The following is a 57,671-nucleotide window of genomic DNA, read 5'->3' as shown; positions in this document are numbered from 1 at the left end:
ATTCCTGAACGGCGGGAGGACCAGGATAACAGGAGAAGTACGGACGACAGGCGTGCCAAACCGCGTCATTAGCATCGTCTTCCGGCAAGCGGTCACATCGAGGGGTTACGCTCATCAGCACGCGTGTACCGCTCGATCGGAGTCCTGATTGCGTCAAGATAGCCAATCCAGACAGACAATGATTCTGACCGGCGTGATCATGGCCACCGTTTCGGCCATGATGTCCACGCATTTGTACACCCCCAGCATGCCCCACCTGGTCGATTATTTCCAGACGACACCGGCCGTGGTTAAACTGTCGCTCAGCCTCAATGCCCTGGCGTTCGGCCTTATGCAACTGATCTACGGGCCCGTCTCCGACCGGTTCGGGCGGCGGCCGGTAATGCTGGCGGGCATGACCGGTTTCACTCTCGCCAGCCTGGCCTGTATCGCCTCCCAATCCATTTCCCAGCTTATTTTCCTCCGGATATTCCAGGGAATTTTTTCTGCGGCGGAGGCCGTACTCGTGTATGCCATCATCTACGATCTTTTTGAAGGTGCGCACAGGATCAGGGCGCTCGCCATCTACGGCATGGCCATCGCCCTGGCACCCGCCACCGCACCCATCGTCGGCGGGTACATCCACGTATGGCTCGGCTGGAGAGCCAACTTCGCCGTCATCGCCCTGTTCGGTGCGGTAACATCGCTGATCATCTGGCGCAACCTTCCGGAAACATCCCCACCCGGCCGATCGGATCTTCGCATCACCCGCATCGTCGGTGACTACGGCAACCTGCTGACCAACCCGCACTTCATGAACTATGCCGTGATGACCGGAGCCGGGTCGGGCATGATCCTGTCCATGGTGACATCCGCACCATTCATTCTGATTTCCCACCTCGGCGTACCCACCCAGACCTACGGATGGTTCATGATTGCACCGGTGCTGTCCTATGTGGTGTCCAACGGCATCACCCGCAAACTGGCCGGAGCCTTCGAGATGACCTTTATTCTGAAAATCGGTCTCGGGGTCACCGCCGCCGGCGCCCTGGGGCTGGCCGGATCGATATTCAGCGGGCATCTTGCGGCAACCGCTTTGACCCTGCTGTTTGCCGTGATGACCTTTGGGCTGGCCCCGGTTTTCGCCATCGCCCCCATGAAGGCCATGGACACCACCGACCGCCCCACCGGCGTGGCTTCGGCCATGGTAAACGCGGTTCCCATGTTCATGGCCAGCCTGGCCGCAGTCAGCCTGAGTGTTTTCCACGACGGTACCGCCAGACCGTTGGGCGGCACCATCGTCGGACTGCTGCTGATTGCCGCCGGGTCCCACGCCGGCGCTGCCAGGCGCAAAAAAACGGACCTATAACCAATAACAAGGTAAAAGCCGGCGCCATTCACCCCTGCCCTCACGGGCGGGATCCTCCGGCGCGGTTTTTATAGAATGGGGGACATCAGGCGTGCCAGGCGCGTCAGCACCTTGAAGCCGATGAAGCGGCTATCGATATCGGCCATGGTCACCCGGCGGCTCCGGGCAAAGTCGTTGGCCAGCATCGCTTCGACCCGGGAGGCCAACCGGCTGTCAAAAAATAGGGGGGTGACCTCGAAATTCAACCGGAACGACCGGTTGTCAAAATTGGCCGTGCCGACCGCGGATACGTCGTCATCCACCAGCAGAACCTTCTGGTGCATGAACCCGGCTGTGTAACGATAGAGCCGAACGCCCGCCGGCAGCGTCTCGCCGTAATAGGAAAAAGAGGCCAGGTACACCAGCAGATGGTCTGGCTTTTCCGGCAGCAGGATGCGCACATCCACCCCGCGCAGGGCGGCCAGTTGAATCGCGGTGAGCGTCTGACGGTCGGGAACGAAGTACGGGCTTGCGAGCCACACCCGGTTTTTGGCGGAATTGAACGCATGCACGAACATGAGACCGCAGGTGTCGAAATCGTCTGCGGGCCCTGAAGCCACCACGTGACACACCTCTCCCTCCGTGTTGCCGATCTCTGGATTCCAGTTGAGCTCCGGGATGGTGCCGTCGGCCCAGTACCAGTCTTCCAGAAAGCTGTATTGCAGGCATTGCACGGCAGGGCCGGTCATCTTTACATGCGTGTCCCGCCAGGCACCGAAGCGGGCGCTTTGGCCGAGGTATTCATCTCCCACATTATGGCCGCCCACGTAAGCCGACTTACCGTCGACCACCACAATCTTCCGGTGGTTGCGAAAATTGAGCTGAAATTTGTTGGCCCTGCCTTTGGTCGTTCTAAAAGGCACGGCAGCGGCACCCGCCTGGCGCAGCTCTTGTATATAGGCGTCCGGAAGCTTGTGACTGCCGATCTCATCGTATAAAAAGTAGACGCGGATACCTTCTTGCATCCGTTTGAGCAGCTTCCGCTTCAACCGTCTGCCCAGCGTGTCGTCATGCACGATGAAAAATTGTATCAAGATGTATTCGGTTGCCGAATCGATGCCGGCAAAGATGCCCGCGAACGTTTCGGTGCCGTCGATCAGCAGGTCCGCCGTGTTGAACCGGGTCGGCGGCAGGTCACTCATATTTGCCAGGGCCCTTGCCTGCCGATGGCGGGCTTCGTCGATCACCCCTTTTTCTTCAAAAACCGCCTTCATATTTTCGATGACGTGCCGCACCTGGACGTCGGTCGAATTCCTCAGTTTGACATGCCCTCTGAACTTGTTGCGGCCGAAAATCCAGTAAAGCGGGACCACGGCAACGGGCATCGCCACCAGGGAAACCACCCAGGCAATGGCCCCTTGGGACGTCCGCGAGGTCATGATGGCGTCGATGGCCGATACCACCCCCACGATTTCAAAAAAGGCCACGATGGCGCCGATGACGATGGTCAGTTCCATAATGGCAGCATGCCACAATCACCTGGAGCTCTCAACCACAAACAGGCCGGTTTACGTTTTAGGTTTTACGTCTTGAGTGGCGTTTCACTTTTTCGATTTTGAGTCACCTGTCTTCACTCTATTGGAAAATGAACATCGAGCATCCAACGTCGAATGCGGTTTATTCGCATACTGTATTCAGGTTTTCCGGAAAATCAGCTAAAAGCAAATGGCCGACCGTTCGATGTTGGACGTTCCCCGACCTCTGACTACGCCTTTCAGGCGGGGATGGATGCAGATGCACAGCCCCCCGGAAGAACCGTGAAATTTTGTACCATTGCAATGCCCGCCCAAAAACGTTATGGATGCTTTCCATGATAATCTTTTCCTCTCTCCACATCTGCCGCCGCTGCTGTGTACTCGCACTTGCGCTGCTCCTGGCGGCGCCCGTTTCCCGGGCAATGGAACTCCATCTCCCGCAAAGATCCTTCCAGGGCGACCTGGTGGTCGGCAGGGCGATTCCCGGGTCCCGCCTGCGCGTCAACGGCAGGGATCAAACCGTGAGCCCGCAGGGATATTTCGTGCTTGGGTTTTCCAGAGACCTGAAGCGGGACCTCATGGTAACCGCTCGCTATAAAAAGAAAACTACCGTCCACACCATTCAAACACTCAAGTACGCGTGGAACGTGCAGCACATCGACGGACTGGCAGGCAATTACGTCGATCCGGGGCAGGAAGAGCGTCGCCGCATCGCAGCGGATCGCCAAAAAATCAGCGCCGTGCGCCGCATGTCTCCCTACGCGCTGCCGCTGTTCCTGAAAAAAGGGTTTGTCCTGCCGGTCAAAGGCAGAATTTCAGGGGTTTTCGGAAGTCAGCGCGTGCTCAACGGCGAGCCGCGCTCGCCCCATGCCGGTCTGGACATCGCCGCCCCTCTGGGAACGCCGGCCCGCAGCCCCGCAGACGGGATCGTCCTGCTGGTCGCCGAAGACACGTTTCTCATGGGCAATGTGCTGATGATCGACCACGGCCTGGGGGTTAGCTCGATTTTCATCCACCTGGACAGCGTCGCCGTTGGGGAAGGCGACCTGGTTCGCCAGGGTGAGATCGTCGCCCGTGTCGGCCGGACAGGCCGCGCCACCGGACCGCATCTCCACTGGGGTGTCAGCGTGGGCCGCACGCCCGTCGACCCCATGCGCATTGTCGGCAAAAAGTTCATTCGACCCTGATCTCACCTGCTATAGATGCCACGGCCCATAGTGCCCGGCATCGGTCACATCCTGGGAGGGTGTTGTCTCTATACTGCTGAAGCATGTAAATCCTAAATCCAAATATCGAAATTCTAAACAAATCCAAATATCAAATGACACAAAATGAAACCAAACGGCTGGTGGCTTACATACACTTTTTGATCATTTGAATTTTGGCCATTCGATATGGTTTGGGATTTCGGGTTTTCGTGCTTGGAATTTTAGTATCGCTATTACCGGCACAGGCAAATTTCTCCGACCGGGCCCGGAGAACCCGTTTTATCATGCCGGTTTAAAAGGGTTGCAACACGTAAGTTATGTGTGTTGACCTGCCGGCGCAGCCATTTTATACTTACGCTGCTATGCATGGCACACCCGACAACTCCGGCTACCACTGGAAACGCTTCCGCAAGGTGCGCTGGTTTTTCTTCAAGGTACTGCTGCAGGCCCTCTGGCGGGACGTTATTTTGAACTATCCCCTTCTGCGGTGGCCGCGCTCCCTGACAAGCGGGGAGTCGTCGTCAAAGTCCTTTCCGCAGCGGTATTTCTGTGGGAAATTCGAAAAAGCTGATTGCCCCCCACCTTGGGGGTTTATTCCGGGAAGGAAGTAGTGTAAAATTCGGCCGGACAACCGGCGGGGAATGAAAAAAATGCCTGTTTACGAATATGAACATCTTGAAAAACCCTGCAGCCTGGGAAGCGTGTTCGAAGCCACCCAGTCTCTGGAGGAAAAGCCTTTGAAAGCGTGCCCGGTTTGCGGCGGACCGGTCAGAAAGCTGATATCCCTGGTGGGCATCAGCGCCCCCAAAACGAACGGTGAGCTACGGGACCTGGGGTTCACCAAACTGGTGAAGAGGGACGACGGGGTGTATGAAAACGTCACCGCACGTGACGGCGAGAGCCGCTACATGCACCGGGACAAGCCCGAAACCATGCCGGACCTCTCCAAAACGATCAAAGACTAATATCGCTTCGCGATATTGGATATGCGGCCTTGCCGCTAGAAAAGCACCTCGATTTCTTTGTGGGCTTTGTGCCTCTGTGGTCGACAGAATAGCTGCGAAAGGAGCCCTGCGCATGGATGAAATTAACGCACAGATAGAGGAAGCGGCGCAATTGATCCGCCGGTCGAACAAGGTGTTGGTTTTCACAGGGGCGGGCGTCAGCACGGAGTCGGGCATACCCGATTTCCGGGGGCCCGACGGCATTTGGACCAAGTTCGATCCCGAGGACTTTACGATCCAAAAATTCCTCGAGGACAAAAGGGCCCGCAGGCTGCACTGGTCCCTGCTGGCGGATGGCGAACTGTCCATGTTCAAAGCCGAACCGAATCGCGCCCACCTGGCCATAACGGACCTCGAAAGAAGCGGCAAGCTCTGCGGTGTCGTCACCCAGAACGTCGACGGCCTGCATCAGAAGGCCGGCACGTCGGATGAAATGGTTTTCCAGCTGCACGGCGACCTGAGTCACGCCAAGTGCCTGAAGTGTCACAGCCGTTATCCCATGCAGACCGTGGCAGGATGGATGGAAAGCGGCATCGAAGAACCGGTGTGCGAAAAATGCAACGGCATGCTCAAGCCGGATGCGGTCCTGTTCGGCGAGCAGCTGCCCATTGGCGTGCTGTCGGAAGCGGAGCGCCGTTCCAGAGAATGCGACCTCTGTGTCGTTCTGGGATCGACCCTGTCCGTTTACCCTGCCGCACTCATTCCCAGGTTTGCCCGCGAAAGCGGAGCCAAACTGGTGATCGTCAACCTGGGGCCCACTGAATTGGACCACCTGGCGGACATCCGCATCGAGGGCAGTGCCGGAGAAATCATGCCGAAAATCATCGCCGGTGTCAGGAAGAAACCCCGATAGAATGGAACAAGAACCCATTCATGCCAACTTGGACCGGAGGCTCTTTGCGGAATTCTTGCAGGGCATTCTGAAAAGGCCGCTTGCGGTCATTCTGATCTTCGCGGCGATCACGGTCGGCTTCGGATGGCGCATCCCCGGCATTGCATTTCGAACGTCCGTCTACGATATGGTGGTGGACCGTTCGCCCGAAACCGCCAGTTACAACACCTTCAAAGCGATATTCGGTTCCGATGAAATTATACGGGTCGTTGTACGCACGGATGGAATTTTCAAGCGGCAGAATTTCGGTCTCGTGGAAAAAATGTCCGCCGCTCTCCAGAAGCTCCCGGGAATAAAGCGGGTTATCAGCCTGCCCGAGATTAAAAAAGCCGTCGAAATGTCGCGGAAGTGGGAACTGAAGAGGTTCAGAGCGATCATTCAACCCGTCGACCTGTTTAAAAAGAATCTCCTCTCGGAAGATCTGAAAACGACGGTTCTAACCGTCGTCCTGAACATCGATGCGGACAAGGAGCAGGTCATACACGATATCCAGGCCCTCATCGACGACGTCCCCGAGCCCGTTACCAGCTACCAGATCGGCATGCCGCTGGTATCTCAGGCGATGGCCCGCTACACCGAGAAAGATTTCAAACGCCTGCCGCTCATCACCCTCTTGCTGGTCGCCGGCCTCCTGTGGATCCTCTTTCGCAATATCGCGGTGACCGTCGTGGTGCTGGGAACGGTGATGTCGGCTCTGGTATGGACGATCGGGCTGATGGGTTGGTTACGGGTCCCCCTGTCTATGATGACCATGGTTGTGCCTGTTTTCCTGATCGCCGTGGGAACGGCGTACTGCATGCACATCATCGCCACCTATTTTACCTGCTGCCGGCATACCGGCTCGCGCTACCATGCGGTAATAGAAGCCTATGGCGCCGTTTTGCTGCCGACCATCCTGACGGTCCTGACAACGGTTATCGGCCTGACCTCCCTGCTGGTCAACCGCATGCAGGCCATTCACGAATTCGCACTGCTTTCCTGTTTCGGCATGCTCAGCCTTCTGGTCATCCTGCTAACCGCTTTTCCGGCGGCCCTTCTCCTGGTTCCCCCGCCCAAGCGGCAGGGGGGGGGCCGGAAAAACGGCGGCGGCTTCGAAAAACTCCTCGAATTGATCGTGAAGGTCAATCTGGAAAAGCGCACACCCGTCCTGCTTTCCATCTGCGGGCTGGTGGTGCTGGGCATCGCCGGCATCTTTTTCATACATGTCGAAACCAACCCCATGGGTTTTTTCAAACCCCGCACGTCAATCAGCCGGCACTTTCACGATATTTACAAAGACCTTTCGGGAAGCTTTCCCGTCAATGTCGTCATGGACGGCGGGGAGGATGATTTTTTTGAAAACCCGCTCAACATCGCCCGCATCGAGAAGCTCCAGCATTATCTGGAAACCCTGCCGGGGATCGACAAGACCGTGTCTTTCGCGGATTATATGCAGCTGGTGAACTACGCCATGAATCAGTACAAGCCGGATTATTATACATTGCCCGCCGAAGGCTTCGAGGTCCGCATGCTGATCAACAGCTACAAGACCATGCTGGGCGACGACATGCTGACCCGGTTTATGAACCCCGCCTTTTCCAAGGCCAACGTCATGCTGCTGACCCACATTTCCAGTTCACGGGATTTCTTAGCCCTCAGAGACACCATTCTGGACCACGTCAAAATGGAATTTCCCGATATCCCCGATTGGGAAGTGACCGGGTTCGGCATGGTGGCCGCGGCCAGCAGCCATCTCCTGACGTGGGGCCAGGCCAAGAGTTTCGCCTTGACCATGGTTTTTATTTTCGTGATCATGCTGATTCTTTTCCTGTCCACCAAGGTCGGATTTATCGCCATTCTGCCGAACGCTTTTCCGATCGTCATGACTTTCGGCATTATGGGTTGGTTCGGGATCCACCTGTCCATGGTAACCAGCCTGATTGCAAGTATCGCCATCGGGCTCGCCGTTGACGACACCATTCACTATCTGTACCGGTACAACCGGGAATTCAAAAAGGATCTGGATAAGGACCGCGCCCTTAAAGACGCCGTGATGCATGTCGGACGGCCGGTTCTCTGCACGACCATGATCATCGGCCTGGGGTTTGCGGTTCTGCTTTTTTCCAGTTTCAAGCCCACGTCGGAATTCGGTCTTTTAATGCTCATCACCATGCTGGCGGCGCTGGCGGGAGACCTGGTGATCCTGCCAGCCTTGATGCTCAAGGTCGAGCTTGTTACCGCCTGGGATCTGCTGAAGCTGATGCCGACATTGAGCGGCATTTCGGGCTCGGCCGCGCATGAGTTGAACCAGCCCCTGAATGCGATCAAAATGGGCAGCGACTACCTGAAAATGGTCTCCCAGCAAGCAACCTCCGTCGAAGCGGGTCGGATCTCCCGCGTGTCGAACGAGATAGGAACGCAGGTGGACCGGGCATCCGAGTTGATTCGCCGGTTGACGGCTTTCGGCAGCCAGCCCGGCTTCAGCAGGGAGCCCACCGACGTCAACAAGGCCATTCTCGAGGCCATCGTGCTGGTCGAAAACCGGCTGAAGATCGAAGGCATCGATATTCAGCTTGATTTGGATGACACCATACCCTATATTTACGCTCATCCTAAAAAAATCAGTGAAGTCGTTTTCAATCTCCTGGTCAATGCCTGTGAGGCCATAGCCGTGAAGAAATCCGCCGCCGGGGAAATGCACAGCGAATCGCGAATAACGATCCGGACAGCGGCCCGTAGGAATTACGTCAACGTGCGGTTGGCCGACAACGGCATCGGCATCCCCGCCCATCTGGTCCATAGAATAACGGAGCCTTTCTTCACGACAAAGGCCACGGGAAGCGGCAAGGGGCTCGGCCTCACTGTCTGCAGAGAAATCGTGAAAAGCTACAACGGTCGTTTCGAAATAAAAAGTGAACCGGGCCGGCGAACTGAATTTATCCTGTTTTTTCCTGCCCATGCAGCACCGGTTCGGCAGTGACTCCCGGCGTGGGGTGAACACCTCCCTGAACTCATGAAAGGTGAAATGGCTCATGCGTAAGGCGCTCGTTATCGACGATGAACAACCGACCCTGTTTATGTTCAATCTTTTTCTCGAAGCCTTTGGTTACGAAGCCCTTACAGCGGAGAATGCGGCGGACGGAATCGCGCTGTTTAACAAGGAACGGCCGCCGATTGTCTTCACCGATATTAAAATGCCGGGCATGGACGGCCTATTGGCCCTCGAGAAGCTCAAGTCCATCGATCCCTCCGTGCAGGTGATCGTCATGACCGGCCATGGCGATCAGGATTTGATGAAACAGGCCATGGAGCTGAATGCCACAGCGTTTTTGCACAAGCCTATAGAGCGGGAGGAACTGGAGAAGGCCCTTGCAAAGGCGGAGGACAACCTTTCTCAGTGGGATTTGAACAAATAGGTATTAATGTATCGACAGGGGGTATAGAGGCATGCAAAAGACGCTTTTCTGGTTGCAGTGCGGCGGATGCGGCGGAGACACATGGTCGATGTTCAACATCGAATCACCGAACCTTTCCGAACTGTTGGCTTCCCTCGACATAGAAGTATTGTGGCATCCCGCCATATCCGTCAAAAGCCGTGCGGATCAGCGGCAATTGGTGTCGGACCTTTTGGCCGGGCGGCAGCGGCTCGATTTTCTCTGTATCGAAGGCGCCATCATCCGCGGCCCCCGGGGAACAGGGTCCTATGACCTGGTCAATGGAAAGCCGAAAAAAGACCTCGTCGCCGCTCTGGCACGTCAGGCCCGGTACGTCGTTGCCGTAGGAACATGCGCCAGCTTCGGCGGTTTCGGAACCGACAGTGAAATCGAAGCGACCGGAATGCAGTTTTTAAAATGGGAAAAGGGCGGCTTTATGGGTGAAGCGTTTCAATCCAAAAGCGGTCATCCCGTAATCAACCTGCCGGGATGCCCGTGCCACCACGACATCATCGGCGGCACCCTTGCCATGCTGGCTTCCGATGCGACCTTGAACCTGACGGAGCACCAGTCACCCGCGGAGTGGTACAACATCATGGTCCACCAGGGATGTACGCGCAACGAATATCATGAATACCGGGTGGAAGACAAACGCTTCGGCGAAAAGGGGTGCATGTTTTTTCACCTGGGGTGCCACGGTCCTCTGGCGCACGGACCGTGTAACAAGCTGCTCTGGCAACGGCTTTCTTCAAAGACGCGGATCGGCGTCCCCTGTTTCGGCTGCACACGCCCGGACTTTCCGCAGCCGTATCCTTTTTTCGAAACCCGCAATATCGAAGGAATTCCGATCGAGCTTCCGGAAGGCGTCAACCGCGCCCATTATATGGCCTACAAGGGCATGGCCGCAGCGGCCGCCCCTCAACGTTTGAAAACCAGAAAAACCGGCATATAGGATGGAGTATAGATGACGCGTAAAGTTGAAATTTACCCGGTAAACCGGGTCGAGGGCGATCTGGAAATCGCCGTCGACCTGGAGGACAACGTCGTGGCCGATGCGCGCAGCGTCGGAACCATGTACCGTGGATTTGAAAATATCATGACAGGCCGCGCCCCCCTTGACGGGTTGGTCATAACGCCCCGCATCTGCGGCATCTGCAGCACATCCCATCTTCACGCGGCAGCCAGGGCGCTTGACAAGATTTACGATGTAGCGGTTCCGCGTCAGGCCACATATATAAGAAACGTTGCCGCGATGACGGAAATGCTCCAAAACGATATCCGCCATGCCTTTCTGCTGTTTATGCCCGACTTCACCGATGCCGCCTATCGGCAGGAGCCGCTCCATGCCGAAGTGGTCAAACGGTACACACCGCTCAAAGGGACCTCCGTACGGCAGGCCATTAACGAAACCCGCGATGTGCTGGGAATCATCGCCATCCTCGGAGGCCAGTGGCCGCACTCCTCGTTTATGGTCCCCGGCGGTGTCGTGTCCGTACCGAACATCAACGAGTTGAACCGGTGCTCCTACCTCCTCAACAATTTCAAACGCTGGTACGAGCGTCAGATACTGGGGTGCAGCCTGGAAAGGTGGCGCGCCGTGCAGTCAAAAGCCGATTTGCTTGCCTGGCTCAAGGAAAGCGACGCTCACTTAAAAAGCGATCTGGGGCTTTTCATACGGTTTGCGACAAAGATCGGATTACACCGGACCGGCAAAGGCCACGGCAACTTCATCAGCTTCGGCATCCCGATTGCCGGCGGTCAAAAAGGGGGCGAAAAAAGGTTTTTAACCGGCGGTGGATTTTATGCGGACAAGCGCCTGTTCCCTATGGATCAGGAAAACATCACCGAAGACCTTTCCCACTCATGGTTTGTCGAAAACGGAAAAAGCAAGCATCCTTATAACGGGGAAACATTGCCGTATGCCACCGGCAGTGAAGACCTCAAATATTCATGGGCCAAGGCCCCGCGCTATAACGGGAAACCGGCGGAAACGGGACCTCTGGCGGAAATGGTCGTTGCCGCCGATCCTCTTTTCATCGATTTCCTGCACACGGACGGCCCGAGCACGTTCATCAGGCAGTTGGCCAGAATGGTCAGGCCGGCACTCGTCATTCCCGCCGTTCAGCATTGCATCGCCACCGCCCGGTCTAAGCCCGAACAATACTACCGCGACCATGGCGGCATCGAAAATCAGCAGGGGCACGGTCTGGTCGAAGCGCCCCGGGGAGCGCTGGGGCATTGGGTCAGGATCAAGGACAACAAAATCCTGTCCTACCAGATTATAACCCCGACCGCCTGGAATGCCTCACCCCGCGGGACTGACGACGTCAGGGGCCCCTGGGAGGAGGCGCTGATCGGAACAAGGCTCAAAAACCCCCAGAATCCGCTGGAGGTCAATCATGTCGTGCGATCGTTCGATCCGTGCCTCGTTTGCACCGTACACGCCATTGACTTAAGGTGACGCCATGGGAAACATCGCCGTTTTACCGACAAAACCCGCAGCCGTGCCGGAAGGGTCTTTCGAAGATCTGGCCAGGGAAAATGAGCTGTTGCGCAGGGAGATTCGTGAAGCCCGCAAAGCAGCCGAAATTACCGCCGACCTTGTCGTCAAGCAGTTTGAAGAGACGGAAAGCGTTCTGCAACGTTTTCAGGTTGCCAATGCCCAGCGCAAAACGGTGCTCGACTCGGCCACCCAAATATCCATCATCGCCACGAACCCAAAGGGGGTCATCACCGTTTTTAACAAGGGTGCCGAAAACATGCTGGGTTACCGGGCCGACGAAGTCATCGGGCATCACACCCTTTTGCTTCTTCATCTGAAGTCGGAAATGGATATCCGCAGCCGGTTGATTGGCAAGGGGCGGAAACGGCCGTTGGAAAACCTTGATCTGTTTTTCGCTTTTGCGGCCGAAGATCCGCTCGGATACTATGAATGGACCTATGTGCATAAAAGCGGCAAACACATCCCCGTCAGAATGTCCACCAATGCGTTGCGCGGCCCCTACGGATCGGTCGAAGGGTTGTTGTGCATCGCCCTCGATGTCAGTGAAAAAAAAAGGTCGGAAAAGGCGCTCATGGAGAGCGAGCGCAAATACCGCATCCTCGTCCGCAACCTGCCCAATGTCGTTTACAAGGGCTACCTGAATGGAGACATCGATTTTTTCGACGACAAAATTGAAACGCTCACCGGCTACAGCCGGGAGGACTTTTCTTCGCGCAGGGTGAACTGGTTCGACCTCGTCCACGAAAACGACCTGGAATACGCCAAGGATATTTTCAAACAGGCGCTTATAACGGACCAGATGTACATCAGGGAATACCGGTTTAAATCAAAAAACGGCGACGTTGTCTGGGTGGAAGAGGGCGGCCAGATCATATACGGCGAAGACGGCGAAGTCGAGTTTATCACCGGTGCTTTTCTGGACATCACGGAACGCAAGCTGGCTGAAAGGGCATTGCACGAATCGGAAAAAAATTACCGATCGCTGTTCGACAGCGGCCCCAATCCCATCTTCGTACTGGACAAGGATCATTTCATCATTCTCGACGCCAACCCCAGCGCCGAAGAGACTTACGGCTACAGCAAGGAAGAACTTGTCGGGCGACCGTTTTCAGAGCTCGGGATGGCCAGCGAGGAACATTTCAATGAAAAAATGAAGCTGGGCATCGCCCGGTTCGAAGAAAGCTTGAGCGCGTGCGTGGTCAGTTTGAAGGAGCAGCATTTCAGAAAAAACAAGCAACCGTTCTACGTGCGGGTGACGGCATGCCCGACCCGCTACCACCAGACACAGGCGGTTATCGTCGCCGTGACGGATATAAATGAGCTGCTCGAAAAGGATGCCCAACTGGCTCAGGCAAACAAGATGGCCACCCTCGGCCAGATGTCGGCGGGCGTTGCCCATGAGCTCAACCAGCCCTTGAACGTTATCAAAATGGGCAGCGAGTACATGCAAATGATGATTGAAAAGCAGCACGGCAACCTGCAGCCGCAGCTCATCGAAGTTGCCAGACAGGTGAGCGACCAGGTCGATCGCGCCTCCGAAATCATCAAACTGCTGCGTGAATTCGGCCGCAAACCCGGTTACAAAAAGGAGCACGTCAACGTCAATACGGTCATTGAAGCGGTCCTCGGCATTATCGGCCAGCAGCTTAAACTTCACGACATCGACATTGTCGTCGACCTCGACGAGTCGATTCCGACCATAATGGCGCAAAGCAACCGCATGGAACAGGTCTTCTTCAATTTGTTGGCCAATGCCAGCGATGCGATTCTCAAAAAACGTGAAGCCTCCGATAAGGCCGCCCCCCAAAGGATTGAAATTTCCACCCGCCATGATCGGGAGCATGTCGTCATAACCGTATCGGACACGGGCATCGGCATCCCGGAAGAAAACAGGGAGAATATTTTCGAACCCTTCTTTACGACCAAGGAGATAGGCAAAGGGATGGGGTTGGGGCTTTCCATTATTTACGGCATCGTAAAAGAGTACGGTGGCGAAATCGAGATCGAAAGCGTGCCGGGGAAAGGAACGTCGTTCAAACACATCTTTCCCGTCGCCGACTCAAAGACGCCCGTCGCAGCGCAATGACAGGCGTCCACGAATGGGTGCGTATCTTTCCTCAATCACCCGGTTGCTGTTTGAAGATGACGGTCCCCACATGCTCGCCGTTCAGCGCCCTGGTAATGTTGCCGGGAACCATCCCGTTGATGATCTGAACGTGTTCTACGACCTCGCTGTTCTGGATGATCTCCAGGCATGGCCGCTCGATGACCAGGTCGTCCTGGTCCCTTTCCATCAGGTCCCGGGCGCCTATCCTGGGTATGAATTCGGCATCCGGGTTCTTTTTGGGATCTTCCGTGTACAATCCGTTTTCATCCTTGACAAAGATGATCCGCCGCGATCCGATCAGATCCCCCAGAATCACCAGCCCCACATCGGTCCGGTGGGTGGGGATCCGCCCTTTTTCCGGCTTGATGGCAAAGTAGTCATAGGGCGGCATGCCGTGCATGACGGGAATGATGCCTTCGGCAAAATAGGTGGGCAGTTTGACGATATCGCTGTGGGATATTTTGATCCCGCCCCAGGGTGACAGCAGGGTAGCCACCATCAGGGCGTTCTGATCGGAAATCATGCTGCCGAAACGCGCGATGATGCCCGTGGGCATGCCCATTTCCAACCCTATGGTATAGATGTGCCTGCTTCTGGTGCCGCCGCCGGTGGTGATGAGGATCTTGTTGTTTTCCCGGTTGGCAACGATCTCTTTCAGGATGGCGGGAAGGGCCTTTACCCCCCGGTCGCAGATGGACTGCCCCCCGATTTTCATCACGGCGACATCCGGGTAGAGACGCTCCTGTGGAGCGATGTCCAGGTTGTCGATGAACGCCTTGCTCACCAGGCTTTCACCCATCAGACGGCTTTTCACGTGCAGTCTTTTGCCATCCTTGTCACGAACCAGTGCCATGCCTCACTCCTATCCAGGCCTTCGCCGGCAGATCAGCGGTTTTTCTCTTTATCGCCCCCCTTGCGCAAAAGCACCAGCTCGGCCTGAGAGGCTTCGGCAATGTGCGCAAGTTCGCTCATGCGCAAGTGGTCCGTGTAGACTGTTAGGTTGCAGTCATAGACACCCACGACCCGAAAACGGGGCTTTTTCTCACCATCCTTGACTTTTCTGCGTTCCCTGTAGAAAATTTTTCCAGCCATGGTCGGTCTCCCTGTAGCGATGGGGTAAGCGTTTCTTCGCGGCAATTCACATCTATCCGGTATGTTAATCATCATTCCAAAAAGGGCAACCTGCAGCGCCATCTTAACGCCGGCGACACGGTAGATACCCGAGCCCGCGGGACCCGCTACTGGTTTCACCCTGGAAGGGTGTTGTCTTGATATTGCTGAACCAGGTAAATTCTAAATCCCAGCATCAAAACTCTAAACAAATTGAACACTCCCTGCAGCAAGCTGCAGGGTAAGCGCTCGCTATCTCGGTTCAAATAGGGCCCCAGGACCAAGGATCCCAGGGGCAGAGGGTAAGACCTCAGCGGTCGGGGAACGTCCAACATCGAACGGTTGTCTATTTGCTTTTGGCTGATTGCCCGGAAACCTGAATACCGTAAGCGAATCAACCACATTCGACGTTGGACCCCTTGCCCCTTGGGCCTCGGATCTTTTTAGATTGCCGTTCAAAAACGGCTTTCAGGCGGTGATGGATGCTTTTCTTGACGGGTATCCCGTGTTATAATGATCGAAATGGGCATGCAGAAGCAAAAGAAGATTCTCGTTGCGGTACTGGTTGTCCTGGTCGTGATTGCGGCAGCCTCGACCTTCCTGTACCTTTTTGACTTCAACCGGTTCAAGCCGTTGATCGGCAAAACGGTCAGGCACTACACCGGCAGGGACCTGATCATCGGCGGCGACATCCGTCTCACGTCCGTCTTCCCTCCCGGACTGACGGCCGAACGGGTGACATTTCAAAACGCGTCCTGGGGATCTCGGCCGTACATGGTCAGGGTTGAAAAGGCCACGGCCTGCCTTGATTTGAAAGCGCTGCTCAAAGGCGAAATCCGCTTCTTCAGGATTCGTGCGGAGGGGGCCGAGGTCCGGTTTGAATTCGACGACCGGGGCGTGTCCAACTTTCTTCTCGATATTCCGGAAACCAGCGGTCCGGTTACCATACCGGCGCTGGCCTTCAGGGACATCCAGATACAGCGCAGTCGGTTGGTCTACATCGATCACCGGTGGCATGCCAACCTGTCGATGCAGGTCGACCGTGCGGTGGCGGACATCCCCGGACTGGACCAGCCGATCCGGGTCAGGGGAGACGGCCGTATGCAGGGCCTCCCCTGCACGGTGAAGGGCAGCGTCGGCCCCATCGCACACTGGATTCTACCCGGGCATGAACAGGTTTTCGAAGCCGCCGCCCGTCTTGGAGGGACAACAGCCCGCCTTGAAGGAAAAATCCGCGACCCCCTTCAATTGCGAGGCATCCACCTCCACCTAAGGGCCGAAGGCACCTCCACCCGCGAACTTACCGCCCTGGCAAAAATGACGGCCCTCCCCGATTTCGGAAGGTACCGTTTCGAAACGCAATTGAACGACGACCGGGGGCACCTCGCCGTGGAATCGTTCATGGCGGATGTCGGTTCGGACGACAGGGTCGCTGTCACCGTTAACGGAAGCGTCCGGAACCTCTCGGAAATGACGGGCATCGACTTGGGGCTGCGGCTGCACACCCTGAACACCGGAAACATCGGCGTGCTGGCCGGCATCCCGCAGCGCCTTCCAGACGGCCCGTTGCAGGCAGAAGCGACCGTCACCGGCACCGCCGCAAACCGATACCGGGTGGACGACTTCCACGTCACCTGGAGGAAGCATACCGTTCGGGGCAGCATGGAACTGGATCTCACCCCGCCGCATCCCGTGCTGGACATGCAGCTCGATGCCGCCCTCGACCCGTGGGGCCCCCTGTCCCTTTCGACCAGATTGAGCGGTTCAGGGGACAGGATCGGCATCGAACGCCTCGACCTGCAGATGGGCACCTCCAAACTGGCCAGGGTCTTTGTCAGCGGCGGTGTGGGGAATGTGTATCCACCAGACGACATCCGGCTCAAATTCCATATCCTCGGGGAAGACCTGACCCATATCCAAAACATTCTCCAACGGCCTGTCCTCGTCAGAGGCCCGTTCGCCATGTCCGGACAACTATTGATGGACGACCAGCGCATCATCAGGATCCCGGAACTCACGGCAGTTCTCGGCCGCAGCAGCGTCAGAGGCACCCTGCAGATGAATGTAAAGGACCGCCCGTCGGTGATAAAGGGGAATTTAACCGCCCACCGCCTGAACCTGGAACGCCTGCTTTCCCAGGAAATCCTTCCGCCCGATGTCGGAAAAAGCCTGTTGGCGGTGGGTCCCTCGCGGTTGACGTTCGAAGTGTCCGCCCCCCTTGCACAGCCCTCCCTGAGGCATGTCGCCCTGCAGGCACAAATCACGGACCTGGCAAGCGTGGCGATTGCGGGAACCGTCGGCGATCTTTCGAACATGCGTCAGGCCGATCTGCATGTCGCCATCACCGGGCCGGAGCTGTCGCGGGTGGGAAAAGCCGTCGGGCATCACCTGCCATTGGATGGCCCGTTTGCCGTCTCGGGCAGCGTCTACGATCATGACGGCGGTTCATACCGCATGGACGACCTCGAGGTATCGGCGTTCTGGAACACCCTGCGCGGTAGTGCCGCCGTCGGATTCGCAGGACCGCACACCGCCCTATCCCTGGATCTGGCCACCGACAGCTTGACCACGCGGGCCCTGCCCGCCGGAAGGTCGCCGCTGTTGGATCGATTAAGGGCCAGAAGCGACCTCGGCCCGCTGGCGGTCAAGGCGGACCTCGATTTTTCCGGCGGTGTTTATGCGCTGCGGCAACTGCACCTCACCGCCGGGAAAGACGATTTCATGAACATCGCGGTAAAGGGGTCCGTGGGCGATCTTGCGGGCCTTCGAAAGATCGATCTTCTTTTCAATGCCGCCGGCAGGGATCTTGCCGGCCTGGAGACCGTCACCGGCAGGCAGATACCCATGCGGGGACGCTTTGACGTGTCCGGGCGGCTGTCGGCCCCCGCACCCCACAAGCTTCTGTTAGGCGGGCTGAACCTTTCCCTCGGGCCCAACCGCTTCACCGGCCGGGTTGCCATCGACCGTACCGCCGGCCCCCCGGATATCGAATCGAAACTCACGGCCGGGCATTTCACCTTGGCCCCCCTGGCCATTGACAAGCTGGAACCGCTCAGGCACATTCCCGACCTGGGGCCGCTCGAGGTGGCCGCCAAGCTTTCCTTTGCCGACGGCTCCCCGTCGGTGAACTATCTCGATTTCAGCATGGGCGACAGCGACACCATCCGCGTCATCTTGCAGGGGACGGTCGGCAGCCTGGAACCTTTGGGCGCGATGACGTTCGATTTCGATGTGGCCAGCCGTGATCTCGGTGTTTTGGACGGCGCCTACGGCACCGGTCTCATCGACCAAACGCCAGTCCACGTCTCCGGCCGGTTAGAAGATTCGCGGCCGGACAGGCTTAACGTGACGGCCCTGAACATCCAATATGGTGACAGCGACCTTTCCGGATCGGGGGTTCTGGATCTGTCGGACAAGCGCCCGGCACTGCAGGGCCGTTTTTCCTCCGGCAAAATGAACCTGCGTCCATTTCAAAAAAAAATGAAGCGCGCCACCACTGCAACCGCGCCTTCAGCCGCGCCCCCGGAGTCCGAAGGACGTGTTTTCTCGAGCAAGCCTTTTGATCTGGCCTTTTTGCACCGCATGGACGCCGAGGTCGCTTATGAGGGGCGGGAGCTTCTTTTCAGCAACTTCGTTTTCAACAATTTAAATCTCGATCTCAAATTGGAAAACGGTGCTTTGGCGGTCGACCCCCTGAATTTCGACGCCGGCGGGGGAAACGCCATAGCCGCGGTCTTTCTGCAAGCGGACCAGCGCCCGCCCGGAATCGATATCCACCTGACGGTCAGCGGGTTCGACGCCGGTCCCATGCTCCGGCAGCTGGGCCGGGAAAGCACCCTCGAAGGCAAATTGGACGCCAGGCTGCACCTGAACGGCAGCGGCGACTCCCCGGCAGCCCTGATGGGCGGCCTCAACGGAGACGTCCGCCTGACCATTCATGACGGCCGCATCCAGAACAAGTATCTGGCGTTGCTGGAAAGGTACCTGGGAAGCAACGTGCTGGATCTCATCAATCCCTTTCAACGGCAGCCCGACTACGACAAAATAAACTGCCTCATCAGCACCAACGTCATCACCGACGGCCACGCGGACTGCAAACTGGTGCTCGATACGGAACAGACGGCCCTGGCGGCGGCCGGCACCATCGACCTGAAAAATGAAGCACTGAACATCGGCATCAAGCCCTCCCCCAAAAAGGGTTTTGGAGAAGAACACCTCGGCCACATCAGCTTTTCTCTCAGGGAGCTGTCACGGCCCTTCGGGTTGGGCGGCACCCTCGCCAGACCGCAGCTGATCCTCGATCCTTCCCGTACCATTGTCACGGCCGGTAAATTCGCCGGCGCCGTGTTTTTAGGGCCGGTTGGGCTGGCGCTTTTCTTTTCGGACATTTCCTTGGGCGAGAAAAATATTTGCGAAGAGGCAAGCGGGGCCCCGGAAGCGGAATGATCCCCGCAATGAAAACTGTAGAGTGGTTGCCAGAAAAACGTTCCGAACGGCGTGCATGGCCGGACCCGTAGGGCCCGGAATTGGTTTCACCCAGGAAGGGTGTTTGCTGCTTGGATACCGCCGCAAGAGCCCTGCAGGCAACTGCAGGGCTCTTGAAGTTGTTGCAACGGGGGGGGTTTTACCCCTTCTTGCTTTCGAACGTCTTCATGAAATCACAAAGCGCCTCGACGGCCGCCATGGGCGTCGGGTTGTAGATGGACGCCCGGCAGCCCCCCACGGAGCGGTGCCCTTTCAAGCCGCCCAGCCCGTTGTCCAGGGCGTCCTGAACAAATGCCTTCTCCAGATCTTCCGTGGGCAGGCGGAAGGTTACATTCATCATGGAACGGCTGTTCCGGGCGGCCGTCCCCCTGTAAAAATCACTGGCGTCGATTAAACCGTACAGCATCTCGGCTTTCCTTCGGTTCCGGGCCGCCATCTTTTCAAGACCGCCGATATCCTCCTCCAGCCATTTGAGCACCAGTTGAACCGTGTAGACGGCAAAGCAGGGCGGGGTGTTGAACATGGAATTCTTGGCGGCAAACGTCGAATATTTCAGCATGGTGGGAATCCCTTCCGGCACCATCGACAGGAAATCGTCGCGGATGACGGCCACACAAACACCCGCCGGCCCCATATTTTTCTGTGCGCCGGCATAGAACAGTCCGAATTTATCGGCATCGAACGGCCGGCTCAAAATGTCGGAAGACATGTCCGCAATCAAGGGGGTGCCCCCGGTATCCGGAAATGCCGCCCACTGGGTTCCCTTGATGGTGTTGTTCGAGGTGATATGCGTGTATACGGCCCCCTCGCTGAAGGTGATATTTTCGGGAATATACGAAAAGTTCTTGTCTTCCGAGGAAGCCACCACGTCGACCTTCTTTCCCTGGATCCGGGCTTCCTTGATCGCTTTGGTGGACCACGTCCCCGTATTGACATAATCCGCGTGCCCGCCGGCGGCCAAAAAGTTCATCGGTATCATGCAGAATTGCATACTGGCACCTCCCTGGAGGAACAGAACCGTAAACCGGTCGTCCAGGTTGAGGATGCGCTTGAGGCGCTCGACCGCATCGTTGATCACCTCGTCGAACCACTTGGATCTGTGGCTCACTTCGGTAATCGACATGCCGGACCCCTTGAAATCCAGAAAGGCGTCCCGAATTTCTTCCAGCACGCTCAGGGGCAGAGCCGCCGGCCCCGCATTGAAGTTGTAAATTCTGTTGTCCGTCATAACCCAATCTCCTTTGTTGCCGTGCGTCACTTGATGTTACCTAAGCTGAGCGTTTCAAATTTTAAAAATGATCGAGATAAACATATTTTCAGCGAAATATTTTTCCGACAACTACTATAGCCGTGTAACGTTAAACTTTTGAACGATCGCCGCTTCAATGTCAAACAAAATAAAAAACGCCTGCGGCGGTTTTTATGTGAGGCGGCTGCGCCGCTATTATTTTTTAAGATCGTTCAACAATAAGGATAGATTTTTTCCAAAAAAGCTATACAATATTATGATCATGAAAATATTTCGATACCCGTCACCCGAGGCGGAAAAAAAGTTAAGGGCCATCGAAAACCGCTCCATCGGTTTCAGGAAGAAAGACGTGACCGCGGTGGCCCGCATCATCGACGACGTCAAGAAAAACGGCGACGACGCGCTCTTGGACTATACCCGCCGTTTCGATGCCCCGAAGCTGCAACGGGAACAACTCGTGGTCAGCCGGGAGGAAATGGCGGCCGCACCCAAGAAGGTGGACCGGGCCTTTGTGAAGGCGCTGAACCGCGCCTGCAGGCAAATCAAGCACTTTCACCGGCAGCAGCGGACCTCCTCATGGATCAATGTCGAACGGGAAGGAACCCTTCTCGGTCAGGTCGTCCGGCCTGTCGATGCCGCCGGTGTATACGTTCCCGGCGGTAAGGGCGGTAAAACGCCACTGGTCTCCACCGTGCTGATGGGAGCCATTCCCGCCAACATCGCCGGTGTCGGAAAAATCTGCATGGTGACCCCCCCCATGCGCGACGGCGGTGTGGACCCCCATCTGCTGGTGGCCGCCCGAAAGGCGGGTGTCGATGAAGTGTACAAAGTAGGCAGCGCCTGGGCTGTTGCAGCCCTGGCCTACGGTACGCAAACCGTTCCCCGGGCGAATGTCATCGTAGGACCGGGCAATATCTATGTAACCCTCGCTAAAAAGCTGGTGGCCGGAGAGGTGGGCATCGATATGATCGCCGGCCCCAGTGAGATTCTCGTGATCGCCGATGACTCCGCCAACCCCGCCTACATCGCCGCGGATCTGCTTTCACAGGCCGAACACGATCCGCTCTCCTCCGCTGTTTTAGTGACGACTTCTCGAGAAACGGCCGGAGCCGTGTCCGCCGAACTGAAAACCCAGCTGACGGCGCTTGCCCGCCATGAAACGGCCGCCGCATCACTGCAACGCTACGGGGCCCTCATGGTCGTCCCGGACATAGGCACCGCCGTCGATTTCGCCAACCGAATTGCCCCCGAGCACCTGGAGCTCCAGATAAAAGACCCCCTGAGCCGCATCGCCCTCATCCGCAACGCAGGGGCCATATTTTTAGGCGACTACACCCCGGAGCCGGTGGGTGACTACATGGCCGGCCCGAACCACGTGCTGCCGACGGCCGGAACCGCCCGGTATGCCTCTGCCCTGTCCGTGGATCATTTCATGAAAAAGTCCAGCATCATCCAATACTCGAAAGATGCATTCAGGAAGGAAGCCGCAGACGTCATGCGGCTGGCCGAAGTGGAAGGTCTGGGGGCGCATGCGAATGCCGTCCGCATCCGTTTAAAATAACCTTTCCCGCGTGCTGACGCGGGAAAGGTTATTTTTTTATACGGCCACCATGGAAATCCGGTAGCAACGCAGGCAGCGCCGGGCCTCTTCCCTTGCATCGGGCGTCGTGTACCCTTTTTCCACTTCGTCGAAAACATACTTGCGCGTGTCCGGCGGCATCATCTCCAGGTGCTTGCGGCTGCGTTTTCCAATATCTCCCAGGTTTTCGTCCGGATCGTAGACCTTGATGCCGGCAAACAGTTCGTGAAAGCGGTCGTTGTCCGTGTACTCGAGTGGCAGTCCGTTGATCTGGCGGTCGATGCTCTGGGCGGCCTTGCGCCCCCCTGCACAGGCCGTGATCAGTGCCCCGGGGCCGGTTTCACAGTCGCCGGCCGAAAAAAGCTTGGGACGGCTGGTCTGCTTGGTGACGCCGTCCACAATGATGGTGTTCCAGGCGGTCGTCTCCACCCCGTCGACACCCTCCAAAAGGGAAAGATCCACGCGCTGGCCGATGGCCGGCACAACCGTGTCGCAGTCAAAAACAAACTCGGAGCCCTCGATCGGCACGGGACGACGGCGGCCGCTTTTGTCGGGCGCCCCCAGCTTCATGCGGATACACTCCAGGCCCGTCACCACGCCGTTCTCTTCCAGGATTCTGACGGGTGTCGTCAGAAAGTGAAACTGCACCTTCTCTTCCTCGGCGTCCACAATTTCGACTTCATCGGCCGGCATTTCCGCCCGTGTCCGCCGATAAACCAGGTTGACATCCTCCTTGTTGATCCTGAAGGAGCACCTGACGCAGTCGATGGCCACGTTGCCGCCGCCGATCACCACAACCCGTTTGCCCTCCGGGTAAGGATCGCGGCCTTCGTTGATTTCTTTGAGGTACTGCACTCCGGGGATGAACCCCTTGTATCCCTTGTCCTCGCCCTCGACCCGCATGGGGGAGCTTCCCTGGGCGCCGATGCCGATGAACACGGCGTCGTAATCCTCCTCCAGTTGTGAGAGCTTCACGTCCCTGCCCACAGCCGTGTTGTACCGGATGTCGACGCCCATCTCCTGTATCCTCTCCACCTCCCCACGCAGGATATGGCGTGGCAGACGATAATCCGGGATACCCATCGCCGACATGCCGCCCGGCTCTCCGAGGCCTTCGAAAACGGTCACGGCATGCCCCTTTTTAGCCAGTTGATATGCGCAGGTAACCCCTGCCGGACCGGCCCCCACGACGGCCACCTTGCCGGTCTTGGCAGACGGTTCGATCACATAGTTCGGTGCCCTGTGCATGGCCAGTTCGTGGTCGGCAACGAACCGCTTCAGGTACTTGATGGAAACGGCTTCGTCAAGGTTGGCTCGGCGGCAGTTCTCTTCGCAGGGGCGTACACAGACGCGGCCGACAATGCCCGGGACCGGAAGCCGGCATCGGATCACGTCCAGGGCCTTTTCGAATTTTCCCTCCTTGATAAGTTCTACGTATTGCGGAATATCGAGATGGATCGGGCACGCGTCCATACAGGGGGCGGTAACGTTGGTGTAGTAAGTCCCGGCTTTCACGGGGGCCTTGCCGCTGACGGCCTCGGCAAAGGCATCCGGAAAATACGTCAGGGCGTGCATCAGTGCAATGGGGCCCGTTTTGCCCACGCCGCATTTGGCCGAACTGCTCACCACCCCCGCCACCTCGCCCAGGCGCTCCACATCGGCGGGAGTTCCTTCGCCGCGGCAGATTTTGTCGAGAATGGCGGCCATGACATTCGTACCGGTCTGGCAGGGAATGCATTTTCCGCACGACTGGTCGCGCACCGCAGCCATATATGCCCGGCAAAGGTCCACAATGTCGACATCGTCGGAACGGATTACGATGCCGTCCCATCCGATAAAGGCCTTGATCGCTTCATCCTGCCTGAATGTCTCGGGCAGAGAAGGCCGTACGCCCGCATTCTGTTTCGAAACATCGCGCTTGTCGGTTATCCGGTTTCCCCAGGAACTGAACACAATCTCATTCATCTTCTCACCGCCTGCATGAATATTCTTTTGTAAACACCGCCGTTGCGGTACCGATCATTTCCCTTTTACGATTGGATTCGAACCGGTCTCTTTTATCATCAAACGGGCAAACCTTCAACGTGAAATTGCCGCTCCGTAGCGACGCGGCCATTTCACGTTAGTGCTTGAAGCTGCGCTGCCCGGTGTACACCATGGCCACCCCCGCCTCATTGCAGGCTTCGATGGACTGATAGTCGTTTGCCGATCCTCCGGGCTGGATGACACAGGAAACCCCCTCGCGGATGCCCACGTCGATACCGTCCCTGAACGGGAAGAAGGCGTCGCTGACCATGGCCGCACCGACGAGGCCGCCCCTGGCTGCCGCCACCGCTTGATCCAGTTCGGCCCTCGCCTCCGGGTCTTGCATGTCGTTGTAGGAAATGCCGTGCTTCTCAAAGCACAACCGATCCGCCAGTTTCCGGTAGGCTTTGTCCCGGGCGATTTCGGCCACCCCGACCCTGTCCTGCTCTCCGGTGCCGATGCCGATCGTTACCAGGTCTTTGACATAAATGACCGAATTGGAGGTGATGCCGGATTCCACCAGCCACCCGAACAGCATGTCGGCATACTCTTTTTCGTTCGGCTCCCTCCCTATGGTGTAGGTCTTGCCTTTGTACTCGCAACTGGCCGGCGTGAGGTCTTCCTTGGTCCTGGCGGCCGGGACAAAGGACCACTGGGCGATGATGCCGCCGTCGATCAGGCTTTTGAACTCGACGCAGCGCTGTCCGACAAACGTCTGCAGTCGGTCGATATTGCCGATTCTTATCACCCTGAGATTTTTCTTCTTTTCGAAAACAGCCATGACACCGTCCTCGAAGTCCGGCGCCACCACCACCTCGGCATACTGGCCGGCAATGGCTTCGGCGGCCGCCCGGTCCACCGCCCTGTTGGCCGCGATGCAGCCGCCGAACGCCGCTACGCGGTCCGCCATGTTGGCCTTGACGTAAGCCTCCTCCAGCGAATCCGCCTGGGCGACACCGCAGGGGTTGTTGTGCTTGACGATCACCACGGTGGGCCGATCGACAAAATACCTGAGAATGTTGAGGGAATTGTCGGCATCCGTCAGGTTGGTCTTCCCGGGATGCTTGCCGGACTGCAGCAGCTCGATGTCCGAGGCCAGATATTGCCCGGGTTGAATGGTTTGGGTCTCACCCAATACCAGGTTGCCGTTTGCAAGCCGGTACAGGGCCGCTTCCTGCCCCGGATTTTCGCCGTACCTCAATCCTTTGTCGACGCCGCCGACGCGCCAGATCACCTTTTCGTAAAAAAGCGTCTGCCGCTGGTTGTCGTCCACGAAGCTGATTTCCATCTTCGGCGGGAAGTGGTCGTCCACGATGGTGCGGTACATCTTTTTCAGGTCATCGGCCATGACAAGCCTCCTCTGGTTTGAACTCCTTGTCTTTTCGAAAAATCGGAACCATCACGAAAACAGGAAATGTTCTCAATCTTTCTCGTAGCAGCCATCCACCTCCCCAACGGTTTTGGCCCTTAAAAAATCCCGGATGGTGCCATCGTATTCCGCCGTGTGCCCGAAGGCCTTCTGCGCCAGGCGGAACCGGAGATCCAGCGACGTCGCACCGCCGTTTTCCGCCAACTCGTCCAGTATGGCGGGGTAATCGTCCGGATCCACCACCGATGCGACCCGGATAAAATTCTTGGCCGAAGCACGGATCATGCACGGACCTCCGATGTCGATGTTGCCGCGGGCCTGCTCCACGGTCACCCCTTCCTTGGCAATGGTTTCCCGGAAGGGATACAGGTTGACAACGACCATGTCGATGGGAACGCTCTGCGTCCTGGCCAAATCCTGCTGATGGGCCTCGTTGTAGGTTTCCGTCAGCAGGCCCAAATAGATCTTGAAGTCCAGTGTTTTTACCAGTCCGCCCTGGGTTTCCGGCTGCCCGGTGTAATCCGCCACCTGACTGAGGCGGGTGTCCGCCGTTGCGCCCATGATCTCCTTCAGGCGGCTGTACGTACCCCCGGTGCTCAAAAATTTTGTTTCCGGACTGAGCTCCACCAGGCGTGGAATGAACGCCTCGAGGCCCCTTTTGTCCGAAACACTGATAAGCACGTGCCTCACTTTTACCAATCCGTCGATCTTGTCTACGACATTGATGCTCATAAACCGCTCCTTATCGTTTTAAGGATGTTCCGAGAGACGCGTACGTGTACATCCATCCCGGAATTAAAACCGTTTTTGAACCGAGACAGCGAGCGCATTCCCTGCAGCTTGCTGCAGGGTAAGCGAGCGAATCATAAGTGATAGAATTCCTTACGGTGGAGATTCCCCTTACGCTTGCTGCGGGGAGTGTTCAATATTTGGTCAAAATAGGTTTTCGACCCGGCCACGCCTACAGATCGCCCCTGTGTTCGGCTTCCAACCGTTCAAAAAACGCCGCCATGAACGCATGCCGGCCAGCCGCTATCCGCATGCCCTCACCGGTTAACATGCGGTCCCTGATTTTGGACAACTTGACCGTAAACTCCCGAAACCCGGTATCTTCAGACGAGTAGGCGCTGGTTTCCGCCACATTCGCATCGGAATTGTGCAGCCGGGCGCCCACTTCACCGGCAAACAAATACGCCCTGGCAACCCCTACGGCGCCGATGGCATCCAGTTTGTCGGCGTCAAACAGAACCCTGGCCTCCGGGGTTGCCGGCGCCGGCGGTTTGCGAAAACGATGCGCCGCGATGCAATGCAGAATGTTGGCCCTGCGGTCCTCCGAAATCGGCAATGGTTCGACGATCGGACGCGCCAGTTCCATGCCCTTCAAGGCATGGCACACCTTCCCGCCTGACCTGTCCTGATAACGGCGCCCGATGTCGTGCAGGCAGGCGGCGGCAAGAACCACCTCCATGTCCACTCCCTCGACCGACCCGATGTGGCGGCACAACCGGAAAACCCGCTGGGTGTGCTCCCAGTCGTGGCTCCTCGAGTGCCCCGCAAGCATCCCGGCCGCCTGCCGTTTGATGTTTGTAACCAGGGTGCTCAAGCCCTCCTCGGATCCGACGGTCACCGGCGCGCATGCTTTTTCTTTTTTCAGGGGGCTCGTTGCGTACATTTTCATTTTTATTCCAGGTGCATGACCCCTTCGAACCGTTCGTATTCCGAAGCGACGGCATAACCGCGCTCCTTCAGGATCTCAATCATCTCCGGGTGGTTGTACCGCAGAAATGGATTGACTTTCAATTCATCCCCCAGTTCTGAAACAACATGCGCCGGCCGATAGGCCTCGAGATAGCCGTCGATTTCCCGGTTGCCGGGTTCTACGAGCCTGGCAAACGCCATGGCATATTCCAGGTAATCATGACCGGCATAGATCAGCGTATCTTCAGGCAGTTTGACCAACCGCCGGATAGAGCGGTGAAAGGCCTTGAGATCGCCTGAAAAACAGGTCCCCACCGTGCCGTTAAACAGGGTGTCGCCGGTTATCAGCATCTTGTTCCAGTGAAACACGACCGAATCGAGCGTATGGCCGGGGGTCGGGTAAACCTGGATAATCTCCTTTTCCAGCGACAATTCCCCTGCATGCGCCAGCGCACGGTGATCCTGATAGCGGGCCCGGGTCTTTTCCAGAAGCGCCTGATTTCCCGAGGTGTGGTCCGCATGGGAGTGGGTGTTGGTAACGGCTGAAAGCTCCAGGCCGGCATCCCCGATAAACCCCAGAATCTCGTCGACAGCGCCACCGTCAATGGCTAAAGCCTGATTTTCTCCATAAATCAAATAACTTAAGTTGTCTGAAGCGTATCTGAACTGTCGAATATGCATGCGCTAATCAGTATCAACCCTGCCGATTTATTGTCAACTTTTAACCGTTAAATAATCGCAATTTTGACGCTGTCCCCTCCTTAGACCATAAAATTCCTATTCAATAAAATTTCCCCCACAAAGATCCACATCTTTAAATTTTTCCTTATTTTTGATTAACACTCAATAATTATTATAAAAAATATCGGAATTATTTAAATTTTTTCTTGACTTTTTTTCAATAATAGGTTTTTATCGCCAGAAAGTGGATTTAAGTGGATATTATTGGTGAATTATGTTTCGGGGAAGCTCTTTCCATACCATCGACACCAAGGGAAGAATCATCATTCCCAAACGGTTTCGTACGCCCATTCAGAAAAGCGAAAACGCCTGTCTGATGATTTCGCGGATGGATAACGGCCTCGTGGCATACACCCTGCCGGATTGGGAAAAAATCGAAGCAAAAATTCTCTCCCTGGCGGAGAAAAGCGACGCCATGCGCCGCTTTCGGCGGGTGTTCATCGGCGGCGCCTTCGAGTGCGGCTGTGACCGTCAGGACCGCATCCTGATCCCCCCGACACTGAGGGAATATGCCGGCCTTGACCGGGAAATCGTCATGGTGGGGGTTCTGGACCACTTTGAAATCTGGTCCCGCCAGAACTGGGACAAGGAAAACGGCTTCATGGAGAAAGACATGCAAAAGGAGGAAGTCCGCAACGAAATCGCAAAACTGGGAATTTGACCCGATGGGCTATGCGCATATCCCGGTTATGCTTACGGAAGTTTTGCAGCTGCTGGACCCCAAGCCCGGAAACATCTTTTTCGATGGAACGGTTGGCGGGTCCGGACATGCCGCCGCTCTCTGCAGTGCCATCGAGCCCGGCGGCATATTCGTCGGCATGGACCAGGATCGCGATGCTATCGACAATGCCCTTTGCACCCTCAACCATTTCAATGCGACGGTCCACCTCTTTCACGGCAATTTCGTACAAATGTCGGATCTGCTATCCCGGCTGAACATCCCTGCCGTGGACGGCATGCTTCTCGACCTTGGTATATCGTTCCACCATATAGCTTCATCCGGACGCGGGTTCAGCTTCAGCAGGGAAGAACCGCTGGATATGCGCATGGACATCCGTTCCGACATCACGGCGGAGCATCTGGTAAACGACCTGGATGAATCCGAACTCAGGCGGTTATTCAAACGCTACGGCGAGGAGCCCCGGGCCGGGCAGATAGCCCGACGCATCACCATGGAAAGAAAAAAAGAGGCGATACGCTTCAGCAGCCAGCTGGCGGACATCGTGAGCCGGTGTGTGCCGCAAGCGTTGCGCAAACCGGGGTTGCACCCGGCAACGCGCGTTTTCATGGCACTGCGCATAGCCGTCAACAGGGAACTGGAACGCCTGGAGCAGTTTTTGGACACCGCCGTCGATTTTCTAAAGCCGGGTGGCCGTATCTGTATTCTTGCGTTTCATTCACTGGAGGATCGGATCGTCAAGCACCGCTTGCGCATGCTGGAAAACCCATGCACCTGCCCGCCGGACCTTCCCGTGTGTGCCTGCGGGAGGAAGGCCCAGCTACAGGTGCTCACGAAAAAGGCGCGGCGGCCGTCTGCCGAAGAAATCGCCGTCAACCCGATGGCACGCAGTACCAGATTGAGAGCGGCGGTGAAGGTATGCCCGTAAGGAAAAACCCGAAAACAAGATTGACCGGGGTGTGGCTCGCCATCCTGCTGTTGTTCCTGGCTGAACTTTTTTTTTATACGTGGTGCCGCGTAAACAATGTCCGTATCGGCTACGAAGTGGCCGCCGAAATTGAAACAAGGGGTAATCTGGTGGCGTATCAGAACAACCTCAAAATCGAATTGGCCCGTTTGAAATCACCGGAGCGCATCGCGCGCATTGCCGGCGAAAAACTCGGCCTTATCATGCCCAAGGCCGATCAGACCATCATCATGCCATGAAGAAAAAGGCCGACAAAAACAAATACGTCAACATGCGAATAGGCATTGTCGGCCTGTTCTTTTTTTTGCTGATGACGGTCATCGGCATCAAGGTCGTTTACCTGCAGCTGTTCTGCAGCGGATGGCTTTCCGAAAAAGCGGCCAACCAGTACGAAAAAGACCTGGTTACCACCAGCAAGCGCGGCCAGATCTTCGACCGCAACCACCATGCGATGGCCGTCAGCATCGAAACCACATCGATAGCCGCCTATCCTCACCGGTTAAAGGACAAAAAGGGTGCCGCCGCCAGGCTGGCCAAGATCCTGAACCTCGACAGGCGCAAACTCGAAAAAAAGATCGGATCCCAGCGCAGCTTCATATGGGTCAAACGCCAAACGTCCCCCAAGGAATTGCGCGAAGTGAAAGCCCTCGGCCTTGAGGGCATCGATTTCATACCCGCCTACAGCCGTTTTTATCCCAACAAGATGCTTGCCGCCCAGGTGCTCGGTTTTACCGGCACCGACGGTCACGGCCTGGAAGGCGTGGAATACTACTATGACAGTATGCTTCGGGGGCAGGAAAACAGCCTGGTGGTCCTCAAGGATGCCCTGGGCCGCCGATTCGCCAAGGAACACCCGGACGAGGCGGCGGCCACACCGGTGGTCGACAATGCCAAAAACATCGTGCTCACCATCGACCGCACGATCCAGTTCATTGCCGAAAAAGCGCTGGAAGAAGCTATCGAAGAGCACTCGGCCAAGTCGGGAATGGCCATTGTCATGGACCCGGAAACAGGAGCCATTCTGGCCATGGCCAACATTCCCCTGTTCAACCCCAACGATTTCGGGAACTTTCCGCGAAATACCTGGCGCAACCGCGCAATCACCGACCCCTTCGAACCCGGGTCGACCATGAAAATTTTCACGGCCGCCGCCGCCCTCGAATCCGGCCGTTGCACCCCTAGCACCATCTTCTACTGCGAAAACGGAGTCTATCACATCGGCAGGAACGTGATCCACGACACCCACCCCCGCGGTTGGCTGTCGCTGCAGCAAATTGTAAAGTATTCCAGCAATATCGGTGTTGTCAAAGTGGTCGAAACCGTCGGTCCCGACTGCCTGCACCGCACCCTCACCGGGTTCGGCTTCGGGGAAAAAACCAAACTGGACTGCCCCGGGGAGACATCCGGTGTGCTCACCCCCGCCAAGCGGTGGACACGGGTGGACACCGGCGCCATATCCTTCGGCCAGGGAATGTCGGTTTCGGCCCTTCAACTGGTGACCGCCGCCTCGGCCATCGCCAACGGCGGGGACCTCATGCGACCCTATATCGTTGCCGCCGTAACGGACCACAACGGAGCCATCATCCAGAAAACCGAGCCCCACATCGTCGGGAAAGCGGTGTCGGCCAAAACGGCCGGTATCGTGAAACGCATCATGGAAACCGTCGTCACCGAAGGGGGGACCGGCGTCAATGCCGCCCTGGAAGGGTATACGGTTTCCGGCAAAACCGGGACGGCCCAGAAAATCGACACCGACGGCACCTATGCCGCGGGGAAATATATATCCTCATTTCTGGGCTTCGCCCCTGCAAAATCGCCTGAAGTCGTTATCCTGGTGGTCGTCGACGAACCCGAGGGATCGCACTACGGCGGAACGGTTGCCGCACCCGCTTTCGGGAAAATTGCCCATGAAACCTTGAACTACCTGAATATTCCACCGGAAATCGAAAAGAACAAACTGAGAGTGTCCACAGGGGTTAACCAGGGATGATGTTGAACCGCCTCATACAGGGAATCGACCAGAAGATTCTCGCAGCGCCTGCAAAAGCGGATGACTGCCGCATCGGCTCCATCCATTACGACTCCAGGCAGGTTGCGCCGGGCGGCCTTTTCGTGGCCATCCGCGGCATGGTGTCCGACGGTCACGATTTCATCGGCGATGCCCTCGAAAAGGGAGCCGCCGCCATCGTCGTCCAGAAGCCGGTCAAAGTGGATATCCCCTGCTATCGGGTTGCCGACACCCGTAAGGCGCTGGCCGCCCTCGCCGACCGCTTTTACGACCATCCGTCAAGGAAACTGGTCGTCGCCGGCATCACGGGCACCAACGGCAAAACGACGACCACATTCATTGTCGAACGCATGCTGCAATCGTCCGGTTTCAACGTGGGCGTCATCGGAACCGTCAACTACCGCTACAACCAAAAGGTTTTCGACAACCCCGTTACCACGCCGGAATCGCTGGACCTGCAGCGCATCCTGGCCGAAATGCTGGCGGAAAGAGTGTCCCATGTGATCATGGAAGTCTCCTCCCATGCCATCGACCTCGACAGAATATTCAAATGCGCCATCGATGTGGGCGCCTTCACCAACCTCACCCAGGACCATCTGGACTATCATCTGGAGATGCAGTCCTACTGGAAATGTAAAAAACGGCTTTTTACCGAACACCTGAACCCGGATGACGGTGTGGCGGTTGTCAACGTAGACGATGAAAGGGGGCGCGAACTTGTACGGGAGCTTTCCTGTCCGTGCATCACCGTGGGAAACGGGCCGGCAGCCATGGTGCGCCCGCTGTCGACAGATCTCGGAATTCAGGGAATCGAAGGCGTCATCCGGACACCGGCAGGCGAATTCGGATATCGCTCCAAACTGACCGGCCACTTCAACCTGGCGAACATTCTCTGCGCCGTCGGAATCGGCGTGGCACTGAATGTGGCGCCGGAAGCACTCAAAGCGGGCATAGAAAATCTTCCGGCGGTTCCGGGCCGCCTCCAAAGGGTCCCGGGTCCGGTCGACCGGCACGTCTACGTGGATTACGCGCACACGCCCGACGCGCTTGAAAATGTACTGCAGGCCCTGAAGGCCCTCGGGCACGGCCGGCTGATCTGCGTCTTCGGTTGCGGCGGCAACCGCGACAGGGCCAAACGCTCCATGATGGGCGAGATTTCGGGCCGGCTGTCGGATCTGACCATCGTCACCTCGGACAACCCGCGCCTGGAAGAACCGGCCGCCATTATCGACGACATCCTGCCGGGGCTGAAAACGGTGTGCCGGCGCGAGTACAACCCGGGACAGATTCGAAACGGATGGCAGACGGGCGGGTATCTTGTGGAACCGGACCGGAGAAGCGCCATTCGCCTCGGCATCGAGGCCTCCGCCCCCGGCGACATCGTCCTCATCGCCGGAAAAGGACACGAGACCTATCAGATCGTGGGCAAGCGCACCCTGCCCTTCGATGATATGCAGGAAGCGCAAGAAGCGCTTGGGAATTAGTTTTTGGTGTTTGGTTTTTCCTATTTGGTGTTCGGAAAATTGTAATGGAGAGAAAAGCTTCGGCTTCGCAAAATACAAAACACCCAACACAACACACTATCTTTTAAGGTGTAAGACCGGGCGATGAACGACACGAAACCCATACCATGGAACACGAGCGATATCCTCGCCGCAACGGGCGGGGAACTGTTGTCGGGGACGGGCGACCGTGTTTTCGGCAGCATCAGTATCGACTCCAGGGCCATCGGCAGAGATGCCATTTTTGTCGCTATCGCCGGAGAAACGCATGACGGCCACACGTTTGTGGAAAATGTTTTGAAAGACGGAATAAAAGGGGTTCTGGTGGAAAAAGCCAAGGTCGGCGCCACGCTGTTCAGGACCTCCGATTTCGGAGACAGCACCATCATCGGCGTGGCCGACACGATCCGCGCCCTGGGTGACCTGGCGGCCTACAATCGCAACCGGGTACAGGTCCCGATCATCGCCCTGACCGGTTCCAACGGAAAAACGTCGACCAGGACCATGCTGACCCACATCACCGGACTGAAATACATGACGCTGTCGACCGCCGGCAACTTCAACAACGAGATCGGCCTGCCCCTTACCCTGCTCAGGTTGCAGCGCAACCACAACCTGGCCGTGCTCGAACTCGGCATGAACCGGCCGGGCGAGATCGCCAGGTTGGCGGAGATCTGTCGCCCGGACATCGGCATGATCACCAACGTGGCCCCGGCCCACCTGGAGGGCCTGAGATCGGTGGAAGGGGTACTGCGCGCCAAAGGTGAACTTCTGGAAAAGCTGAACCGTGGCGGCACGACCGTTCTGAACGCCGATGACCGCAACGTGCTCGCCCTGGCTGAGGATGCTCCCGGCGACGTGCTGTTGTTCGGCACATCCCAAAGCGCCGCCGTGCGCGCCAGCCGCATCAGAAACATGGGGGACAGCGTCTCCTTTCTGCTGGAAGTGCCCGCCGACGCGATCGAAGTGGTTCTGGAAACACCGGGTCTCTTCATGGTCTCCAATGCGCTGGCCGCGGCTGCGGCCGCCTATTTGATGCGTATCCCCCTGCACGACATCAAGAAGGGGCTGGAACGCTTTAAACCGGTCAACGGCCGTCTGCATATTCGGAAGCTCGCCAACGGCGCCCGCATCATCGACGATACATACAACGCGAATCCGGGCTCGGTGAAAGCCGCGCTCGACACGTTGAAGCAGACGGGACAGGATGACCGGCGGGTGGCCGTGCTGGGCGACATGCTGGAACTGGGGAGCGCATCCGCCGGCCTGCACCGGGAGGTGGGCTACCACGCCGCCACGGCGGGCCTCCAAAGGCTGTACCTGACCGGCGAATTTGCGCGTGACACGGCCCAGGGGGCTATCGACGGCGGCATGGCCGCCGGAAAAATCGTCGCCGGATCGTTGTCGATAATCACCGAACAGCTGATCGCCAGGACCGGTCCCCGGCACTGTGTTTTGATAAAAGGCTCCCGCGGTATGCGGATGGAACAGATCGTCAAGAAACTGATCGACACCTTCGGGTAAAGGTAAAACATGCTTTATCACCTGCTATATCCGTTGCACACCACGTTTTCGGCGTTCAACGTATTCCGCTACATTACCTTCAGGACCATATACGCCAGCCTGACGGCGTTCCTGATCTGTTTCATTCTCGGTCCGTGGGTAATCCGCCGGCTCAAAAAAATGCAGGTCGGCCAATACATTCAGGAAGACGGCCCCGAAAGCCACCTTTCGAAAGCGGGAACCCCCACCATGGGCGGCATCCTCATCCTTTTCTCCATCGTGACGGCATCGCTTCTGTGGGGGGACCTGACCAACGGATACGTTTGGATCGCGCTTTGTGTCGTCGGCGGCTACGGGCTGATCGGTTTTGCCGATGATTACCTGATGCTGGTCAAAAAAAGAAACAAGGGGCTGACCGCCGGAGCCAAATTTTCGAGCCAGGTGGTTCTGGCGGCCTTCGCCGGTCTTCTGCTGTATCTCAACCCCGATTTCGACACCCGGGTCACCATCCCGTTTTTCAAGCAATTTAGCCCGGATCTCGGCCTGGGCTACATTCCGTTTGCCGTGCTGGTCATCGTGGGGGCATCCAATGCCGTCAACCTGACCGACGGGTTGGATGGACTCGCCATCGGCCCTGTAACCATCGCCGCGGTCACCTACATGATCTTTGCATACGTGGCCGGGCATATAAAAATGGCCGATTACCTGCAGATCAACTACGTGGCGGGATGTGGGGAGCTGACCATTTTCTGCGGCGCCATCGCCGGAGCCGGACTGGGATTTTTGTGGTTCAACACGTACCCGGCCCAGGTCTTCATGGGAGATGTAGGGTCGCTCTCTCTGGGAGGCGCCCTCGGCGTCGTGGCGGTGGTAACCAAGCAGGAGATTTTACTGATAATCGTCGGCGGGCTGTTCGTCATCGAAGCCCTGTCGGTCATTTTTCAGGTGGGCTTCTTCAAAATGACCAATGGTGGACGGATTTTCAGGATGGCCCCCCTCCATCACCACTTTGAACTCAAGGGCTGGCCCGAACCCAAAATTATCGTCCGCTTCTGGATCATCGCCATCGCCCTGGCCCTGGTCTCGATGAGCACACTGAAGTTGCGGTGAAATGTACTGGAATTGCGCGGCAAAACAAACGGAACAAGGAAAAGAAGGTTGCAACAACCGCATTCGGAAGCTGGTGAGCCTGTAGCATGAAGCAAAGTCAAACATCGACATACGACGTCACCCTGCTCTTTGCCGTGCTGTTTCTGGTGGGGATCGGCATCGTCATGGTTTACAGCGCCAGCTCGGCCCTGGCATTGAAACGGTTCGGTTCGGACTATTATTTTCTGAAAAAGCAGGCGCTCTTTTCTCTGGCGGGGATTATCGCCCTGGTTGTCTGCAGCCATGTGCCTTTCAGGATCTACCGGCTCCTGACCTATCCCCTTCTGCTCACGGCCCTGGTCCTGTTGGTTGCGGTGCAAATCCCCTCTCTGGGGATTTCCGCCGGGGGCTCGTTCCGGTGGCTGCAGATCGGTTCGCTCTCCTTTCAGCCGTCGGAATTCGCCCGGCTGGCGTTGATCATCTACCTGGCATACTCCCTGAGCAAAAAACAGGAGATGATCAAGAACTTCTCGGTCGGATTTATGCCGCACGTGATTGTCTTGGGCATGTTCACGATTCTGATCCTCATGCAGCCGGATTTCGGTTCAGTCGCCATACTGGCCTCCATCGCCTGGATGATGATGTTCGTGGGGGGGGTCCGCATCCTTCACCTCCTCTCGGCGCTGCTGCTGATCCTGCCGTTGGCATATTATTTCATGCTCAGTGCCGAATACCGGGTGCGGCGCATCCTGAGCTTTCTCGACCCCTGGCAATATCCAACGGATGAAGGCTATCAGATCGTGCACTCACTCATGGCTTTCGGCACCGGGGGGATCTGGGGAACCGGCATTGGCAAGGGCTATCAGAAACTTTTCTATCTTCCGGAACCCCACACGGATTTCATCTTTTCGGTTATCGGAGAAGAGCTCGGGCTCTGGGGCGCCCTGTTTATAATCGGGATCTATGCCCTCATTCTGTGGCGCGGCATCCACATTGCGCGCCATGCCGACGATACGTTCGGAACCTATCTGGCCACGGGGATCATCGCCGCCATCGCGATGCAGGTCTGTGTGAATATGGGCGTGACCCTGGGACTGCTGCCGACCAAGGGGTTGACCCTTCCCTTTTTAAGCTACGGCGGTACGTCCCTGCTGATCAACATGGCGTCTATCGGCATCCTTATGAACATCGGCGCGCGGCATTCGGGGAGGACGCATGCCAAGTAGTGCCTGTGCACATACCGGAGGACCTTTTCCGGAGGCGGGGGCTGTCTCACGCCCGTCCGAAAAGCGTCCGTCCCGTGACGCACAGCCGGCTGCCGCCGAAAAGAGCCGCCCCGTGCGGTTGGTTATCGCCGGCGGCGGTACCGGCGGCCACCTTTTTCCGGGTATCGCGGTTGCCGAGGAGGTTCTTGCCAGAAACACCGACAGCAGCGTCCTTTTCATCGGGACGGGCAAACCGTTCGAGACCGCGATTCTTGGCGAAAAGGGCTTTTGCCATGCAGCCATCAGCGTGCAGGGCATCAAGAACCTGGGGCTGCTGAAACAGGCCCGGGCCTTCACGCTGCTGCCCATGAGCCTATACGCCTCCGCGAAAATACTGAAAAGCTTCAGGCCGGACCTGGTCCTGGGTGTGGGCGGCTACTCGGCCGGCCCCGTGGTCGCCGCAGCCTGGATGATGGGCGTGAAAACCGCACTCCAGGAGCAGAATGTGCTGCCGGGCATCACCAACCGGTGGCTGTCACACATCGCCGACCGCCTCTATCTTTCCTTCCCGGAGACGAAGGGAATCCGGACGGGAAAAAAGGCATTGGTGACGGGCAACCCGGTGCGCCGGGAATTTTTTGCGGCAACACCGCCGCTCGAGCAGGCTGGTGAGACCGGGGCCAATGCGGCGAAGGCGCTTACCGTCCTGGTGGTCGGCGGCAGTCAGGGGGCGCATGGCATCAATCTGGCCATGCGTTCGGCCCTGACGTTCATGGAAGGCCGCCATCGCCTTCACGTCATCCACCAGACCGGAAGCGACGATGTGGAGACGATGCAAAAGGCCTATGCAGAAAGCGGTGTCAGCAGCACCGTCAAGGCGTTTTTCACCGACATGGCGCAGCAGTACCGCAGGGCGGACCTGATTATCTGCCGGGCCGGTGCAACCACGGTCGCCGAGGTCACGGTGCTGGGCAAGGCCGTCATATTCATCCCCTACCCGCACGCGGCCGACGACCACCAGCGGCTGAACGCCGAAAGTATGGTAGCGGCCGGAGCGGCTGAATTGATCCTGGAAAAAAATCTTACGGGAGAACGGCTGGCAGGGCGCATCCAACACTATGCCGGTTCCCCGGACCTGCTCGCTCGAATGGGGCATCGGGCCTCCATGCTGGGGCGTCCGAATGCCGCGCGGGTGATCGTGGATGACATGTATGAACTCGTTCATTCAGGGTAAGAAATTTTTTTTCTTAACATTATCGGTAGTCGACGATCGAATATAAATCGTTTCGCGTTTAAAGTGTCAGGTTTTAGGTAGCTGAAAGCATTGAAACCGAACGCCGCCTAAAACGAAAAACTTAAAAATTAACACGGGAGCAACAGCGACCCATGTACCACAAAAAATATCACATCCATTTCGTCGGTATCGGCGGCATCGGCATGAGCGGCATCGCCGAACTGTTGCTCAACCTCGGATACACGGTGTCCGGTTCCGATCTGAAGGACACCGACATCACCAGGCGGCTGGGGAAACTGGGGGGCACGATCTACAAGGGGCATCACGCCGGGCAGGTCGGCGGCGCGGATGTGGTGGTAACCTCTTCCGCCGTAAGCGCTTCCAACCCGGAGGTAATGGCCGCCGAACAGGCTTCGATACCCGTCATACCCAGGGCGGAAATGCTGGCCGAACTGATGCGCCTGAAATACAGCATCGCCGTGGCAGGCGCCCACGGCAAAACATCGACGACGTCCATCGTCGCCGCCGTGCTGGCCAATGGTGGCCTCGATCCCACCGTGGTCATCGGCGGCAAGTTGAAAAGCATCGGCTCCAACGCCCTGTTGGGACAGGGTGAATTCATCGTGGCCGAAGCGGATGAAAGCGACGGGTCATTTTTAAGAATGTCGCCCGCCATCGCCGTGGTAACCAACATCGACCGGGAGCACCTGGATCACTATACGGACCTGGAAGCCATCAAAGCGGCTTTTTTGAGCTTCATCGACAGGGTCCCCTTTTACGGCCTCGCGGTTCTTTGCCTGGACAACGACCATGTCCAGAGCATCATTCCCATGGTCAGAAAACGATACGTAACCTACGGCATGACGCCCCAGGCCGACATACAGGCTAAAAAGGTGGTGTTCCACGAGTTGAAAAGTCAATTCACCGTCTCCTTCCAGGGAAAGGAGCTCGGCCGGGTCGAACTCAATCTCCCGGGACTGCACAATGTATACAATGCCATGGCCAGCATCGCCGTGGGTCTTGAGCTCGGCATGCCCTTCGACAAAATAAGAGCGGCGCTCGAGCAGGCGGAAGGGGTGCAGCGCCGGCTGGAAATAAAGGGCCAGCTGCGGGGGGCCACGGTCATCGACGACTACGGGCACCACCCCACCGAAATCAAAGCGACGCTTCAGGCGCTCGAAGAAGCGTGGCCCGACAGGCGCAAAGTCGTCGTTTTTCAGCCGCATCGCTATACGCGGACGAGGGATCTTTTCGACGAGTTCACCCGGGCCTTCTATCGCTCGGACCTGCTTCTGGTGTTACCCATCTATCCTGCCGGCGAGGAAAAGATTGACGGCGTGGACGGTCACGACCTGTGTACGGACATCATGGCGCACGGTCACAAACAGGTCCTCTGTGTGGAAGACATGGACGAGGCCGTTGCCTGTCTTCAGGAGCACCTTGCCGACAGGGATATCGTGCTGACCCTCGGTGCCGGCGATGTGTGGAAGGTCGGTGAAAAGCTGCTGGAGTCCGCATGACAGCCCTCGAACCGGAAGACAGGGACTGGCTGGCGCAAGCGCTCCCGCAGGACGTCGTTTTCGACGAGCCCATGGCGCGCCACACCACCTTGAGGGTGGGAGGACCTGCAGAGGCGCTGGTAAGACCCGCAAGCAGGGAGGATCTGGTCAGGCTGATCCGGTGGGCCGACGCCCGGGGCATCGCCTGCCTGCCCCTGGGCGCGGGCAGCAACATCCTGGTCAGGGACCGGGGCATCTCCGGCATCGTCGTCCTGCTCGACAGATGTCTGCGGGAAATCGTCACCGGAAACGCGGGCGCGGAGCGACCGCTGGTGAAAGCCGGGGCGGGCCTGAAGCTTTCCGCACTGTGCGCCTACGGTTTGAAGCACGGTTTGCAGGGTTTCAATTTCGCCCTGGGCATCCCGGGGACAGTCGGCGGCAGCCTGTGGGTCAACGCGGGGACGGGTGACGCCTGTATGGGCGATCTGCTTGAATCGGTGACGGTTCTGTTGCCGGCCGGAAGGGTGCGGACGATGGGAAAGGCGATGCTGCATTTCTCTTACAGAAAAATGGCGTGGCCGGCCGAACTGAAAATAGAACGCGGCCGGCAGCCCATCATCCTGGAAGCCGCCTTCCGGTTGCGGAAGGGAAAAAGAGACAGCCTGCGTAAAGAGGCCGGCCGGCTGTTGAAACACAGAAACCGGCGGCAGCCCTGGACCCTGCCCAGCGCAGGGTGCATTTTCAAAAATCCCCCCGGGGAACGCTCGGCCGGCGAACTGATCGACCTGGCCGGATTGAAAGGCAAGCGGATCGGCGATGCGGAAATATCGACCAAGCATGCCAACTTTATCGTCAACAGGGGCAGGGCCGCGGCGGCGGACATCCTGGCGCTGGTAGATCTGGCTACGGATGCGGTTTATGAACATCATCGCGTAAAACTGGAGACAGAGGTTAAAATTGTTGGATAGAAAAAAACGAAAAAGAACCAGAAGAAACTACTATAAAAACAGCCGGGCCAAAAGGAACGCCAGGATGATGGCGACCCTGGGCAATGTGCTCAAGGGTACCACCCTCCTGGCTATCGTTGTCCTGATGAGTTTCGCTTTTGTATTCGGATACGACCTTTTGACCCAGTCTTCGTTTTTCAGCGCCTCCGAGATCACCGTGTCCGGCGGCGAACGCCTTTCGTCTCAAGAAATCGTGGAACAGGCCCGGGTCTATCCCGGCAGGAATATTTTTTCCGTCAACCTGACCACCACGCGCAAAAGGCTGTTGGCCCACCCCTGGATCAAAGAAGCCGAAATCAGCCGGGAAATACCCTCGGGAATAACCATCCGCATCAAGGAACATGTGCCCCTGGCGATTATCGACATGAACCGCCGCTTTCTCATCGACCGGTCGGGAATCATTTTCAAGGAGTGGGAGGAAAGCGACCCCACGGACCTTCCGACGATCGCAGGCCTTTCCATCGCCGATCTGAAAGTCGGCCACGGCCCCTGCAGCAGGCCTTTTGCCGCCATCATGTCCGTGTTGAGGCTCGGCCAGAAAGACGGCAGCGTCATCCCTGTTTCCAGGATCGACCGTATCCAGGTGGACCGGGACATCGGCCTCACGCTGCATGTCAGGAATGAAACCGGGACGATCCACCTGGGATACAACGATTATCCCGGGAAATACGAGGTGCTCAGAAAAGTCCTGATTTATTTCAAAGGTAAAAAGGAAACGTTGATCTTGCGCTCGATCGATCTGAACAACCCCAACCGTATCGTTGTGAACCTGGATACAAAAGCGTCGCCCGCCATGGGTCAAAAGGAGGTGTAAAGGTGCATGGGCAGGAAAACATAGTCGTCGGACTCGATATAGGGACGACCAAAATATGTGCGGTGGTGGGCGAGGTTTCCCACGGAGAGATCAATATCATCGGCACCGGAACGAGCCCCTCCATAGGGCTCCGCAAAGGCGTCGTGGTCAATATCGAGTCCACCGTGGAATCCATAAAAAAAGCGGTTGAGGAAGCGGAACTGATGGCGGGATGCGAAATATCGTCCGTGTACGCCGGCATTGCGGGCGGGCACATCACCGGGTTCAACAGCCGCGGGATCGTCGCCATCAAGGGGCCCGAAATCACCAAAAACGATGTGGAGCGGGTCATCGACGCGGCCCGGGCCGTGGCCATCCCCATGGACCGCGAGGTCATCCACGTGCTGCCCCAGGAGTACATCGTCGACGAGCAGACGGGCATACAGAACCCCGTGGGCATGGCCGGCGTACGGCTGGAGGCCAAGATCCACATCGTCACCGGTGCCGTGACCTCGGCCCACAACATCGTCAAATGCGCCAACAGATCGGGGTTGGATGTTTGCGACATCGTGCTGGAGTCGCTGGCTTCCGGCGAAGCCGTGCTGACCAACGAGGAAAAGGAGCTGGGAACCGCGCTTCTCGACCTGGGGGGGGGAACGTCCGACCTGGCCATCTTCTCCGGAAAAAACATCAAGCATACCTTTGTCCTGTCCCTGGGGGGCAACAACCTGACCAATGACATTGCCATCGGTCTGAGGGCGCCCCTGGTGGAGGCGGAAAAGATCAAAACGAAATTCGGAACCTGCCTGTCCGCCAACATCCACAGCGACGAGGCCATCGAAGTTCCGGGCATGGGCGGGCGCGATCCCAGGAAGCTGCCCCGCCAGATTCTGGGCGAAATCCTCGAGCCGCGCATGGAGGAAATTTTCACCCTCATTCAGCGGGAAATATACCGCGCCGGCATGGAAAACGCCATCAACTCGGGGATTGTCGTCACCGGTGGAACCGCCCTGCTGGACGGCATCACCGATGTCGCCGAATCTATCTTCAACCTGCCGACCCGGCTGGGAAAGCCCAGCGGCATCAGCGGGCTGGTGGACGTCGTCAACAACCCCATGTACGCTACAGGCGTCGGGCTGGTACTGTACGGCGCCCGGATGCATCCGTCGAAAAAATTCAGAATCAGGGACAAAAACATATTCAACGGCATCATGGGCCGCATGAAAAAGTGGTTCAAAGACGTCATCTGACAACAACGGTGCCCGCAGGCGGTCCCGTCATGAAATATCAAGCTTGAATAATAGCAACCGAAATGCAGTTAACCATTCAAAGGGGGGGAACATGTTTACTTACATTGAAAATGAGAAATCGGCAAAAATCAAGGTCATCGGCGTCGGCGGCGCAGGGGGGAACGCCATAAACAACATGATCGCCAGCAACCTCAAGGGCGTCAAGTTCATCTCGGCCAACACAGACGCCCAGGCCCTGGATGTCTCCCGGGCCGAGGTCCGCATCCAGATCGGCGAACAGCTGACCGAAGGACTGGGGGCCGGTGCCAATCCCGACATCGGCAAAGAGGCCGCCCGGGAAAACAGCGATAAGATTCGGCAGGCCCTGGAAAACAGCCACATGGTCTTCATCACCGCCGGGTTCGGCGGCGGAACGGGCACCGGTGCCGCGCCGGTCATCGCCGAAATCGCCAAGGATATCGGGGCGCTCACGGTCGCCGTGGTTACCAAGCCCTTTTCGTTCGAAGGCAAGAAAAGAACCCGGCAGGCCGTCGAAGGCATCGATGCGCTCAAGGAAGTGGCCGACACCGTCATCACCATTCCCAACGACCGACTCAGGGGGCTGGCTTCCAAAAATGCCAAGATGATCGACATGTTCAAAAAAGCGGACGAGATCCTGCTGCATTCGGTCAAGGGCATCACGGACCTGATCATGATGCCGGGCCTGGTGAACCTCGATTTTGCCGACGTCCGCACCACCATGTCAAGGGCCGGCCTGGCCATCATGGGCATCGGCGTCTCCAGGGGCGAAAACCGGGCCGTGGAAGCCGCCGAACGGGCGATATCCCATCCGCTTCTCGAAGATATCGCCATCTCCGGCGCCAAGGGCGTGTTGATGAACATCACCAGCAGCAGCGATCTCACCATGGAGGAAATGACGGAGGCCTCCGAACGAATCTACAATGAAGTCGGCGAAGATGCGGACATCATCTGGGGCACGGTGGTCGACGACACCCTCGAAGACGAGATGCATGTAACCGTCATCGCCACGGGCATCGGATCGGGACCGGACACCTCATCCGCCTGCAAGATCACGGACCACCCGCTTCGCGGCAGGGTGCGCGATATCACCCCGGCGGACATCGAAAGGGGCATCGACTTCGACGAACCGACGTTCATCCGGCAGAAGGAAGCCACCAACGACGCGGGCTACGGCGGCTACGGCAGCACCGAAGGGATCATCATCGACAACAGCGACCTGGAGGTGCCTACATTCTTAAGACGTAAAGCGGACTGATGGTCGGAAAAGGCGACAGGGAACGTCTCCGCCTGTTGGCGGCGGAGGCGGGGACCATCCGCAAAGCGCACGGCGGAATGATCAGCGTGGCCCTGGTGTACCCCAACACGTACCATGTCGCCATGTCCAACCTGGGCTTTCAGTCGGTGTACCACATTCTCAACACGTTGGAGGGTGTGGTCTGTGAAAGGGCCTTTTTACCGCCCCCCCGTTCTACCGGTTCAAAGGCCCTTTCCTCCCTGGAGTCCGGCAAGCCCGTTTCCGGCTTCGACGTCGTGGCTTTTTCCATATCGTTTGAAAACGATTTTCCCAATGTGATCACGATCCTCGATGCGGCCAACCTCCCCTCCCTGGCCGAGGATCGCGACCCCCGCCACCCGCTGGTAACAGCGGGTGGCGCAGCCTGCCTCTTGAATCCCGAACCCGTTGCAAGGTTTATGGACTGCTTTCTGATAGGCGAGGCCGAAAAGCTGCTTCCCCGCTTCATGGACCTTTTTTCACGGTATCCCGACCGTGAGGACCTGCTCCTGAAGGCCTCCGGGGAGATGGACAGCTTTTATGCGCCGTCTCTTTTCGAAGACCGGTACCACCCGGACGGCACCTTGAAATCCCTGAAGACGGTAACAACGAAAATTCCCGGCGTTATCCACCGGGCCCGTCTGGACGACCTGTCGGGTACGGCAACCTGCAGCACCGTCGTGACCCCGCACACGACTTTCGAGCGCACGTTTCTGGTGGAAGTGTCCCGCGGATGCCCGCACGGGTGTAGATTCTGCGCGGCCGGATATGTCTATCGCCCCCCGCGCTTCAGGCCCCACGGGGAACTGGCCGCCACCATCCGGCAAGGCAGGGCGCTGGCACGCGAAGTCGGCCTGGTCGGTGCGGCGGTCTCCGACCTGCCCGGGCTGGACGCATTGTGCCGTGAAAGCGCCGCAAACGGCATCGAAATCTCATTCAGTTCCCTCAGGGCGGATGCCCTCACCGATGAACTGCTGCACCAACTGCGGAAAAACAGGGTGAAAACCGCTACCATCGCCCCCGACGCGGGTTCGGAGCGCATGCGCGCAGTAATCAACAAGGGGCTTTCGGAAACGGACATCATTCATGCAGCCGGAAAACTGGTTTCCGCCGGTGTGCCCAATTTGAAACTGTATTTCATGGTCGGCCTGCCCTTCGAGACCATGACGGACGTGGATGCCGTTGCCGAGCTGTGTAAACAAATCAAAAGCGCCTTTCTCGAATCGAGCAAACGCAAAGGAAAAATGGGCCGCATCACCGTCAGCCTGAACGCCTTCATCCCCAAACCCCATACCCCCTTCCAGTGGGCGCCCATGGAAAAAGTGTCTCTTCTGAAGGAAAAAATAAAACGGATTAAATCCGCCCTGAAGGCCGTGCCCAATATAACGGTGAATGCCGAAGCACCCAGACAGGCTTACATGCAGGCCCTCTTCTCACGCGGCGACCGGCGCCTGGCCGATCTTCTCCTGCTCGGCAGGGACCACCGGTGGAACTGGGCCCAAACCTTCAAGGCGTCCGGCTTCGATCCGGATTTCTATGTATACCGCCAACGGGCCGCCGATGAGGTGTTCCCCTGGGACGTCATCGACCACGGCGTCCACAAATCCTTTCTCTGGTCGGAATATCAGCGCGCCGCAAAGGGTCAAAAGACCAGGGCCTGCGACCCGCTCTCCTGCCGTCTCTGCGGCGTGTGCCCGCCCCGGTCCTGATGCATGAATAAAAACTTGAAAGGGAGGTCGCATTATGGTAGTCGGTTCTCTGCTGCACCAAAACAAATCATTAATTAAGATGAAAGGGTTATATTGAATATGCTCTCGGAGAAAAGGCTGAAAATTGTCTACGGGTTGATCATATATCTCTTGCTTGTCGGTGTCCTGTGTTATGCAGCATTCCCTGAAAAATCGCCTGTAGAACCGGTGCGCAAAACCTACAACGTCGTTGCGGGCAAGGTTTTATTCGACCACCAGGCGCACGCTTCAGAGCTGCACTACGGGCTGTCCTGCTACGATTGCCACCACCACCCCATCGATGACGATTCCTCCCTGATCGCTTGCGGCGACTGCCATTATGCCACGGAAGAGGCGAACGGGCTCCCTGATAAATGCTTGGAATGCCACGATGCCGATGAGGTCGAGGGCACGGAGATATTGAAAAGATCCGATGCGTTTCATGAGCAGTGCATCAACTGCCATCAGAACTTTGATGCCGGACCGGTTGCCTGCACCGCGTGTCATACCACGTATTAGACTGGTCGTGCGCATGGGGGACATTTAAAAAAATGCAGCAAAATAAAAAGGTTGAATTATGACAAAACGCTCATTTTTCGGTTTAACCAGACCTCGAATCCAATATCTGCCCATAGCCGGCAAAATGGCCGCACCGGCCGCCCTGGCTAAGCCGGCCGGCGTCACCCTGCTGATACCCTGTCCGGTCGGGGATATCGACAAAAACCTGGTCAAGCCGGGTGACAAGGTGAAGACCGGTCAGAAAATCGCTTTGGCCGCGGCGCCCGATGCCTACGGCATCGCCAGCATTTCGGGCACCGTGGCGGCTGTCGAAAGATTTCCCGGGGAAGCGGGACGCGAATACACTGCCGTAACCATTACCGCCGCGGGTGACGAAGCCGCGGATGACACCTTCGCAGCCCGATGCGAACCGACCCTCGAAAACGCCGCCGCGTTCCTCGCCTGCGTTCCCGGTGCACCGGACTTCAAGCCCCTGATGGATGCGGAACGGCCGATCGACACCATCATTGTGAGCGCCATGGACGAGGACCTTTTGGTCCTGACCGCCCAGTACACGCTGAACACCCGCATGGAAGAAATCAAGGCCGGCATATCCTTTCTAAAAGCGATCAGCGGCATCGGCAACATCGTTATCGCCACGCCCAGGGACGCCCTGCAGGGTTACGGTGAAATCGGGGCTTCGGTCATGTACATGGATACCGCCTATCCCTCGGGCTTTCCGATACTCGTCGCCCAAAAAGTCATTGGCAAAGAAATCCCCCTCGGGAAAAGCTTTCAGGATCTGGGGGTGTGCTTTTTCAGCGCCGAAGCGGTCGCATCCATCGGCCGCGCGTTTACCCAGAAAAGAATCCCCCTGAAAAAAACGATCACGTTTATCGACAAGCAGGGCAACCGCTCGCTGGTGTCCGCCAGAATCGGCACCCCCATCGCCGATCTCCTGAAAGCGCACAACGTAAGCCTCGCGGACAAGGATCGCATCATCCTCGGAGGTCCCATGACCGGCCACAGCGTATTTTCTGCGCAATATCCGGTCCAGCCGTCCACCGATGCCGTTCTGCTTCAGGACAAAGCCGATATTTCCCTGACATCCGACTATCCCTGCATCAACTGCGGCGACTGCGTCAGGGTCTGCCCGGCCAGAATCCAGGTCAGCATGCTTGTCCGTTTTCTGGAGGCGGGACAATACGAGGAAGCGCGCGACGGCTATGACCTCGATGCATGCCTCGAGTGCGGCCTCTGCAGTTATGTATGTGTCTCTAAAATTCCGATTTTCCAGTACATCAGGTTGGCAAAGCACGAACTCGGCCGGATGACTACCGAGGAGGCGACAGATGAATAGCCAGACCAAGTTAATCGTTTCGCATGCTCCATTTCTGCACAATGGCAGCGGAATTGCCGGGCGCCAACTCAACATCATATGTGCCGCCCTGCCCGCGGCCCTGCTGGGGGGCGTTTTCAGGTTCGGCATCCCGGCCATCGGCGTTGTGTGCCTTGCCGTCTCGACGGCCATGCTCTGGGAGCTTGCCATGAACAAGGCCATGAAGCGGTCCGTCTCCATCGGCGACGGCAATGCAGCCCTTATCGGCCTGCTCTTTGCCATGATGCTGCCGGCGACCGCCCCCTGGTGGCTGGTCATCACGGGAACATTCGTCGCCATTGTGGTCGGCAAACAGATATTCGGCGGGATCGGCGGCAACGCGTTCAACCCCGTGGCACTCGCGATCGCCATCCTGATGGTTTCCTGGAAGGACTATTTCGACTTCAACGCCATGCTGGCCAACTACTCCACCGACTTCCCCATGGCCTATCCCCTGGCTGCATTGAAAAATTTCGGCGCCGGCGGCATCGACCAATACAGCATCGGCGATTTCCTGATAGGCCGTCAAGCCGGAGGCATCGGCGCCACTTTCGGCATCGGTCTCATTCTGGGTGGACTTTACCTGATCGCGAGAGGATTCATTCGCTGGGAAATTCCCGTATCCTATCTGGCCGGCGTCTTCATCACCGCCTTTTTGTTCAACCAGATCGATCCCGCCCGCTATGCCGATCCTTTCTTTCACATATGTACCGGCTACACCCTGATCGGAGCTTTCTTCCTGGCCACCGAGGATTCGTCGTCGCCGGTCAACGCCGTCCCCATGCTGATTTACGGCGCCGCCGGGGGGCTCATGACCGTTCTGATCAGAAATATCGGTGCTTACATCGACGGCACCGTGCTGGCCGTTTTGTTGATTAACCTCATCAACCCCCTGCTGGACAAAATCCGGCCCAAAGCCATGGGAAAGGCTGTTTGACATGCGTGAACTCATTAAAATGGTAGTCGTCCTCACGGTCCTGAGCTCCTTCTCCGGGGGGCTATTGGCCGCCGTAAAAAACGGGACCAAAGAACGGATCGAGTATCAGCAATTGAAATTCGTCAAGGGCCCCGCCATTAAAAGCATTCTGGAAGGCGCCTCCAACGACCCGATCGTCGATCGCTTCAAGATCAAGTACGACGGCGGCGAGGCCAGCTTCTTCGTGGGCATCTTCGACGGCAAGGCGCACGAAGTCGCCTTCGAAAGCAGCGGCAAGGGGTTCGGCGGCGACATCGGACTCATGGTGGGTGTCGACGTCACAGATGACAAGATCGTCGGTGTAGGCGTGACCACCCACAGTGAAACGCCCGGTGTCGGGTCGAAGGCCAAAAGCGACCCCACCTTCACCAACCAGTTCAAGGGGATGAATCTGATAGAGACCTTCAAGGTCAAAGCGGACGGCGGACAGGTCGATGCGATGTCCGGCGCCACCATCACCTCGCGCGGGGTGTCTTCCGGGGTTACCCAGGCCGGGGCCCTCTACAAACGCCTGAAACCACAAATACAAGCCAAGCTCAAGGAATTCAAATAGGGAGAAAAAGATGGCGAAGTCGCTCGTGCAAGAATTCACCAAAGGCCTCTGGGAGGAGATCCCCCCGTTTCGCCTGGTACTCGGATTGTGCCCCACCCTCGCCGTGACCAAGACCGTTGAAAACGGCATCGGCATGGGGCTGGCAACCACTTTTGTTCTGGTGTGTTCCAACATTCTGGTATCGTCACTGCGCAAGGTTATCCCTTCCAAAGTCAGAATCGCATGCTTTATCATCATCATCGCCACTTTCGTGACGGTGGTGGAACTCGCGATGCAGGCCTATACCTACCCGCTGTTTCTCAAGCTGGGGATATTCATTCCCCTGATCGTCGTCAACTGTATCGTCCTGGGACGCTCCGAGGCGTTTGCCTGTAAAAACGGCGTGGTAAGGTCCTTTCTCGACGGCCTGGGCATCGGCGTCGGTTTTACCCTGGCCCTGGCCTCCTTGGGTGCCGTACGCGAGCTGTTCGGCAACGGCACGCTGACTTTATGGGAAACGCCGATTCAGATTTTCGGCCCGTCATTTCACCCCTTCACCTTTATGATCGAAGCACCGGGCGCTTTTATCTGCCTCGGTCTCATGCTCTGCCTGATGAACCTCGTGGGCAGTAAATAGGAGATTACCAATGGGCGATTACGTACTGCTTGCCATCAGCTGCATTCTCATCAACAACATCCTCCTGGCCCAGTACCTGGGGAACTGCCCCTTTCTGGGCACCTCCAAGAAAATGGAAACCGCCGTCGGCATGGCCATGGCCGTGGTGTTCGTCCTGGTGATGGCCGGCGTCATCACATGGATGGTAGATGCATTCGTTCTGAGGAGCCTGGGGCTGGAGTACCTGCGGACCATCGCCTTTATCCTGGTGATCGCCTCGCTGGTGCAGTTCGTGGAGATGTTTCTGAAAAAAAGCATCCCCGCGCTTTACGCCGGGCTGGGGATCTTCCTGCCGCTCATCACCACCAACTGCGCGGTTATGGGCGTGTGCCTGATCAACATCAAGGAAGAGTACAATTTCATGCAGGCCCTGGTGGCCTCCTTTGCCTATGCCGTCGGCTTCGGGCTGGCCCTGGTCCTGTTCGCCGGCGTCCGTGAAAAAATTCTGCTGGCGCGCGTGCCCAAACCCCTGCAGGACACCTCCATCGCCCTGGTGACGGCGGGCATCCTCTCCCTGACCTTCTACGCCTTCAAGGGGATGGTATAGAAAACAAAGAACCATTATTGATGATATGGTGCCTTGAAAAATCAACCCGCCAGTCCAACGTTGAAGCGGAACATTTATAGGGCAAATGCGCTAACATGCACAAACATGCACAAACAACTTTACGGCCGGTTCGGCGTTACCTGCCGGCCAACGTCCGCGCCTTAATACGGTAGACAGATCCATTTTTTCTGATGATCGCAATGACGACCGGAGCGTCAAATGCATGCATGGACGAAAACGATCTGCGTCATACTGATATCCATTGTCGCCGGCTGTTCGGCAACGCTTCCCAAAAACAGTCCCCCCGCATCGAAAACCTATAAAAACAAGGTCGATGTGCGCGTCATGGGAAGCCGCCGCTCCTACCTGGTGCACGTTCCGCCGGCCTATGAAGACCGGACCCCCCTGCCGCTCGTGGTCGTCATCCACGGCGCCTTCGAAACCGCATGGGATATCGAGAAAAGATCCGGCTTCAGCGATTTGGCCGACAGGGAGGGCTTTGTCGCGCTGTACCCCAACGGCATGGGACTGTTTGGTTTTTTGCAGCACTGGAATGCCGGGCACTGCTGCGGCAAAGCCGCCGAGGACGGTATCGACGACGTTGGCTTCATCGCCACAGCCATCGACGATGTTCGCACGCGCCTGTCGATCGACCCCGACCGCACGTATGCGGTTGGATTCTCAAACGGGGGCATGCTCGCCTACCGGTTTGCGGCGGAAAAAACCGGCACCCTGGCCGCGCTGGCGGTTGTCGCGGCAACCATAGGGGGCAGGCCCTCCGACAATGTACCCGTTTGGCGCCCACGGAAACCGTCCGGCCCCCTGCCGGTAATCGTGTTTCACGGCCTGGATGACGATGCCGTCCCGCCACAAGGCGGTGTCAGCTCGAAACGGGGGGGGAAGCGCACCTTTCTTTCCATAGAGGACTCGATCCGTTTCTGGGTGACCAACAATGGCTGCAATCGGGAACCGTTGTCCGGTGAACGTCGTCAAAACAGTGTCCGCATTCAAACCTGGAAAGGGTGCCGCCAGGGTGCCGATGTCGTGCTCTATCTGCTGGAAAAGTGGGGGCACGTCTGGCCGGGGCTATACTATACGGCTGAACTGAACGATGAGAACCCCCTGAAGGGATTCGATGCCGCCGGCATCATCTGGGACTTTTTCAAGGCCCACCATCGAAACATCTAGCGTGTCCGCAACGCACACCGCCTGCAGATCACATTGCCCGGGTTTGATTTTCCAAAATAGTGCTTATTGTATATGTGAACCATCTGACCCTGAATGCAAGTCTCGAGGAGGTTTATATATGAAAAAAATAGACTGTTTATCCGAAAAATTATCCGCCCGCACCCTGGGCTTTTTCTTGCTTCCGTTTACCTTTGTACTCGCGTTCATCGGCGGCATCGTCCTGCCGGTGATCGGCTTTTTCTTCGCGCTGCCGCTCCTTGTCATGAGTGGCGCGCTCATCTTTGCTCCGGAAAGCAAGGCCTGCCGCCTGCTTACCGAAACGGCCAAGAAGACGGTTGCGAGACGCTGATGGATTAAAGACGACGCAGGTGGAATGGGAGCGACTTTGTCACCGCCGACGTGTATAGGCCTGTCATGCTTTAATGGTGACAGGCTTTTCGTTTTCCTGTTAGAAAATCGATGTGTTTATGATAGGCTATGCGTCAATTAACAGATGTTAAGCAGAAATTTGAATCGCAATTTTGAGCGCACTTGCCGCAGCTTGCTGCGGGGAGCGTTCAATTCATTCCGCATTGCCCCGCATGAAAATCGGGATCTTCGACTCGATTCGGCAATCAGCGGTGACATCAAATATAGTGGGAGGTTGCCGATCAAACCAGTGACGTCCGTCAGAGCCTTGACGCACAAGGAAGACCCATCGAAGGGGCCTGGTACACCGTTGTCGCTGATTTTTTCAAGTAATTAGCAAGGAGATCACAATGGACATGAAGGTCAGAGTCGGTATCAGCAGTTGCCTGTTGGGGAAGCCGGTGCGCTGGAATGCAGGTCACAAGCTGGACAAATACCTCACCAACACACTGGGGCAGTTCGTGGAATATGTACCGGTTTGCCCCGAGGTGGAGGTCGGCCTGGGCGTCCCCAGGGAATCCATGCGTCTGGTGGGCGATCCTGAAAATCCGCGGCTGATCACCTTTAAAAGCAAAACAGACCATACCGACAGAATGGTTCGATGGGCCAGAAAACGCGTCAAGGCGCTCGAAAAAGAAAATCTCTGTGGCTTCATCTTCAAAAGCGACTCTCCCAGCAGCGGCATGGTCAGGGTCAAGGTTTACAGCGAAAAGGGCATGCCCAGCAAGGTGGGCGTGGGTATCTTTGCCCGGGAATTCATGCGCCGTTTCCCGTCGATTCCCGTTGAAGACGACGGCCGGCTCAACAACCCTCAGATCCGGGAAAATTTCATCATGCGCATTTTCACCATGCAGCGCTGGCGAGAATGTCTGACCGGACGAAAAAGTGTCGGCAAACTGGTTGACTTTCACACCCGCAACAAACTGCTGCTTCTGTCTCACAGCCAGAAACACTACCGTATGATGGGCAAGCTGGTCGCCCAAGGCAAACGCCTGCCCATCCAAGACCTGTTCCAGCAGTACCAGGAGCTGCTCCTGGACACCCTGAAACTGCAAACGACCATCAAGAAAAACATCAATGTCCTTCAACACATTATGGGATATTTTAAAAAGCAGTTGAGTGCGGACGAAAAACAGGAACTGCTCGAAACCTTTGACCATTATCACCAGGAACGCGTGCCCCTGATCGTGCCCATCACCCTGATCAACCATTATGTCCGCAAATATCAGCAGCCGTACCTGAAAAACCAGACCTATCTCCATCCTCATCCACTGGAGCTCAAATTGCGCGTATATATCTAATCATGCAACCAGGACGCCTAAAAAAACGCAACAGCCGTCCTGTGAAGGACGGCGACTATATCCTCTACTGGATGCAGCAGTCCCAACGGGCGGAATGCAACCACGCCCTGGAATATGCCATACAGCAGGCCAACCGCTTAAACCGCGGGTTGCTGGTCGCCTTTGGTCTGACCGACAGCTACCCGGAGGCCAACCTGAGACACTACACCTTCATGCTGCAGGGCTTGCAGGAAACTGAAACTGCTTTGAAGGCCAGGGGCATCAAGATGGTTCTGCGGCGCGGACATCCCCCGGATGTCGCTTTGGAACTGGGCGCAAAAGCATGCCTGATCGTCTGCGACCGCGGGTACCTGAAATATCAGCGGGCCTGGCGCAAACAGGTCGCTGAAAACGCTCCGTGCCGGGTTGATCAGGTGGAAAGCGACGTGATCGTGCCGGTTGAAGTCGCATCCAACAGGGCGGAGTATGCCGCCCGGACGATTCGTCCCAAGATTCACCGGCTCCTCCATACTTACCTGACAGGACTGAAGAATACGGCCGTAAAAAAATCATCCCTGGACCTGCCTGTCGATGGCCTGACATTTCGCTCCGTTGAGGAAGTGCTCGAAGAGCTTGACCTTGACCGCAGGGTTTCCCCCGTATCTGCATATATTGCCGGCGGCACCTCCCAGGCTAAAAAGCGTCTTGCGAATTTCATCCGCTATCGTCTGCAACGTTACGAAGATAACAGCAACCAGCCCCAGACCGATGACTTTTCCCTCATGAGTCCCTATCTACATTTCGGTCAGGTTTCCCCCCTCTATGTAGCGCTCAAAATCATGCAGACCACGAAGGCATCGCCAGCCGTCAAAGACGCTTACATCGAGGAACTCGTGGTGCGGCGCGAACTGGCTATGAACTTTGTCTCCTACACGCCCGATTACGACAAATACGCCTGCATTCCGGGCTGGGCCAAGAAGACCCTGTCAGACCACCGTGGCGACAGGCGCGAGCATGTCTACAGCCGCCACCAGTTGGAAACCGCCAAAACCCATGACCCTTACTGGAATGCGGCCATGCTGGAAATGAAGCACACCGGCTTCATGCACAACTACATGCGCATGTACTGGGGTAAAAAAATTCTGGAATGGTCCCAAACGCCGCAGCACGCTTATCGGACCACCCTGGCCCTCAACAACACCTATTTTTTGGATGGGCGCGATCCCAATTCCTATGCTGGTGTGGCCTGGATCTACGGCGTGCATGACCGGGCCTGGAAAGAACGTCCGATTTTCGGCAAGATACGCTATATGGCAGCATCGGGGCTGGAAAGAAAATGTGACATCGACGCTTATGTCCAAAAAGTAAACGACCGGATAAAAAAGAAACCGATTTGGTGATTATCAATCTGTTTTAATTATAAAATATCATAGAAACCGCCGGACATGCCAGAAAATTATAAGGGCACCCGGCTTTACCCAGCCTTGCAACTGCGGGGTTTATATTTTTCGATAAGTGTATTATTGTGTGCCTATAGGGGCGATTGAACACTCCCCGCAGCAAGCTGCGGGGAATGCGCTCGCTATCTCGGTTCATCGCCTGGTTCAAAACATATTCTCTCTATCGGAAACGTGTCCATGAAAACGACCCATCAGTTTCGAAAACAGCTGACCGCATTGTTCGCTTCCCAACATCTGGCCACACTGTCCACTCAACATGGCGGTCAGCCCTATGCCAGCCTGGTGGCCTTTCACGCTGCCGAAGATCTGAAGCGCCTGTTTTTCGTGACGCCCAAAACCACGCGCAAGTTCGCCAACTTGACCGCCAACAACCGCGTTGCCATGCTGATAGACAACAGCAACAACCAGGCTGCCGACTTTCACGAAGCCGTTGCCGTTACAGCGGTGGGCATCGCCGGCGAAATTGTCGGAATCGATAAAGAGACGACGCTAAAACAATACCTGGCCAAACACCCCCATCTGGAAGAATTTGCCCGGGCCCCCACTTGCGCCCTGGTGGGTGTCTCGGTCCGGTCGTACTATCTGGTCAGAAAATTCCAGAATGTCAGCGAGCTGCATATAGAATCGACATGAGTTGGATATTGCCCCTTGAAGAGATTCAGCCCCGTGACCGCCAACGCGTAGGCGGCAAGGCATATGCCCTGTGGCAGCTGGCAGCAGGCGGCTTTGCCATTCCCGATACTGTCTGCGTTACCAGCGAGGCCTACCATGATTTTTTGCAGATGAGCGGTCTGCGTGAACGCATCATGCTGGAGCTCCACCGCAAAGACTTCAAGGAGATGCGCTGGGAGGAGATCTGGGATTGTGCCACCCGCATCCGCAACATGTTCATGATCCAACCACTTCCCGGAGACCTGTCTGAGCACCTTAAAAAAAGCCTTCACCATATTTTCGAAGACAAATCGGTCGCGGTGCGGTCCTCCGCTCCGGATGAAGACGACGCGCGCACTTCGTTTGCCGGATTGCACGAATCCTATGTCAATCTGACGGGTATCGACGCCATTATCAAGCACATCCGCCTGGTGTGGGCATCCCTCTGGTCGGACGCCGCCCTGCTCTACCGCCAGGAAATCGGACTCGATATTGAAAAAAGTGCCATGGCGGTGGTGGTTCAGGAAACCATTGCCGGCGACTGTTCGGGCGTGGCTTTCACCCGCAATCCCAATGACCCGCGGCAGGCGGTCATCGAAGCCGTGCACGGGCTGAATCAGGGCCTGGTTGACGGTAGCATCGAACCGGACCGCTGGCTGGTCGAGCGGGCCTCGGGCACCATCGTGAATCACACCCAACCCGGGCGCAGCCACTGGTTCATACCCGCCCGGGGTGGTGTAAAACGGGCGACCCTGCCGGATGACAAGGCTGACCGCCCGCCCCTCGACAATAAGAAGGTCAAAACGGTATTGACCACTGCCGTAAAGGCCGAGGAATATTTCAAGGCACCTCAAGATGTCGAATGGACCTATCAAGGGCAGCAACTGACGCTGCTGCAATCCAGACCGATCACGACCCTTCAAAGCGAAAAAACCGGCGACAAGCGCGGCTGGTATCTGAGTTTACACCGCAGTTTCGACAACCTCAAGGAACTGCGCCGGAAAATCGAAGAAGACCTGATTCCCGGCATGATCACGGCCGCCGAAAAGCTGGGTAAAAAAAACCTGGCCAGCCTCTCGACCAAAGCACTTGCCCAAGAGATCAGAAACCGGTGGGAGATCAATAACCATTGGGTCAATATCTATTGGTCCGATTTCATCCCCTATGCCCACGGGGTGCGGCTTTTCGGTCAGGTGTACAACGATACCGTTCAGCCCGAAGACCCCTATGAATTCATCGATTTGCTCACCGATACGGACATGGCCAGCCTGGCCAGAAACAACATGCTCATTGAACTGGCCGCCGACATTCGAAAGGACAGCCGCTTGAGACAACACCTCGAATCCGGGTCTCACACCGACATCGATCCCGGCTTCCGGTCCAGGGTCGAGGCTTTCATCGAAAATTTCGGCGACCTTTCCTGCGCCGTTACCGGGGGCAAAGACTGTGTCCTGGGAACCGCCCCGCTGTATAGGCTGCTGATAGAACTCGCCGACCATCCGCCATTCGAAGGTGCCCACAAAAGCGACAGGGTAAAAAGGCTTGAGAAACGCTTTCTCAACAGCTTCGAGGACGGCCACGGTGCCCATGCCCGCGAATTGCTGGACCTGGCCAGAAGCAGCTACCGCCTGCGGGACGACGACAACATCTATCTGGGCCGCATCGAGGCACAGCTGTTGGCTGCCGTCCAGGAGGCAAGGCGCCGGCTCGAGGCGCAACCCGATGAAGCCCTTTCAAAGGCGCTGGAGGAGATCGATTTCAAAGAAGGCAGCGCCGTCCAATCCTCAACAGCCCCCCAAAAAGGCGCTTACACCTTGCAAACGCGCCAGCTGACAGGCCAGCCGTCGGGTCCCGGCATATCAAAAGGCAGGGCGCGGGTCATCCAGCACCATCATGAACTGAGCAGTTTCAAATCCGGGGAGATTCTGGTGTGTGATGCGGTCGATCCCAACATGACCTTCGTGGTGCCGCTGGCCGCAGGTGTCGTAGAGCGCCGGGGCGGCATGCTGATCCACGGCGCCATCATCGCCCGCGAATACGGGCTCCCCTGCATCACCGGCGTGCCCGACGCCACC

At 57.2% G+C, this 57,671-nt stretch carries 48 protein-coding genes (1 of these 48 running past the window's edge); 39 read left to right on the top strand and 9 right to left on the bottom strand.

Features of this window, described 5'->3' with window-relative positions; all coding sequences use genetic code 11:
• Together LJE94_02625 and LJE94_02620 are read left to right on the top strand one after the other, a co-directional pair.
• Positions 1 to 72, top strand: the 3' portion of a protein-coding gene (locus LJE94_02625) for a hypothetical protein (GenBank protein MCG6909002.1). It extends 78 nt beyond the left edge of the window; 72 of the gene's 150 nt are visible here — the last part of the coding sequence; its start codon lies off the left edge, out of view; the stop codon is at positions 70 to 72.
• 76 nt (positions 73 to 148) lie between these two features.
• Entirely contained in the window at positions 149 to 1,348 is a 1,200-nt protein-coding gene (locus LJE94_02620) for a multidrug effflux MFS transporter (protein MCG6909001.1), read from the top strand.
• Between the two features lie 68 nt (positions 1,349 to 1,416).
• On the opposite strand, the gene cls is transcribed toward LJE94_02620, so the two are convergent.
• Positions 1,417 to 2,844, bottom strand: a complete 1,428-nt coding sequence (gene cls, locus LJE94_02615; protein MCG6909000.1) for a cardiolipin synthase — start codon at positions 2,842 to 2,844, stop codon at positions 1,417 to 1,419.
• A gap of 353 nt (positions 2,845 to 3,197) precedes the next feature.
• Between cls and LJE94_02610 the strand changes: the two genes are divergently transcribed.
• From LJE94_02610 to LJE94_02575, 8 genes are all read left to right on the top strand, one after another.
• Positions 3,198 to 4,049, top strand: a complete 852-nt coding sequence (locus LJE94_02610; protein MCG6908999.1) for a M23 family metallopeptidase — start codon at positions 3,198 to 3,200, stop codon at positions 4,047 to 4,049.
• Between the two features lie 662 nt (positions 4,050 to 4,711).
• On the top strand, positions 4,712 to 5,035 hold the full coding sequence (locus LJE94_02605; protein MCG6908998.1) for a zinc ribbon domain-containing protein: 324 nt from the start codon (positions 4,712 to 4,714) through the stop codon (positions 5,033 to 5,035).
• Positions 5,036 to 5,147: 112 nt separating this feature from the next.
• Positions 5,148 to 5,927: an NAD-dependent deacylase gene (locus tag LJE94_02600; protein ID MCG6908997.1), complete on the top strand. Its 780-nt coding sequence runs from the start codon at positions 5,148 to 5,150 to the stop codon at positions 5,925 to 5,927.
• 1 nt (position 5,928) lies between these two features.
• Positions 5,929 to 8,925, top strand: coding sequence for an MMPL family transporter (locus LJE94_02595; protein ID MCG6908996.1), 2,997 nt, complete (start codon positions 5,929 to 5,931; stop codon positions 8,923 to 8,925).
• A 52-nt stretch (positions 8,926 to 8,977) separates the two neighbouring features.
• Positions 8,978 to 9,361: a response regulator gene (locus LJE94_02590; GenBank protein ID MCG6908995.1), complete on the top strand. Its 384-nt coding sequence runs from the start codon at positions 8,978 to 8,980 to the stop codon at positions 9,359 to 9,361.
• Positions 9,362 to 9,392: 31 nt separating this feature from the next.
• On the top strand, positions 9,393 to 10,331 hold the full coding sequence (locus tag LJE94_02585; protein MCG6908994.1) for an NADH:ubiquinone oxidoreductase: 939 nt from the start codon (positions 9,393 to 9,395) through the stop codon (positions 10,329 to 10,331).
• A 12-nt stretch (positions 10,332 to 10,343) separates the two neighbouring features.
• Positions 10,344 to 11,840 carry a nickel-dependent hydrogenase large subunit gene (locus LJE94_02580; GenBank protein ID MCG6908993.1) on the top strand — a complete coding sequence of 499 codons (1,497 nt, stop codon included), beginning with the start codon at positions 10,344 to 10,346 and terminating at the stop codon, positions 11,838 to 11,840.
• A 4-nt stretch (positions 11,841 to 11,844) separates the two neighbouring features.
• Entirely contained in the window at positions 11,845 to 13,968 is a 2,124-nt protein-coding gene (locus tag LJE94_02575; GenBank protein ID MCG6908992.1) for a PAS domain S-box protein, read from the top strand.
• 31 nt (positions 13,969 to 13,999) lie between these two features.
• Here LJE94_02575 and LJE94_02570 read toward each other — a convergent pair whose 3' ends face one another.
• Both LJE94_02570 and LJE94_02565 read right to left on the bottom strand, forming a co-directional pair.
• Positions 14,000 to 14,842 carry a uridine kinase gene (locus tag LJE94_02570; protein ID MCG6908991.1) on the bottom strand — a complete coding sequence of 281 codons (843 nt, stop codon included), beginning with the start codon at positions 14,840 to 14,842 and terminating at the stop codon, positions 14,000 to 14,002.
• Between the two features lie 32 nt (positions 14,843 to 14,874).
• Positions 14,875 to 15,081: a hypothetical protein gene (locus LJE94_02565; GenBank protein ID MCG6908990.1), complete on the bottom strand. Its 207-nt coding sequence runs from the start codon at positions 15,079 to 15,081 to the stop codon at positions 14,875 to 14,877.
• Positions 15,082 to 15,627: 546 nt separating this feature from the next.
• On the opposite strand from LJE94_02565, the gene LJE94_02560 reads away from it, so the two are divergent.
• Positions 15,628 to 19,545 carry an AsmA family protein gene (locus LJE94_02560; protein ID MCG6908989.1) on the top strand — a complete coding sequence of 1,306 codons (3,918 nt, stop codon included), beginning with the start codon at positions 15,628 to 15,630 and terminating at the stop codon, positions 19,543 to 19,545.
• A 178-nt stretch (positions 19,546 to 19,723) separates the two neighbouring features.
• Here the strand turns inward: LJE94_02560 and serC are convergent, their stop codons facing one another.
• Positions 19,724 to 20,812 carry a 3-phosphoserine/phosphohydroxythreonine transaminase gene (gene serC / locus LJE94_02555; GenBank protein MCG6908988.1) on the bottom strand — a complete coding sequence of 363 codons (1,089 nt, stop codon included), beginning with the start codon at positions 20,810 to 20,812 and terminating at the stop codon, positions 19,724 to 19,726.
• 283 nt (positions 20,813 to 21,095) lie between these two features.
• On the opposite strand from serC, the gene hisD reads away from it, so the two are divergent.
• Entirely contained in the window at positions 21,096 to 22,394 is a 1,299-nt protein-coding gene (hisD, locus tag LJE94_02550) for a histidinol dehydrogenase (GenBank protein ID MCG6908987.1), read from the top strand.
• A 36-nt stretch (positions 22,395 to 22,430) separates the two neighbouring features.
• On the opposite strand, the gene LJE94_02545 is transcribed toward hisD, so the two are convergent.
• The 5 genes from LJE94_02545 to LJE94_02525 all read right to left on the bottom strand — a co-directional run bounded on the left by LJE94_02545 (position 22,431) and on the right by LJE94_02525 (position 28,185).
• Complete coding sequence (locus LJE94_02545) at positions 22,431 to 24,377, bottom strand: FAD-dependent oxidoreductase (GenBank protein MCG6908986.1); 1,947 nt, start codon at positions 24,375 to 24,377, stop codon at positions 22,431 to 22,433.
• A 157-nt stretch (positions 24,378 to 24,534) separates the two neighbouring features.
• Positions 24,535 to 25,785, bottom strand: a complete 1,251-nt coding sequence (locus LJE94_02540; GenBank protein ID MCG6908985.1) for an IMP cyclohydrolase — start codon at positions 25,783 to 25,785, stop codon at positions 24,535 to 24,537.
• A 72-nt stretch (positions 25,786 to 25,857) separates the two neighbouring features.
• Positions 25,858 to 26,538 (bottom strand): hypothetical protein, encoded by a 681-nt coding sequence (locus tag LJE94_02535; GenBank protein MCG6908984.1) that lies wholly within the window; start codon positions 26,536 to 26,538, stop codon positions 25,858 to 25,860.
• A gap of 229 nt (positions 26,539 to 26,767) precedes the next feature.
• Positions 26,768 to 27,484 carry an HD domain-containing protein gene (locus LJE94_02530; protein ID MCG6908983.1) on the bottom strand — a complete coding sequence of 239 codons (717 nt, stop codon included), beginning with the start codon at positions 27,482 to 27,484 and terminating at the stop codon, positions 26,768 to 26,770.
• A 2-nt stretch (positions 27,485 to 27,486) separates the two neighbouring features.
• Positions 27,487 to 28,185, bottom strand: a complete 699-nt coding sequence (locus tag LJE94_02525; protein MCG6908982.1) for an MBL fold metallo-hydrolase — start codon at positions 28,183 to 28,185, stop codon at positions 27,487 to 27,489.
• A 274-nt stretch (positions 28,186 to 28,459) separates the two neighbouring features.
• Here LJE94_02525 and mraZ point away from each other — a divergent pair, with 274 nt between their 5' ends.
• The 27 genes from mraZ to LJE94_02390 all read left to right on the top strand — a co-directional run.
• A complete protein-coding gene (mraZ, locus tag LJE94_02520; protein MCG6908981.1) occupies positions 28,460 to 28,906 on the top strand; it encodes a division/cell wall cluster transcriptional repressor MraZ in 447 nt (148 codons plus the stop codon).
• 4 nt (positions 28,907 to 28,910) lie between these two features.
• A complete protein-coding gene (rsmH, locus tag LJE94_02515) occupies positions 28,911 to 29,852 on the top strand; it encodes a 16S rRNA (cytosine(1402)-N(4))-methyltransferase RsmH (GenBank protein MCG6908980.1) in 942 nt (313 codons plus the stop codon).
• Positions 29,843 to 30,130 (top strand): cell division protein FtsL, encoded by a 288-nt coding sequence (locus tag LJE94_02510; GenBank protein ID MCG6908979.1) that lies wholly within the window; start codon positions 29,843 to 29,845, stop codon positions 30,128 to 30,130. Before rsmH ends, LJE94_02510 begins: the two co-directional genes overlap by 10 nt.
• A complete protein-coding gene (locus LJE94_02505) occupies positions 30,127 to 31,881 on the top strand; it encodes a penicillin-binding protein 2 (protein MCG6908978.1) in 1,755 nt (584 codons plus the stop codon). Before LJE94_02510 ends, LJE94_02505 begins: the two co-directional genes overlap by 4 nt.
• Positions 31,878 to 33,383: a UDP-N-acetylmuramoyl-L-alanyl-D-glutamate--2,6-diaminopimelate ligase gene (locus LJE94_02500; GenBank protein MCG6908977.1), complete on the top strand. Its 1,506-nt coding sequence runs from the start codon at positions 31,878 to 31,880 to the stop codon at positions 33,381 to 33,383. The genes LJE94_02505 and LJE94_02500 overlap by 4 nt, the downstream gene beginning before the upstream one ends.
• 123 nt (positions 33,384 to 33,506) lie before the next feature.
• The gene (locus LJE94_02495) at positions 33,507 to 34,925 is read left to right on the top strand and encodes a UDP-N-acetylmuramoyl-tripeptide--D-alanyl-D-alanine ligase (GenBank protein MCG6908976.1); all 1,419 of its coding nucleotides are present in this window, start codon (positions 33,507 to 33,509) and stop codon (positions 34,923 to 34,925) included.
• A gap of 9 nt (positions 34,926 to 34,934) precedes the next feature.
• Positions 34,935 to 36,014 (top strand): phospho-N-acetylmuramoyl-pentapeptide-transferase, encoded by a 1,080-nt coding sequence (mraY, locus tag LJE94_02490; GenBank protein MCG6908975.1) that lies wholly within the window; start codon positions 34,935 to 34,937, stop codon positions 36,012 to 36,014.
• Between the two features lie 86 nt (positions 36,015 to 36,100).
• Entirely contained in the window at positions 36,101 to 37,219 is a 1,119-nt protein-coding gene (gene ftsW, locus LJE94_02485; protein MCG6908974.1) for a putative lipid II flippase FtsW, read from the top strand.
• Positions 37,209 to 38,432, top strand: coding sequence for an undecaprenyldiphospho-muramoylpentapeptide beta-N-acetylglucosaminyltransferase (gene murG, locus LJE94_02480; protein MCG6908973.1), 1,224 nt, complete (start codon positions 37,209 to 37,211; stop codon positions 38,430 to 38,432). The genes ftsW and murG overlap by 11 nt, the downstream gene beginning before the upstream one ends.
• 152 nt (positions 38,433 to 38,584) lie before the next feature.
• Entirely contained in the window at positions 38,585 to 39,952 is a 1,368-nt protein-coding gene (gene murC / locus LJE94_02475; GenBank protein ID MCG6908972.1) for a UDP-N-acetylmuramate--L-alanine ligase, read from the top strand.
• A complete protein-coding gene (gene murB, locus LJE94_02470) occupies positions 39,949 to 40,899 on the top strand; it encodes a UDP-N-acetylmuramate dehydrogenase (GenBank protein MCG6908971.1) in 951 nt (316 codons plus the stop codon). The genes murC and murB overlap by 4 nt, the downstream gene beginning before the upstream one ends.
• Positions 40,892 to 41,752 carry an FtsQ-type POTRA domain-containing protein gene (locus LJE94_02465; protein ID MCG6908970.1) on the top strand — a complete coding sequence of 287 codons (861 nt, stop codon included), beginning with the start codon at positions 40,892 to 40,894 and terminating at the stop codon, positions 41,750 to 41,752. Before murB ends, LJE94_02465 begins: the two co-directional genes overlap by 8 nt.
• A 2-nt stretch (positions 41,753 to 41,754) precedes the next feature.
• On the top strand, positions 41,755 to 42,981 hold the full coding sequence (gene ftsA, locus LJE94_02460) for a cell division protein FtsA (GenBank protein MCG6908969.1): 1,227 nt from the start codon (positions 41,755 to 41,757) through the stop codon (positions 42,979 to 42,981).
• Between the two features lie 91 nt (positions 42,982 to 43,072).
• Positions 43,073 to 44,257 (top strand): cell division protein FtsZ, encoded by a 1,185-nt coding sequence (gene ftsZ / locus LJE94_02455; protein ID MCG6908968.1) that lies wholly within the window; start codon positions 43,073 to 43,075, stop codon positions 44,255 to 44,257.
• A complete protein-coding gene (locus tag LJE94_02450; protein MCG6908967.1) occupies positions 44,257 to 45,984 on the top strand; it encodes a radical SAM protein in 1,728 nt (575 codons plus the stop codon). The genes ftsZ and LJE94_02450 overlap by 1 nt, the downstream gene beginning before the upstream one ends.
• Positions 45,985 to 46,083: 99 nt before the next feature.
• On the top strand, positions 46,084 to 46,521 hold the full coding sequence (locus LJE94_02445) for a cytochrome c family protein (protein MCG6908966.1): 438 nt from the start codon (positions 46,084 to 46,086) through the stop codon (positions 46,519 to 46,521).
• 58 nt (positions 46,522 to 46,579) lie between these two features.
• The gene (locus LJE94_02440; GenBank protein ID MCG6908965.1) at positions 46,580 to 47,860 is read left to right on the top strand and encodes a 4Fe-4S dicluster domain-containing protein; all 1,281 of its coding nucleotides are present in this window, start codon (positions 46,580 to 46,582) and stop codon (positions 47,858 to 47,860) included.
• Complete coding sequence (locus LJE94_02435; protein ID MCG6908964.1) at positions 47,853 to 48,815, top strand: RnfABCDGE type electron transport complex subunit D; 963 nt, start codon at positions 47,853 to 47,855, stop codon at positions 48,813 to 48,815. Before LJE94_02440 ends, LJE94_02435 begins: the two co-directional genes overlap by 8 nt.
• Before the next feature lies 1 nt (position 48,816).
• Positions 48,817 to 49,407: an RnfABCDGE type electron transport complex subunit G gene (locus LJE94_02430; GenBank protein ID MCG6908963.1), complete on the top strand. Its 591-nt coding sequence runs from the start codon at positions 48,817 to 48,819 to the stop codon at positions 49,405 to 49,407.
• Between the two features lie 10 nt (positions 49,408 to 49,417).
• On the top strand, positions 49,418 to 50,023 hold the full coding sequence (locus LJE94_02425) for an electron transport complex subunit E (protein MCG6908962.1): 606 nt from the start codon (positions 49,418 to 49,420) through the stop codon (positions 50,021 to 50,023).
• 10 nt (positions 50,024 to 50,033) lie between these two features.
• Positions 50,034 to 50,609, top strand: coding sequence for an electron transport complex subunit RsxA (gene rsxA, locus LJE94_02420; GenBank protein ID MCG6908961.1), 576 nt, complete (start codon positions 50,034 to 50,036; stop codon positions 50,607 to 50,609).
• A gap of 219 nt (positions 50,610 to 50,828) precedes the next feature.
• Positions 50,829 to 51,797, top strand: coding sequence for an alpha/beta hydrolase (locus LJE94_02415; protein MCG6908960.1), 969 nt, complete (start codon positions 50,829 to 50,831; stop codon positions 51,795 to 51,797).
• 118 nt (positions 51,798 to 51,915) lie between these two features.
• Complete coding sequence (locus LJE94_02410) at positions 51,916 to 52,146, top strand: hypothetical protein (GenBank protein ID MCG6908959.1); 231 nt, start codon at positions 51,916 to 51,918, stop codon at positions 52,144 to 52,146.
• Positions 52,147 to 52,555: 409 nt separating this feature from the next.
• Positions 52,556 to 53,506, top strand: a complete 951-nt coding sequence (locus tag LJE94_02405; GenBank protein MCG6908958.1) for a DUF523 and DUF1722 domain-containing protein — start codon at positions 52,556 to 52,558, stop codon at positions 53,504 to 53,506.
• A 2-nt stretch (positions 53,507 to 53,508) separates the two neighbouring features.
• Positions 53,509 to 54,885, top strand: coding sequence for a deoxyribodipyrimidine photo-lyase (locus tag LJE94_02400; GenBank protein MCG6908957.1), 1,377 nt, complete (start codon positions 53,509 to 53,511; stop codon positions 54,883 to 54,885).
• Between the two features lie 237 nt (positions 54,886 to 55,122).
• Positions 55,123 to 55,578, top strand: coding sequence for a pyridoxamine 5'-phosphate oxidase family protein (locus LJE94_02395; protein ID MCG6908956.1), 456 nt, complete (start codon positions 55,123 to 55,125; stop codon positions 55,576 to 55,578).
• Positions 55,575 to 57,671 (top strand): hypothetical protein (locus tag LJE94_02390; protein ID MCG6908955.1); only part of this gene is annotated, 2,097 nt, incomplete at its 3' end. The genes LJE94_02395 and LJE94_02390, both read left to right, overlap by 4 nt.

The sequence above is a fragment of the Deltaproteobacteria bacterium genome (assembly GCA_022340465.1).
GTDB lineage: Bacteria > Desulfobacterota > Desulfobacteria > Desulfobacterales > B30-G6 > JAJDNW01.
This window is presented reverse-complemented; position numbering and strand designations above follow the sequence as displayed.

Coding starts and splice junctions, on each gene's coding strand:
- serC (MCG6908988.1), bottom strand. CDS start 20,812: ATGACGGACAACAGAATTTACAACTTCAATGCGGGGCCGGCGGCTCTG.
- murB (MCG6908971.1), top strand. CDS start 39,949: ATGACAGCCCTCGAACCGGAAGACAGGGACTGGCTGGCGCAAGCGCTC.
- LJE94_02545 (MCG6908986.1), bottom strand. CDS start 24,377: ATGAATGAGATTGTGTTCAGTTCCTGGGGAAACCGGATAACCGACAAG.
- LJE94_02560 (MCG6908989.1), top strand. CDS start 15,628: ATGCAGAAGCAAAAGAAGATTCTCGTTGCGGTACTGGTTGTCCTGGTC.
- LJE94_02525 (MCG6908982.1), bottom strand. CDS start 28,185: ATGCATATTCGACAGTTCAGATACGCTTCAGACAACTTAAGTTATTTG.
- LJE94_02510 (MCG6908979.1), top strand. CDS start 29,843: ATGCCCGTAAGGAAAAACCCGAAAACAAGATTGACCGGGGTGTGGCTC.
- murC (MCG6908972.1), top strand. CDS start 38,585: ATGTACCACAAAAAATATCACATCCATTTCGTCGGTATCGGCGGCATC.
- mraY (MCG6908975.1), top strand. CDS start 34,935: ATGCTTTATCACCTGCTATATCCGTTGCACACCACGTTTTCGGCGTTC.
- LJE94_02410 (MCG6908959.1), top strand. CDS start 51,916: ATGAAAAAAATAGACTGTTTATCCGAAAAATTATCCGCCCGCACCCTG.
- hisD (MCG6908987.1), top strand. CDS start 21,096: ATGAAAATATTTCGATACCCGTCACCCGAGGCGGAAAAAAAGTTAAGG.
- LJE94_02505 (MCG6908978.1), top strand. CDS start 30,127: ATGAAGAAAAAGGCCGACAAAAACAAATACGTCAACATGCGAATAGGC.
- LJE94_02595 (MCG6908996.1), top strand. CDS start 5,929: ATGGAACAAGAACCCATTCATGCCAACTTGGACCGGAGGCTCTTTGCG.
- LJE94_02590 (MCG6908995.1), top strand. CDS start 8,978: ATGCGTAAGGCGCTCGTTATCGACGATGAACAACCGACCCTGTTTATG.
- LJE94_02540 (MCG6908985.1), bottom strand. CDS start 25,785: ATGGCCGATGACCTGAAAAAGATGTACCGCACCATCGTGGACGACCAC.
- LJE94_02575 (MCG6908992.1), top strand. CDS start 11,845: ATGGGAAACATCGCCGTTTTACCGACAAAACCCGCAGCCGTGCCGGAA.
- LJE94_02450 (MCG6908967.1), top strand. CDS start 44,257: ATGGTCGGAAAAGGCGACAGGGAACGTCTCCGCCTGTTGGCGGCGGAG.
- LJE94_02435 (MCG6908964.1), top strand. CDS start 47,853: ATGAATAGCCAGACCAAGTTAATCGTTTCGCATGCTCCATTTCTGCAC.
- ftsW (MCG6908974.1), top strand. CDS start 36,101: ATGAAGCAAAGTCAAACATCGACATACGACGTCACCCTGCTCTTTGCC.
- LJE94_02500 (MCG6908977.1), top strand. CDS start 31,878: ATGATGTTGAACCGCCTCATACAGGGAATCGACCAGAAGATTCTCGCA.
- rsxA (MCG6908961.1), top strand. CDS start 50,034: ATGGGCGATTACGTACTGCTTGCCATCAGCTGCATTCTCATCAACAAC.
- LJE94_02600 (MCG6908997.1), top strand. CDS start 5,148: ATGGATGAAATTAACGCACAGATAGAGGAAGCGGCGCAATTGATCCGC.
- rsmH (MCG6908980.1), top strand. CDS start 28,911: ATGGGCTATGCGCATATCCCGGTTATGCTTACGGAAGTTTTGCAGCTG.
- LJE94_02415 (MCG6908960.1), top strand. CDS start 50,829: ATGCATGCATGGACGAAAACGATCTGCGTCATACTGATATCCATTGTC.
- LJE94_02530 (MCG6908983.1), bottom strand. CDS start 27,484: ATGAAAATGTACGCAACGAGCCCCCTGAAAAAAGAAAAAGCATGCGCG.
- LJE94_02565 (MCG6908990.1), bottom strand. CDS start 15,081: ATGGCTGGAAAAATTTTCTACAGGGAACGCAGAAAAGTCAAGGATGGT.
- LJE94_02425 (MCG6908962.1), top strand. CDS start 49,418: ATGGCGAAGTCGCTCGTGCAAGAATTCACCAAAGGCCTCTGGGAGGAG.
- LJE94_02495 (MCG6908976.1), top strand. CDS start 33,507: ATGAACGACACGAAACCCATACCATGGAACACGAGCGATATCCTCGCC.
- cls (MCG6909000.1), bottom strand. CDS start 2,844: ATGGAACTGACCATCGTCATCGGCGCCATCGTGGCCTTTTTTGAAATC.
- LJE94_02535 (MCG6908984.1), bottom strand. CDS start 26,538: ATGAGCATCAATGTCGTAGACAAGATCGACGGATTGGTAAAAGTGAGG.
- LJE94_02430 (MCG6908963.1), top strand. CDS start 48,817: ATGCGTGAACTCATTAAAATGGTAGTCGTCCTCACGGTCCTGAGCTCC.
- LJE94_02605 (MCG6908998.1), top strand. CDS start 4,712: ATGAAAAAAATGCCTGTTTACGAATATGAACATCTTGAAAAACCCTGC.
- mraZ (MCG6908981.1), top strand. CDS start 28,460: ATGTTTCGGGGAAGCTCTTTCCATACCATCGACACCAAGGGAAGAATC.
- ftsZ (MCG6908968.1), top strand. CDS start 43,073: ATGTTTACTTACATTGAAAATGAGAAATCGGCAAAAATCAAGGTCATC.
- LJE94_02395 (MCG6908956.1), top strand. CDS start 55,123: ATGAAAACGACCCATCAGTTTCGAAAACAGCTGACCGCATTGTTCGCT.
- LJE94_02585 (MCG6908994.1), top strand. CDS start 9,393: ATGCAAAAGACGCTTTTCTGGTTGCAGTGCGGCGGATGCGGCGGAGAC.
- murG (MCG6908973.1), top strand. CDS start 37,209: ATGCCAAGTAGTGCCTGTGCACATACCGGAGGACCTTTTCCGGAGGCG.
- LJE94_02580 (MCG6908993.1), top strand. CDS start 10,344: ATGACGCGTAAAGTTGAAATTTACCCGGTAAACCGGGTCGAGGGCGAT.
- LJE94_02440 (MCG6908965.1), top strand. CDS start 46,580: ATGACAAAACGCTCATTTTTCGGTTTAACCAGACCTCGAATCCAATAT.
- LJE94_02405 (MCG6908958.1), top strand. CDS start 52,556: ATGGACATGAAGGTCAGAGTCGGTATCAGCAGTTGCCTGTTGGGGAAG.
- LJE94_02400 (MCG6908957.1), top strand. CDS start 53,509: ATGCAACCAGGACGCCTAAAAAAACGCAACAGCCGTCCTGTGAAGGAC.
- LJE94_02570 (MCG6908991.1), bottom strand. CDS start 14,842: ATGGCACTGGTTCGTGACAAGGATGGCAAAAGACTGCACGTGAAAAGC.
- LJE94_02445 (MCG6908966.1), top strand. CDS start 46,084: ATGCTCTCGGAGAAAAGGCTGAAAATTGTCTACGGGTTGATCATATAT.
- LJE94_02610 (MCG6908999.1), top strand. CDS start 3,198: ATGATAATCTTTTCCTCTCTCCACATCTGCCGCCGCTGCTGTGTACTC.